Genomic DNA, 56781 nt, shown 5'->3' on the forward strand with positions numbered 1-56781 from the left:
CGAAATCTTCCTGCTGTTCGCCACCGCTTCTTCGGAAAGCGCGTTGCCGCGATTCTTCGACAAGCTCGAGCGTCTGGGCTGCTCGCGGCAGGCGACAGGTCTCGTGCTGCCGACGGGCTATGCATTCAACCTCGACGGCACTTCCGTCTATATGCCGCTATGCGTGATGTTTCTCGCCAACGCGTACGGCATTCCGCTCGACCTGCATCAGCAGCTTGGCCTTCTCGTGCTGATGCTGCTGACGTCGAAAGGCGCCGCGACGGTTTCGGGCGGCACCTTCATCGTGTTCGCGGCCACTGTCACGGCGTCCGGGCTGCTGCCCGTCGAAGGTCTGCCGCTTCTGTTCGGCATCAACCGCTTTACGTCACAGGCCGTCTGCATCTGCAACGCGATGGGAAATAGCGTCGCCACGCTCGTCGTCGCGAAGTCGACGGGCGAGTTCGATCCGAACGCCGCGCGCAACGAATACCAGCGCGTGTTCGGCACGCCTATCGGCAAAGTCATCTAAGTCTTTAATCAACGGAGAGAAGGAATGCGCATTACCGCGATCAGAGAAGATTCGGTCCCGATGGAGGGGAACGTCGCCAATGCTTATGTGAACTTTTCTGAGCACACGATTTCTCTCGTCGCACTTCAGACGGACGTGATTCGCAATGGAAAGCCTGTTATCGGGTATGCGTTCGATTCCATCGGTCGATATGCGCAAGGCGGCATCTTGCGTGACCGTATGATTCCGCGCCTCGAAGCCGCCGCTCCTGAATCGCTTCTGGACGCATCGGGCCGATTCTTCGATGCAGCCAAGGTACTTCACGCCATCATGCGTAACGAAAAGCCCGGTGGTCATGGCGATCGTGCGGCCGCTGCCGCCGCCATCGAGCTTGCCGTGTGGGACCTGAACGCAAAGCTCGCCGACGAACCGGCGCATGTGACCATTGCCCGTCACTTTCAACGCGCAGGCAAGAGCGACGGCGTCACGGTCTATGCGGCGGGCGGCTATTACTACCCGGGCGAAAGCGTAAAGCGCTTGCAAGACGAAATGCGTTCGTATCGCGAGATGGGCTACGCGGCCTTCAAGATGAAAATCGGCGGCGCGGCGCTGAAGGACGACCTCAGCCGGATCGAAGCCGTGCTTGCGGTGGCGGGAGACGGCCAGCGCGTTGCCGTCGATGCGAATGGCCGCTTCGATCTGCAAACGGCGCTCGACTACGCGAAGGCCATCGCGCCGTACAAGCTGCGCTGGTACGAAGAGATCGGCGATCCGCTCGATTACGATCTGAACCGGCAAGTCGCAGAGGCCTATCCCGGCCGGATCGCGACGGGTGAGAACCTGTTCTCGGTTCAGGACGTCAACAATCTGACGCTGTTCGGCGGCATGCGCGCCGGGCTCGACATCTTTCAGATGGACCCGGGCCTCTCATACGGACTCACCGAGTTCGCGAAGATGATCGACGTAATGGAAAAGCGCGGCTTCAGTCGGCGCGAACTGCATCCGCACGGCGGCCATCTGATCAATCTGCACATCGCGGCGGGGCTCGAACTCGGCGGCTGCGAAGCGTACCCGGGCGTGTTCCAGCCGTTCGGCGGCTATCCGGACGGCTGCGGGGTCGGCGGCGGCGCGGTGCGCCCGACGGATGCGCCGGGCTTCGGGCTCGAAGAAAAAGACGGCCTTCGTCCGTGGCTTGCGCGTCTTGCCGACTAGGAAACATCCGTTGGAACACTTTCGCAGCAAGGTCCAGACCCCCATGAACACCCGCACCATTCCCTTTTCGAGCACTGTCGTCGATTCGATTCTTTTCCGCGATGCCTTCGGCACCGCGAAGATGCGCGCGCTCTTTTCCGATCACGCGCTCATCCAGCGCTATATCGACGTCGAAGTGGCACTCGCGAAAGCCGAGGCGCAAGTCGGCGTGATTCCCGCCGATGCCGCCGAAGTGATCGCGCGCGAGTCGCAGATCGAGCGGATCGACTTCGACCACCTGCGCGAGGAGACGGACATCGTCGGCTATCCGATCCTGCCGCTCGTGCATCAGCTCGTCGCGATGTGCGGCGACGCGGGACGATACGTGCATTGGGGCGCGACAACGCAAGACATCATGGACACGGCCGTCGCGCTACAGGTGCGCGATGCGCTCGATTCGATCGATGCCGACATCCGCGAATTGCGCGGCATCCTGGCCGGTCTCGCGAAGAAGCATCGCGTAACGGCGATGGCGGGCCGCACGCATTTGCAGCAGGCGCTGCCCATTACGTTCGGCTACAAGGCCGCGATCTGGCTCGCGATGTTCGACCGGCATCAGCAACGCATCGCCGAGTTGCGCAAGCGCGTGGCCGTCGTCGAATTCGCGGGCGCGGCGGGCACGCTGGCATCGCTCGGCGACAAGGGTTTCGACGTGCAGACGGCGCTCGCCGCCGGACTGAAACTCAGTGTGCCCGCAACGACGTGGCACGTCGCACGCGATGGCTTTGCCGAGGCCGTCAACCTGCTCGCGCTCGTGACGGGCTCGCTCGGCAAGATCGCGATCGACATCATGATCATGGCATCGAACGAATTCGGCGAAGTGTACGAACCCTTCGTCAAGGGACGCGGCGCGAGCAGCACGATGCCGCAAAAGCGCAATCCCATTTCGAGCGAGCTGATGCTCGCCGCCGCGAAAGCCGTGCGGCAACACGCGGGCCTGATGGTCGACGCGATGATCCAGGACTTCGAACGCGCGACGGGTCCGTGGCACGCCGAGTGGATCGCGATTCCGGAGAGCTTCATTCTCACTTCGGGCGCGCTGCATCAGGCGAAGTTCGCGCTCGGCGGACTGATCGTCGACACCGAGCGCATGAAGCACAACCTCGGGATCAGCAAGGGTCTCATCGTCGCCGAGGCTGTAATGATGGAAATGGCGCCATACACGGGACGCCAGCAGGCGCACGACATCGTCTACGACGCATGCCGCACCGTGAACGAGCAGGGCGGCACGCTAGCCGACGCGCTGGCCGCGCTGCCCGAAGTCACGCGCCATTTCAATCGCGCTGCAATTGACCGCATGACCGATCCCTCGAACTATCTGGGCCTCGCGCCGCAGATGGTCGACCGGGCCATCGAACTGTCAGGCGAGATCTGAACTGAAGGGCAGGACTGTGCGCTACGCGCGTTGCAGCTTTTGAGTGGCTGTCACGCGAGCGGCGACTATCGTTTGGAAACGTTTCCGGGAAACGTATCGTAGGTACGGCGATGGAGTGATACGACTACTACCTGTACGGCACAGCCGTGGCCATTCCGAACTTCGCGATCCAGGAATATGCAACGGGCTTCGAGGCGGGCGTGTTCGAATCGACGGGCAAGCATCTGGGCAGCGATATCGTCGACAAGGTGCCGCTGCCGCGCGAAGGCTTCGTCGATATTCCCAGCGGACCGGGGCTCGGCATGGCGCTGCTGCCCGACGCGCAAAAAATCCGGCCGCCGCTCGTCAAGCCGATTTCGACGCGACCGCACTTCGACGGTTTTGTCATCGACCGGTAAAGCGCTCGCGGACGATGCGCGCTTTGCAAAATGCTGGCGCAGCATGACCACGCCGTCTCTGTCGAATTGCTGCGCGATCGAATCGATCTCCGTAGTCGTGTAACGGATCATTCGATGTCTCCTGCGAGGTCATTGCCGATGCAACAGGACACAGGCCAGTCCTTGCGTCAGTCGCTAAAGCCCTGCAATACGGCGCCGAGTTCTTCGAGCGTGAATGGCTTGCGCAGCGCCGCCCAGCGAAACGGCAACGGTGGCACAGCCGGCATCTCGTAGCCCGACGAAAACACGAGGCGTATCGACGGTTGAATCGCAGCCGCCTGCCTGGCGAGTTCGACGCCATCGATGCCCGGCATCCTGATATCCGTGATCACCACATCGAACGGCTCTTCGCGCAGCCAGCCGAGCGCTTCTTCAGGCGACGTAGTGAATTTCGGCGCATGGCCAAGCAAGCGGATCAGTTCGTTGATCGCTTCCGACAGATTCCCGTCATCGTCGACGAGCAGGATGCGCAGCGTCTGCGCACTGTCCGCCCGTTCAACGTCGGAACCGCTATCCGCGAGCGCATCTTTCCCACTGTCGAGCATCTGCCTGACCTTGTGCGCGAGCTGCTCGCGGCTATAGGGCTTGCTGAGCAGTTCGACACCCGGGTCGAGTCTGCCGCCGTGGACGATTGCGTTGTGCGTGTAGCCAGATGTGAACAGCACTTTCAGACGCGGCAGCAGCGTGACGGCCTGTGCCGCCATGTCGGTGCTGCGAACGGGGCCCGGCATCACGACATCGGAAAACAGAAGGTCGACGTCCACGCCGCTTCGCAGCACGGTCAGCGCCTGTTGCGCATCGTCGGCCTTCAGCACGTTGTAGCCGAGTTCGGAAAGCGTGTCGATCGCGGTCGTCTGCACCTTCTGGTCGTCCTCGACGACGAGGATCGTCTCCGTTCCTCCCCTCACGGGAGCGCGCATCCGCGACGGCGGCTCGATGGCCGGTTTCGCCGAGCGGGGCAGATAGATCTTGACGGTCGTGCCGTGGTCGAGCTCGCTGTAGATCTTGATATGGCCGCCGCTCTGCTTCACGAAGCCATAAGCCATGCTCAGCCCGAGGCCCGTACCCTGGCCTTCGGGCTTCGTGGTGAAGAACGGATCGAACGCGCGCTCGACGATGTCTTGCTGCATGCCTGTTCCCGTATCCGTGACGGCCAGCAGCACGTACTGTCCGGCGGCGACATCGGGCACGGTCGCGATGTACTCGTCGTCGAGCATTGCGTTCGACAACTCCATCGTCAGCTTGCCGCCGTCGGGCATCGCGTCTCTCGCATTGATCGCGAGATTGAGGATCACATTCTCGAGTTGATGAATGTCGACCAGCGTGTTCCACAATCCGCCCGCGACGACCGTCTCCACACGTATCGTTTCACCGAGCGCGCGACGAAGCAGGTCGTCCATGCTGCGAAGCGCCGCCGCCAGATTGATGACCACGGGTTGCAACGGTTGCTGGCGGCCGAACGCCAGCAGTTGCGATGCGAGCTTCGAGCCACGGTCGACAGCGTCGATGGCCTTGTTGACCCGCTCGCGCGTCCACGAATCGCGGTGATGCCGGCTGTCGAGCAGTTCGAGATTGCCGCGCAATATCTGCAGCAGGTTGTTGAAGTCGTGAGCGACGCCGCCCGTCAGCTTGCCCACGGCTTCCATCTTCTGCGCCCGAAACAATGCCGTGCGGGTCTCTTCGAGCTGCCGGTTCGCGTCCATGCGTTCGGTGATATCCCGCGTGATCTTCGCGAAACCGACGAGCGCGCCGTCTTCGTCCCTGATCGCGTCGATCACGACGTGGGCCCAGAAGCGGCGGCCATCCTTGCACAATCGCCATCCCTCGGACTCGAAGCGTCCTTCGTTTGCGGCGATCGACAGCCCACGTTCTGGCAGTCCGGCTGCCGTATCTTCGGGGGTATAGAAGCGGGAGAAATGCGAGCCGATCACTTCTTCCGCGCTGAAGCCCTTGATTCGCAGCGCGCCGGCGTTCCAGTTCGTGATGGTCCCGTCGGGCGACAGCATGAAGATCGCGTAGTCCGTGACGCCGTCGACGAGCATCCGGAAGCGCTGCTCGCTTTCGACGACGGCCTCGTGAGCGATTCGCTTGTCCGTCATGTCGCGCACGATTTTGGCAAAGCCGGCAATGTGATCCTGTTCGTCTTTCAAGGCCGTGATCACGACGCTGGCCCAGAAGCGCGAGCCATCCCGCCGGATGCGCCAGCCTTCCGACTCCGAACGTCCCGTGCGCCGCGCCGTTTCGAGGGCGGCCGCGGCGGCGCCTTGAGCACGAGCTTCCGGCGTATGGAACATGTCGAAATGCCGGCCGATGACTTCCTCGCTCACGAAGCCGTAAATCTGCTCGCCGCCGACGTTCCATGTCCTGATCGTGCCGTCGCGTGACAGCCCGATCACTGCATAGTCGCGAACGGAGCTGACCCATCGCCGGCACCAGTCTTCCGGGAGCGAGAGGTTGCCCTGGTCGTCGTCTTGCATCGTCGTCTCCCCGTTCTTCCGCTGGTTCATGTCAAGGTCGCCGATGGCTGATCGAAAATTTTCGCACGTTTCATGCCTGCGCTTCGTCGATCGAAATGTCAGCTTGTTGCTCTTGAGACGATCTCGCGCGGCTCGAAGCTGCCTATCGTATCGGAGATGGCGCGCCCAGTCGTGCAGCGAAGCGCAGCGCCGGCCCGCCCAGCTATGACGGTGATGGCGTCGTCGTGAGCCGTTGCGTCGGCAGACTTTTGCACTAGGATACAGCTTCAGCATTGGCCTGGTTTTCGCTAGCGAGACCGCATGGCAAGGCATTCGCCGGCTCGCGACAGGAATCCGTAATCCGTCGGGGTAGTTGATGTTGATGCGGTGCTTTCGTCTGCTTTCGTCTGCTTCTCGATGCGGGCGATTTTCGCCGCCATTCATTCGCAACCCTTCGATCCGTGCCTGACGAGCAGGTCACGACTCCAAAGGCTCTGAACAACGAAGTCGTTTCGTTTCGGCGACCCATGGATGCTGCGAACGCGGATGGCGATGCGGTACACAAACAATATGACGTAGCGCTCGCGCGTCTGGAGCAGGCTTTCCAGCGAGTGCATGCAGCGCGCGGCCGCGCCCGCGCCTGGCTTCGAGCCGCTTCGTTTCTGCTTGCGCCGGGCGTCTTCTTCTTTGCTGAGCTGCCCTGGCGGTGCGCCCTTTTGTCCGGCGGCTCACGCGCCGCCTTCGAAGCCAGCCGATCGTCCCGTTTGTGCCAGGTATTCGACGTGTGCGGCGGCAACAGGTGCAGCGGCTTCCGCGATTCGGCGAAATCACCGTCGACGCCGAGCGTCCGCGTCTCGCCCTCGCGGTCCGTGACGATGGCTGCCGCCGCATAGCGACCGCCTTCTGCTGCCGTAACGACCGACCGGCCGGATCACGCAACCACGGTACTCAGTAACGTCTTCCGTTTGCATGTTGCCTCCCGGTAGCCAAAGAAGCGCCGTCGTGACGCACCGTGCGAATGTCGAATCAGACAGCGCATCTGGTCGGGCACAAATCCCGCGCCCGATGCGATGCGCCGCGTTCGACGGAAAGCGAGCCGCCGGTTCGCCGCGAGTCAGCCGTTGCGAATCGAGAGCCACGACAGCACGCTCCCAACCGGGGTTAACCCGCTCGGAACAACAATCCTTTCTTCGTAACCGTCTTAATCTTAAGCGGCTACATACCTAGACTGTCGTCACTGATTACGAACAGGGCTGTTCGTAAAAGGACCAAAGCAAAGTCTGGAGGTAGTCACCATGAAGTCCCTGATTCAAGCCGTCGTCGTTGCCGCTGCGCTTGCCGCTCCCGTCGCCGCGTTCGCGCAGTCGAACCAGCCGGTCACGCGTGCGCAGGTGCGTGCCGAGCTGATCCAGCTCGAAAAGGCCGGCTACAACCCGTCCCGTGGCGAAGATCCGAGTTACCCCGCCGACATCCAGGCTGCCGAAGCCAAGGTGGCTGCGCAGAATGCCGCGACGGGCGTCGGCGGCGTGACGAGCGGCTCGTCGGCTGCGGGCCGCCCGGCTGTGTCGCAGGCCGACTGGAACGCGATGTACAACCGTCCCTGACATCGGCTTGCGCAAGCGTTCGAAAGGACGCTGATCGCATTCTGTCTTCGCTGCATCATCGCTGGTTTGAACGCGCGGCCCCGCCCGCGCCGCATCGTTTGGAAAAGGGCTCGCTATCGCGTAAGAACACGCGTAAGGCACACGCGTGAGAACACGATAGCGGGCCCGACATGTCGAATACCTCCGCTGTCGGGCTCCCTCGATGGCTTCGCACAGACCTTCGTGGTCTGTGCGCTTTTTGAGGCACACGTATAGCGGTTTTATTCGTCGCGACGTGTAGCACTCTCAGCCGATCGGCCAGCACATACAGGTGTACCTGAATGTCATCGGGGCCACTGTCTTGACTACTCAAAGGGACAGCTGCACCTCAATCGAGAAGTCAGTACAACTCATTCGAGCTCGAAGTCCAACGCCATTTCACGCGACGTTTCTTTCTATTTGTTGCCCTTTCGTTTGCACCCGAAAGATCCCGTCTCGCGAACATGGCAAAACTGCCATTTTCGCGTCATCGGTTTGTTGGGCCTTACGCACTAGCATGAACACCTGGTTGCCGCGGACGCGCAGAGAAAAGTGACGCCGCTGCCGGACGTCACCATTGCGCGTTCATAACGGATACCCAAGCCTGTATGTGGATCGTCAATCTCGCATTGAAGCGGCCGTACACGTTCATCGTGATGGCCATCCTGATCGTGCTGGCGACACCCTTTGTGCTGTTCACGACGCCAGTCGACGTGCTGCCCGAAATCAACATCCCCGTCGTCAGCATCATCTGGAACTACACCGGCCTGTCCGCCGAGGACATGGCCAACCGCATCACGTCCGTCAACGAGCGCAGCCTGACGACGACGGTCAACGACATCGAGCACATCGAGTCGCAATCGCTCGCGGGCATCGCGATCATCAAGCTGTTCTTGCAGCCGAACGCGAACATCCAGACGGCGATCGCGCAAACGGTCGCCGTCGAGCAGGCGCAGCTGAAGCAGATGCCGCCGGGCGCGACGCCGCCGCTTGTGATCAGCTATTCGGCTTCGAGCATTCCCGTGATTCAACTGGGCCTGTCGAGCACGCGGCTCTCCGAGCAGGAACTGAACGACACGGCGCTCAACTTCCTGCGGCCGCAGCTCGTCACGATTCCGGGCGCCGCCGTGCCGTATCCGTATGGCGGAAAGACGCGTCTGATCTCCGTCGATCTCGACACGCGCGCGATGCTCGCGAAAGGGCTGACACCCCTTGATGTCGTCAACGCGGTCAACGCGCAGAACCTGATTCTGCCGACGGGCACCGCGAAGATCGGACCGAAGGAATACACGATCAACATGAACGGCTCGCCGACGACCGTCGCGGGCCTGAACGAAATTCCCGTGCGCACGGTGAACGGCGCGACGACTTATCTGCGCGAAGTCGCGCACGTGCGCGACGGCTTTTCTCCGCAGACGAACATCGTGCGCGAAAACGGCCGGCGTGGCGTGCTCATTTCGATCCTGAAGACGGGCAGTGCATCGACGCTTTCGATCGTCAACGCATTGCATGCGCTTCTGCCGAACGCAACAGCGGCGCTGCCGCCCGATCTCAAGGTCACGCCGCTGTTCGATCAATCGGTGTTCGTGAAGGCCGCGATTCGCGGCGTGGTGCGCGAGGCCGTGATCGCCGCCGCGTTGACGGCCGCGATGATTCTGCTTTTTCTCGGCAACTGGCGCAGCACCTGCATCATCGCCATTTCGATTCCGCTTTCGATCCTCACTTCGCTGATCGCGCTGCACGCGCTCGGGCAGACGATCAACATCATGACGCTGGGCGGTCTCGCGCTCGCGGTCGGCATCCTGGTCGACGACGCGACCGTCACGATCGAGAACATCGAGCGCCATCGGCACATGGGCACGAATCTGCACGACGCGATTCTCGATGGCGCGGGCGAGATCGCGATTCCCGCGCTCGTATCGACGCTGTGCATCTGCATTGTGTTCGTGCCGATGTTCTTCCTGACGGGTGTCGCGCGCTATCTGTTCGTGCCGCTCGCGGAAGCCGTCGTGTTCGCGATGCTCGCATCGTACGTGCTGTCGAGAACGCTGGTGCCGACGCTCGCGATGCTGCTGATGGGCCACGCGCACAAGCGCGACGCGCATGCAAAGCCGAATCTGTTCATGCGCCTGTACCGCCGCTTCGACGCCAGCTTCGAGACGATGCGCGCGGCGTACATCATGGTCCTGAGCAGTCTGCTCGTGCGCCGTCGGCTATTCGGCTCGATGTTCCTTGCGTTCTGCGTGCTCTCGCTGGGCCTTGCGCTCGCGCTCGGCGAGGACTTCTTTCCGCGCGTCGACGCGGGCGAGATACGGTTGCACATGCGCGCGCCGACGGGTACGCGGATCGAAGAAACCGCGCGGCTCGCTGACGAGGTCGAGAAGGTGGTGCGCGAGATCATTCCCGCGAAGGAACTCAACACCGTGCTCGACAATCTGGGGCTGCCGTATAGCGGCATCAATCTCTCGTACAGCAACGCGGGCACCATCGGCACGCTCGACGGCGAAATCCTGCTCGCGCTGAACGAGGACCACAAGCCGAGCCTCGGCTATATCGACCGCTTGCGTGCGTTGTTGTCGCAACGTTTTCCCGGCACCGAGTTCTTCTTTCAACCCGCCGACATCGTCACGCAGATTCTCAACTTCGGTCTGCCTGCCGCGATCGACGTGCAGATTGTCGGGTCGAATCAGGAAGGCAATCTCGAGACCGCGCGGAAGCTGTTGAAGCAGATTCGCACGATTCCGGGCGCCGTCGATGCGCACATCCAGCAAAAGCTCGACGAGCCCGTCATCAGTCTGCAGATGGACCGCACGCGCATGCAGCAGCTCAATCTCAATGCGAACAACGTCGCGCAGAACGTGCTGGTCTCGCTGTCGGGCAGCTCGCAGACGTCGCCGGGATTCTGGTTCAATCCGCGCAATGGCGTCGAGTACAACGTTGCCGTGCAGACGCCGCAATATCAGATTTCGTCTGTGGATCAACTGCTGCGCACACCCGTATCGGCGACCTCGACGGCGCCGACGCAACTGCTCGGCAATCTCGTGCAGGTCTCGCCGCAAACGCAGTTCGCAATGGTCACGCATTACAACATCCGTCCTGTGATCGACGTGTATGTGAGCGTGGAAGGGCGCGATCTCGGCGGCGTCGACGCGCAGGTCCAGAAGCTCGTCGATCAGGCACGTGCTTCTCTGCCGCGCGGCAGCGGCATCACGATACGCGGCCAGGTCCAGACCATGCGCACGTCGTATTTCGGGCTCGGCATCGGCGTCGCGATGGCGATCGTGCTCGTCTATCTGCTGATCGTCGTGAACTTCCAGTCGTGGATCGATCCTCTCATCATCGTCAGCGCCTTGCCGGCGGCGCTGGCGGGCATCGTGTGGATGCTGTTCCTCACGGGCACGCATCTGAGCGTGCCCGCGTTGACGGGCGCGATCATGACGATGGGTGTCGCGACGGCGAACAGCATTCTGATGGTCGCGTTCGCGCGCCAGCGTCTGACGGCGGGCGCGCCGCCGTTGACGGCCGCGCTCGAAGCGGGCGCGAGCCGGATCAGGCCCGTGCTGATGACGGCATTCGCGATGATCATCGGCATGATTCCGATGGCGCTCGGCCTCGGCGAAGGCGCGGAACAGAACGCGCCGCTCGGGCGCGCAGTGATCGGCGGGCTGCTGTTCGCAACAGTTTCGACGCTTTTCTTCGTGCCGCTGCTGTTCGCGGGCATCCACAGCCGGCTCGCGCATCGCAGGGCAAGGCACGAGCAGCACAATCAATCAGAGGACCGCGACGCTCATGAACGAGATCAGCGACACGACCGAAACGGACACAGCTCGACGACGGACGGCCGGGATGACTGAGAAGACTCACTCTTCGCTAGCGATTCCTGCCCGCGAAACCGAAGACGGCCACGCGCTGCCGCCGCGGCACCTCGAATGGCGGCGCGCGAAAATCGCAGTGCTGGTCGTGCTGCTGCTCGCCATCGGCGCGTTGCGCACGGTGGTGGCGAACATCATGCAGAACCGCTCGGTCGCGCAGATGACGCAGCAAAACGCGAAGCAGTATGTCGATGTCGTCACGCCGAAGGACAACGACGGCAGCAACATGACGGTGTTGCCGGGCACACTGCGCGGCTATGTCGAGTCGCCGATCTATGCACGGGCGACGGGCTACCTGCTGCACTGGTATGCCGACATCGGCGCGCGCGTGAAGGAAGGACAGCTGCTCGCCGAACTCGATACGCCGGAGATCGATCAGGGACTCGCGCAGGCCGTCGCGCAGCGCGATCAGATCCAGTCGAGCCTCGGGCTCGCGAAGAGTTCGTTTGAGCGCTGGCAGCAATTGCGTCAGCGCGACGCCGTCTCGCAACAGGAACTCGACGAGAGGCAAAGCACGTATCTGCAGGACGTTGCGAATCTCGCCGCTGCCGAGGCCAACGTGAAGCGCTTGCGCCAGCTCGAAGGCTTCAATCGGATCGTTGCGCCGTTCGCGGGTGTGGTCACGCAGCGCAACGTCGATGTCGGCGATCTGATCGACGCGGGCAGCGGCGCGAGCCGCGCGCTCTTCGCGCTCGCGCAGTCCGATCCGTTGCGCGTGTACGTGCAATTGCCGCAGGCCTACGCGCAGAACATCAAGGTCGGCGAGGACGTCGTCGTGACGCAGGCCGAGTTGCCGGGGCAGCAGTTCAATGGACGCATCACGAACATCTCCGGCGCGATCGACGTGCCCACGCGTTCGCTGCAAATCGAAGTGACGTTGCCCAATCCGGACGGCAAGCTGCGGCCGGGCGCCTATGTGCAGGTGGCGCTGCCGTCGGGTGCGCGCGCGCAACTGACGGTGCCGGGCAATGCGCTGCTGTTTCGAGCGGAAGGTCCGCGGCTCGCTGTCGTCGACAGCAATGGCGTCGTGCATCTGCGCAAGGTCGTGATCGCGCAGGACCTTGGGCAAACGCTCGAAATCGAAAGCGGCATCGAACCGACCGACCGCGTGATCATCAACCCGAGCGATTCGATCAACGACGGCGACCATGTCGAAGTGATGCACTCGCAGACGTCATCGCAGTCCAAGGGCAAGGCAGCATCGTGAACACGCTCGTACACGCCGCGCGTATCGGTACGATGGGTACGATGGCACTCGCGGTTGCGCTGTGCGCGTGCACGGTCGGCCCCGACTACAAGACGCCGCTGACGGACGCGCCGCCCACGTGGCACACGGATTCGTACTGGCGTCTCGCGCAACCCTCGCATGCGCCGCTCGCGCCGGACTGGTGGAAGTCGTTCGGCGATGCGACGCTCGACGGTCTCGAAACGCAGGCGCTCGCGCAGAACCAGACGCTCGCCGCGGCCAGCGCGCATTACGCGCAGGCCCGCGCGACGCTCGCCAACACGCGCGCGCAACTGGTGCCCGAAGTCGATCTGTCGGCGTCGGCCGCACGCGAGCGAACATCGAAGAACCGGCCTCTGACGAATTACGCGTCGCCGAATCAGTCGACGGTGCAGAACAATCTGCAACTCGGACCGACGATCAACTATGACGTCGACCTGTTCGGCCGCATACGCCGCGAAGTGGAAGGCGCGCAGGCATCGGCGGAACAGTCGCGCGACGATCTCGCGAACGCGCGGCTCGTGCTCTCCACCGATCTCGCCACCGATTATTTCTCGCTGCGCGAACTCGACTCGGAAATCGACGTGCTGAACCGCTCGGTGCAACTGCAACAGAAGGCGCTCGACTACGTCACGACGGAGCACGATCTCGGTTCCGTTTCGGGGCTCGACGTGTTGCAGCAGAAGTCGCTGCTCGATCAGACACGCGTGCAGGCACAACTGCTCGTCACGCAGCGCGATCAGTTCGAGCATGCAATCGCTGCGCTCGTCGCGTTGCCCGCGCCGCAGTTTGCGATCAAGCCGAAGGTGGTCGACTATCACGTGCCGGCGATTTCGCTCGGGCTGCCGAGCGATGTGCTTCAGCGGCGCCCCGATATCGCATCGGCGGAACGCGCGATGGCCGCTGCCAATGCGCAGATCGGCGTCGCGAAAGCGGCGTTCTTTCCGAGCCTGACGCTGACGCCCGGCATCGGCTGGCAGAGCACCGAATTCGCGAATCTGATCAGCGCGCCGAGCCTGATGTGGTCGCTCGGCGCGACGCTGAGCCAGGTCGTGTTCGACGGCGGCCGGCGCGCGGCCAACGTTGACTTTGCGAGTGCCGGCTATCAGGCTGCGCAGGCGAATTACCGGCAATCCGTGCTCACCGCGTTCCAGCAGGTGCAGGACGGCATCACGGGGCTATCGGTGCTCGACAGCGCCGCCGCGCAGTCGCGCGATGCCGTCGCCGATGCGCAGCGCCTGCTCTCGCTTGCCAACGATCGCTATTCGGGCGGCCTCGTCGCCTATCTCGACGTGATCACCGCCCAGCAGTCGCTGCTGACGAGCCAGCGCCAGGACGTGCAGATTCACGGACAGCAGATGACGACGTCCGTCGCGCTCGTGAAGGCGCTGGGCGGCGGATGGGACGTGCGGGAGACAGGCGCGCAGCCCGCGCCCGCCGATGCCGCGAACAATCTCGCGCCGTCCGGCACGCGTGCGCCCAACTGACGCGAAGGGATGCGCATTGGCAGAGGCCATGCCGTATGGAGAGTGACGTAGACCGGGCTGAACACGTTTGAGAAGCCTACTTATAATGATCGAGAGAAGAGAGAGGAGCGCCCATGAAGCTGCTCATCGTGGAGGATGAGTTCAAGGTCGTCGACTATCTGCGTCGCGGCCTGACGGAACAGGGCTGGGTGGTCGACGTCGCGCTCGACGGCGAAGAGGGCCTGCATCTCGCGTCCGAGTTCGACTACGACATCATCGTGCTCGACGTGATGCTGCCCAAGCGAGACGGCATCAGCGTGCTGAAGGCGCTGCGCATGCGCAAGTCGACGCCCGTCATCATGCTGACCGCGCGCGATCACGTGAACGACCGCGTGCGCGGCCTGCGCGAAGGCGCCGACGACTATCTGACGAAGCCCTTTTCGTTTCTCGAACTGGTCGAGCGTCTGCATGCGCTCGCGCGGCGTACGCGTGTGCAGGAATCGACGCTGATTTGCGTCGGCGATCTGTATGTCGATCTGATCGGCCGGCGCGCGACACGCGGCGGTGTGCGGCTCGACCTGACCGCGAAGGAGTTCCAGTTGCTTAGTGTGCTCGCGCGGCGGCAAGGCGATATCCTGTCGAAAGCGATGATCACCGAACTGGTCTGGGACGTGAATTTCGACAGCCACACGAACGTCGTCGAGACGGCCATCAAGCGGTTGCGCGCGAAACTCGACGGCCCATTTCCCACCAAGCTGCTGCACACGATGCGCGGCATGGGCTATGTGCTCGAAGTGCGCGAGGAAGCAGAGGCATCATGATTCGCTCGAATCGTTCGATTGGGCGGCGTCTTGCGTTGCTGTTCGCACTCGTCGCCCTGACCGTTTTCACGCTGGTCGACACGGGGCTCTTTCTCGTACTGCGCTCGCAACTGGAGCAGCGGCTGCGCGAGTCGCTCGATAGCCGCACCGAGGTCGCGCGGATCATCGTGCATCACGCGATCAATCGCGACAAGTGGCGCTTCGCGCAGGAAAAGCTCACGGATATGACGCCGCGCGACGGCACGAGCGTCTATTCGATTTCAAGCGCCGCGCCGCTCTTCAACTATGGACATCCCGTGACGGGCAGGGTCGTCGCGCAATGGCCGGGCGGCTATGCGCGCATCGCCGATAATGGCACCGGCCACGACCTGCTGACCCGCACGCTGACGCTCGTGCCGAACGGCGAGCGTCCGCAGGTGCAGTTGCAGGTGGCGACCAGCTACGCGCCGACCGAGCAGGCGTTGCGCGAGTTCGGGCTGGCGCTGGCGGCGTTGTCCGCGCTCGGTGCGATCGGCGCTTCGCTGTTGAGCTATTGGGTCACGCGGATCGGCCTCGCGCCGTTGCGCCGGCTGACCGTCGATGCGTCGGAAGTGAGCGCGGATAATCGCTCGCAACGTCTGCGCACGACCGAGCTGCCGTACGAGTTGAACGACCTTGCGCATTCGTTCAATGGCGCACTCGAACGGCTCGATGAGGCGTACGTGCGCCTTGAATCGTTCAACGCGGACGTCGCGCACGAACTGCGCACGCCCGTGACGATCCTGATCGGCCAGACGCAGGTCGCGTTGACGCGCAACCGTTCCGTCGACGATTTGCGCCGCACGCTGCAATCGAACCTCGAAGAGTTCGAGCGGATGCGCGGCATCATCAACGACATGCTGTTTCTCGCGCGCGCCGATCAGGGTGAGCGGGCCACGGAACTGGTCGAAGTGTCGCTCGCGGCGGAAATCGCGCGCACCGTCGAATTCCTCGAAATGCCGATGGAAGAGGCGCAGGTGCAGGCCGAACTGCACGGCGATGCCGTCGCGCGCGTGAACCGTTCGCTGTTCGGGCGGGCCTGCGCGAATCTGCTGATCAACGCGATTCATCATTGCACGCCGGGATCGTCGATCGCGATCACGATTTCGCACGAAGTGGGCCGTGTGTGGATCGCCGTCGCCAATCCGGGCGAGCCGATTTCGCCTGACGTGCTCGATCACGTGTTCGACCGGTTCTATCGCGCAGAGCTGTCGCGCACGAACAGCCGGGAGAATCACGGGCTGGGCCTTGCGATCGTCAAGGCTGTCGCCGAAATGCATGGCGGGATCGTGTTCGCGCACAGCCTCGACGGCGTGAACACGTTCGGCTTTTCGATCAGAGGCGTCGACAGAGCGCGTTCTCCGAAATCCGATCTCGTCGAGAAGGAAGCGCCTGTGCCTTCGCGGACCATCGCCTCCGCGTCCGCGCCGCTCAAGTCGCCGTGAGGCGTGCCGCGCGAACAGGTAAATTGATCTCATCATTGGCCTCTGTTCGACCGAATGACGGTCAAATTGACCGGTTACGCTGGGTTATCGCGTCCAGTTTTGTAACCGGCAAGGGGGCAGTGTGGATCTGATCGAAATGGCAAAGAAGTCCGGCATGCAGGTGCTGCTCGACGCGCAGATCGGCAGCCAGTCGTATCACAGCGTGTGCGGGCCGCTTTCCTCCTTGCAGCGATTCGCCGACGAAGTCGGCAAGGCGCTCGCCGCCGAAGCGGCCGCGCAGGCCGCGTTGCATTCTGGCGTGGAAGCGTAGGCGGTTGTTTTCGCGCAGTATCCAAGCCGCGCATCCAGGTCCTGCATTTGGGCTCCGCATTCAGGCCCGGTATCTGCTTCACGATCGTCGCTCGGCCCCGGCGCGCATTGCCGGCGTGCCGGTTTTCGCGCGCTTTCCACATGACGCCCCGATCGTGAAGGATTCTCTGCGTTGACTGTTCGCGACTCTCTCTATTCCCGCATCGGATGGCGACGGACAGCGCGCGCCGTGCTCCACGCGTTCGCTGCCGGTGCCGCACTGTGTACCGTTTCGGTGACAGTGTTCGCAGCGCCCCGCACGGCCGCGTTGCTCGACTGCGCAGTGATCGACGACAACGCGCAATATAGTGAGCCTGGCGCCGTGCAAGCCGAGCAGGCGCGCGCTGCGATGGTCAGCGAACGGTTGCGCTCGCAGGTGGACCAGCTCGGGCTCTACCAGGTCGCCGACAATCGGCCGGCTGTATCGCTGATCGACGGATTCAAGGCGACGCAGGACCTCAACGCGTGCAACGGCTGCGAACTGGAGATCGGCCGGCGGCTGGGCGTTCAGCGCGTCGGCGTGTGCTGGGTGCAGAAAGTTAGCAATCTGATTCTCAACATCAACTTGCGCATCGAAGATACGGCGAGCGGACAGGTCGTGTTTCAACGCTCCGTCGACATGCGCGGCAATACCGATCGGGCCTGGCGGCGCGGCGCGGAAGCCCTCGTCGGCCTGCTCGCCGCCGATCCGGACGCGGCGCATTGAACATCGCGCGCACATCGATTTCGGGAAAAACTCCCGGGCGCCCGCGCTGTCATCCCGCCGCGCGATGCGCTAACTTGAGCGTGGGTGAATTCGCCCTTGCGGCAAAACGCAGATGGCCTGAATGACCCAGGCGGGCCCGTCGAACAACCAACCGCAGGAGACATCGATGCATTGCACAAGACGTACACGCATGGCGGCATCCGTCGCGCTCGCCGTATTGCTCGGCGCGGGCGCCGGTCATGCGTTCGCGGCAACCGCGTATGTGACGAGCGAGACGAACGGCGTCGGCGTGATCGACCTCGACCAGATGAGGCTGACGAAGACGATCGGCCTGGGCAGCGACGGTCCGCGCGGGCTGAGCCTCACGGCGGATGGCCGCCGGCTGCTGGTCGCGAACAAGACGGGCGATCTGTCGGCGATCGATACGTCGACGGACAAGATCGTCGCGCGAGTGAAGATCGGGAAGAACCCTGAGTTCGTGCGCGTGCATCGCGGATACGCATACGTGACGTACGAGCCCGGAGATAGTGGACCGCCGCCGCAGGCGCAGGGCACGGGCAAGCCGGAGGGCAAATCAGAGGGCAAACCGGAAGGCAAACCGGAAGGCAAACCGGAGGACCAGGCGGGCAAAGGCCACGACGATGACGACGCGAACAGCCCGCCCGCCGAAGTCGCCATCGTCGATCTGAAGACGATGAAGGTGATCCGCTCGGTGAAGAGCGGGCACGAAACGGAAGGCGTCGAGTTCTCGCCGGACGGGCGCGAGCTGCTCGTCACCAACGAGGGCGACGATACAGTGTCGGTATATCGGACGGGCAGCGGCGCGCCCGTGCGCACCGTGAAACTCGACAAGGGCTCGCGGCCGCGCGGCATCAAGTCGACCCCGGATGGCAAGCATTATGTCGTCACGCTGGAGAACGCCAGCAAGTTTGTCGTGCTCGATGCGGCGACGCTGAAGCCCGTGAAAACAGTCGATACGAAGCTCGGACCGTACGGCGTCGCATTCGATCCTTCAGGCAAGCATCTGCTGATCGCCGCCGCGCGAGACAAGACCTTGCAGGTGTTCGACGCGAAGACCTACGAGCACGTGACGGACGCCCCCGTTGGTCAGCGCTGCTGGCACTTCACGTTCACGCCGGACGGTTCGAAAGTGTTGATGGCGTGCGGGCGCTCGAATGCCGTTTATGTGCTGGATGCGAAGAACAATTATCAGATGCTCAGCCAGATCGGAGATTTGCCGTTGGCGTGGGGTATCGTGACGTCGCCGCCGAGCCAGGGGTCGATCGATTCGCGGTGACGGGTGGTTATATTGGTGGATTAAGGTGGTTTAAGCGCCGCGGTTTTGATTTAGCCCGCCCTTCAGGGCGGGTTTTTTGTGTTTCTCCGTTAGACAGATTTTTAGCAAGCTGCAATCGAAAGAAGTTTTATTTGCCGTGAAGCGTTGCGCTCGCTCGTGCCAATGACAAACCTTGAAAGAACTGATGCGAGTATTCGAATAGGGTTACGGATTTGGTTTATCTGTAATCCATAAGAATATGAACAACAAGTCATACCGGCTGATCTTTAGCCGGCTTCCCCACCACACGCGTAACGATCGGGGCTCAGATGACAATGCAGTTCTGATCCATCATCGAACGTCATCGCAGAGGCAATCCATCGCAAACCTCACCGCCGCGGCTAAAGTCGTGCGCAACGCAGCCGTTAACGCAGTTACGCGTCTCCAGAACCTGCGATTCCACCCATGCCTCGCCCCGAAGAACAGCCGGCTCGCCAGGCCGCTCGCATCGACCTACGGACCATCGCCGCCATCGTGATCGGCAACGGCTTCGTCGCCTACGACTTCACGGTCTACAGCTTCTCGGCCGCGTTGATCGGCAGTCTGTTCTTTCCATCGGCGAACCCCGCGTCATCGTTTCTGCTGTCGCTTGCGACCTTCGGCGCGGGCTTCGTCATGCGTCCGCTCGGCGCGCTGATGATCGGCCATATCGCCGATAACCGCGGCCGCCGCGCCGGCATGATCGTGTCGCTCGCCCTGATGACCGTCGGCACGTGGATGATCGCCTGCCTGCCGACGTACGCGACGATCGGGCCCGTATCGACCGTGCTGATCGTCGTCGCGCGGCTCATGCAGGGCTTGGCCGCAGGCGGCGAAATCGGGCCGGCATCGGCGTCGCTGATGGAGTCGGTGGCTTATCGGCATCGCTGCTTCATGGTCAGCTGGCGCGGCGCGAGCCAGGGCGCGGCGGCATTCGCGGCGGCGCTGATTGGCGCGAGCACCACGGCGCTGCTGTCGCACGAGGCGATGCAGGCCTGGGGATGGCGCATCCCGTTCGTGCTGGGCGGCTTCATCGGGCCCGTCGGCTGGTATCTGCGCGGCCGGATGGCTGCCGCCGAAACGCCGGCCGCGCGCGAGCGACTGTCGGCGCGCCTCTTCGCCGAGCACGCGCGGCCGCTCTTCTGGGGCGTCCTGATGATGGCCGCACCCACCGTCAGCATCTACGTGACCGTGTTCTACATGCCGTCGTATCTCGTGCGCACGCTGCACCGGCCCGCCACGATCAGTCTGCTGACGGGCTGCATCTCCGGGCTCGTGATTCTCGTCGTCACGCCGCTCGTCGCGCGCATGGCCGACCGGCTCGCGAGCCGCAAGACGCTGCAATATGTGACGCTCGCGGTGTCGATCGCGGCGGCATGGCCCGTGTTTCGTGCGCTGCTCGACGGTGCAAGCGATATTGCCGCGCTGCTGATCATCACGGCCTTCGTCGCGTTCGCGCTCAACAACGCGGGCGCCGGCTCCGTCCTGATGATGGAGGCCTTTCCGCGCCACCGACGCGCAGCGGGACTGGCCGTGATCTACAGCGTCGGCGTAGTGGGGTTCGGCGGCTTCTCGCCGTTGATCGTCACGTGGCTCATCGACGCGACGGGCAATCCGATGGTGCCCGCGTGGTATCTGATCGCGGCGATGACGCTCTCGCTAGCCGGTCTGACGCGCTTTCCCGAGCACGCGCAAGCGGCCTCGATACGGCGATGACGGCAGCCGTGCCACGCGCGCCGCTCAGTCGCGCGCACGTTGCAGCAAGCGCGCGCGGGCGCGCAAGTCCTGCGGGCTCATGTCGAATGCACGGCGAAACGCGCGCGTGAAGTCCGACGCGCTGTTGAATCCGAGCCCATACGCGATGTCCATCACCTGAAGCTGCGGGAAGCGCACGAGCTCGTTGGCGGCTTCGCGCAGCCTCTGGTTGCGTATGTACGCGCCCAGCCCGCCTTCGTGCTCGAACCAGCGATAGATCGTCGCGCGCTTGAGTTGGAGCGTCTGCACGACGCTCGCGGGCGACAGATCGGGCCGATGAAGATTCGCGTCGACGAAGCGCCGCACCCGCGCGAGCACGGCGGCCTGCAGCGCGGCGCGTCCCGCGCCCGTCAGCGTCGCGTCCTGCCGGAACGCGGCGATCAGCAACTGGGCGCCCGTTTCGAGCGCGCGCGCCGCTTCTTCGGGCTGCGCGCCACGAATCGTCGCCGCGACGCCGGCGAGATGATCGCGCGCCGTGCGGGCAAGCGTCGCGCCGAACGGCAAGGTCCGGCCGTGGATCGACTCGCCGTCCGACAGGCCCGCGTCGATCGCATGCTGGGGCACGAACAGCGTCAGCACGCGGCACGCGGGGCGTTCGACGTGAAACGGCTGATTCAGGTCGAGCGCCACGATGCCATGCACCGAATCGGCCTCGCTGCGCTTTCGGTGCATGCCCGAGATGTGGCCCGTCGCGCCTTCCAGATACAGATGAAACGCATAGTCGCGGCGCGTGTCCGTGGAGACGCGCGCAATCGAGCGTTCGAGCGCCATTGCGTCGGTTTGCGAATCGGTGAAGAGGGCGCCGCCGACTCTGTAGCGGTCGATGTGCGCGCCGAACCCTTGCGTCAGCTGTTGCCGCGAAGGCGGCACGTCGACCACGTGTCCGACCCGCGTGCGCCAGGCCAGCACTTGCTGATCGGGCGCGAGCGCGCGCGTGCTGAAGCGGTCGATCAGCAGCGAAGTATGCGGTTCGGCCTCGGGCGACGGCCGGTGCGGATCGGGACGCTGGGTCATGGTTCGGTGCGGCGGGTGCTGCGTTGCAATTCGACGCTTGTAACGAGCCACAGGAATTTCTGTGGATGCTGCAGAGAACTGAGACGCATGGTAAAGCCATTCTTAAAAGTCGCGCTATCGTTGAAAGAAAAAAGGCCGGACGGGTCGTGCGGCGTTGCCTTGCTTTCAAACGAGGCAGCGTGGGCGCGGCTGCGCAGCCCCGCTGTCGCCGAGGACAGTCGAGCGCGGCCCGTCTGACGGCATACGGGGTGATGAGCGGGGGCTCTATGACAATCACGAAAGCGGAAAGCGCGACAGATGTCGCGGCACGAAAGTCGGCCAGCCTGGCGGATGCGGAACTGGATCATCTCGAACGCATGGTGCAGTATGTCGTTCGCCGCACGGCAGCGGACGACACGTCCCGGCTCGACTTCGAATACTGGGGCAAGCGCCTGCGCGCGCTGACGCGGACGCACGATCTGGTGGCGACGCAACGACAGCGGATCATCGGCTTGCTCGATCTGCTCGAGCGCGAAATGCTGTACCGGTCGCGCCAGACGGCCGCCTGAGTATATTTTTTTCGCTGTACGGGATCGACGGCGCTACATGAACCGCGCCGGTGCTGCCGCAGCGCGCCGGCGCCTTTCAATCTCCTCTCGCTTCATTTCACCGCGTCGTCACACAGCGTCACGAGCGCGTCATCGCCCATGATGCGGGTGCATCAGCCGCCCGACTGGCACGCCGAGCCTGGCGCCTGATTCCGTCGCGACGGTCGGGAAGAGCATGCCAGCAACTGTCAAATGATGCGAAATCGCATCACAAATCGGCGACTTGCAGCGCTTCGCGCCCACGTCGCGCGATGACGGACGGCGGGTTGTGTTTTAATCACGCCTGCCGCTGCCGTCTTCAACGTATCCGATTTCCAGCTTCCATCCGATGTCCGCTGTCGTCAAATCCGAATTGCTCGAAAAATTGTGGGTCCGCATGAGCGAGCGCGGCGACTTCCCGCTGCTGTCGCAGGCGCTGCGCTCGACCGTTTCGGCGATGAGCGACGACAACCTCGACTTCACGTCGCTCGTGCAGGTCGTCCTCTCGGACGTCGGCCTCACGCAAAAGGTGCTGCGGCTCGCCAATTCGGCGATGTATGTCGCGTTCGGCGGCAACATCACGACCGTGACCCGCGCGCTGATGGTGCTCGGCATGGATACCGTCGGGCATCTCGTCGTCGGGATGAAGATCGTCGATCACTTTCATCAAAGCGTGCCGCACCGCATCGACGCAAAGCTCGAACTCAACCGCGCGCTGCTGTGCGGGACGGTCGCGCGGTGCATCACGGAGGGCGTCGATCTGCGCATCGCCGAAGAGGCCGTCGTCTGCACGCTGATGCGGCAGATCGGCAGGCTGCTCGTCGCGTTCTATCTGGAGGGCAAGTGGGAGCAGTTGCGCCGCACGGCTGAGAGCGAAAAGATCGACGACAGCGAAGCGTGCGTGCGCCAGCTCGGTGTGAGCTTCGAGGACATCGGCGCCGAGGCCGCGCGCCGCTGGCGGTTGCCGGAGACGATTTTCGCCGGCATGCAGTCGCTCGGCGCGCTGTCCAACGAGCCTGCGTCAGACCATGTGCGCTGGCTGCGAGCCGTCAACAGCTATTCAACGGAAGCGGCCAACGCACTCGCGGCCCACGAACCGGGCGACGGCCTGGAAGCCTTGCTCACCGAGCTTGCCGTACGCTACAGCGACGAGCTGAAGGTCGATGCGCCGAGGCTCGAAGCGCTGAGCGCCGCGTTGATCGACGAAGAGAGCAGCGAAGGCCTGATGCAGGAAATCGCGGAACTGCGCGCGCACGCCGATGCGATCGTGAGCACCGGCAACTCCGCGCATGCGCGCCTGAGCGCGGGTCTCGAAGACTTGCGCGCGCTGCCGTCCAGCAAGACGCTCGCGCCCGTGCTGACGCTCGCTTCCGAAGCGGTTCTGGCGGGACTCTCGCTGTCGCGCACGCTCGTGTTCGTGCGCCAGGCCGACGCGCGGTATCACGCGCGCATCGGTTTCGGGCACGACATGGAGCGCATGCTGCCGACGCTGAACTTCGGCGCGGGGTTCCAGCCCGACGTATTTCATCTTGCGATTGCGAACCCGGTCGGCATCTTCATCGAAAACGCGCACGAACCACGGATGGAGGCGCGCTTGCCGGACTGGTTCAAGGTGCATCTCGCCGACGCCCGGGCGTTCGTGCTGCTGCCCGTGAAGGCGAAGGACACGACGGTCGCGCTTCTTTACGGCGACTGGACCCAGACGCAGCCCCTGCACAAGATTACGCAACCGGAGATGGCCATTCTCAACGAGCTGACACGCGAGTTGAGCCGGTTTTTTTCCGGCGCCAACCTCGAAGCAGTCGACATGCTTTGATCGCGCCGGCCGCAGTGCGCGCGATCGACGGTTTGCGAATGCAGAGGCCTCGCATCGCTTTGCCGATGCACGCACTTGGCGCGCGATGAACCGTTCGGGCGATCAGCGAGCCCAGCCGGCGAGCAGCGCCGGCAATTGCGCCATGTCTTCGAATACGTCGGCGACACCGGCCGCGCGTAGCGCTTCCTTGGAGCTGTGGCCTTTCTCGCCCGGACTGTAGCCGAACACGGTCGCGCCCGCCGCGCGGCCTGCCGTGGCGCCCGTCACGGTGTCTTCGATTACCGCGCAGCGCGACGGATCGACACCCAGACCTGCCGCCGCCGCGAGATACACATCCGGATGCGGCTTGTTGCGCGGCGTTTCGTGGCCGCTGAAGATGCGCCCTTCGAAATGATCGAGCACACCGATTTTCGCCAGTTGCAGGCGCACCTTGTGGCGGTCGGCGCCCGATGCGACGGCGATGCGTCCGTCGAGCCGCGCGTGCAGCGCGCCGACCGTCGCGGCGATGCCGTCGATTGCCGTGACATCGCGTTCGAGCGCGGCATTGCGCCGTGCGCGGAACGATTCGATCCATGCCGCCGTGATCCTGACGCCCGTTTTCACTTCGATCAGCGGCGCTTCGTCCATGACCGTCTTGCCGATGAAGATCGCCATCGCTTCGTCGAGGCTCAGATGCCAGCCGAGCTCGCCGAGCATCGTCGCGAGCACGGCGGTGGTAATCGTCTCCGAGTCGACGAGCACGCCGTCGCAGTCGAATAGCACGGCATCAAACGGAAAAGCAGGCATCGTGGTCCCTTGTGGGTCGGTCAAAACCCGAAAGCGTACCGCGAGTCGGGACAGTCTGCTGCAAAAGCGGCCGCGCGCCGCGCAGGCGCAGCGGCCGCATCGAACGATCAGAACTTGTGGCGCAGGCCGATGCGCGTCACGAATTGCGTGTTCGCGCCCGCATTGCCGATGAACGACGACGCCGAGCCGATCTCGGCCTGCACGGGCACGTTGCGGCCTGCAACGGTGTTGCTGCCCGACGCCTTCTGATAGATCGCGAGCACGTAGACATCGGTGCGCTTGGACAGCGCGTAGTCGATGGCGCCATTGATCTGATGCCACTTGCCTTCGAAACGGTCGTCGAGCTTCGAGAACGTATAGCCGAGGCCTGCCGAGAGCGCCGGCGTGAACGCGTACCGGCCGCCGATTTCATAGTTGTTCAGCTTCGACGATGCGCCCGTGAGCGGCTCGAACTTCGTGTGCGTCCAGTTCGCCCACACGAGGGCAGCGGCGATCGTGTAGCGCGCGCCGACGCCGAACGTCTCGATATCGCGCAGTCCGCCAGTGTTGATGTTCGCGATGCTCACGCTGAACGCAGGCGTTGCGCCGTTCGGATAGCGGATGTTCGTATATGCCGCGCCGATGCCGAACGGTCCCTGCGCGTAGTTGGCGCCGAAGCTGTACGCGCTCGACGCGCCTTGCGTGGTCGTCGTGCCCACGGTCGTGGTCGGCGTGCCGGCGAACAGCGTCGAATTCGAGAAGCCGTACATCGCGCCGAACGTCAGACCCGCGAAGTTCGCGCTGCTGAACTTGACCGAGTTGTTGAGGCGGCTCGACACCAGTTGATCGAGATCGTTGATGTGGTACGCGTAGTTGCCGGCAGGCGTCTGACTGCCCATCGTGTAGTTGCCGCCGATGTACTCTGTCGAGAACGAGTACTGGCGGCCGAACGACAACGCGCCGATGCCGTCCTTCGAAACCCCGACGAACGCTTGCCGGCCGAACAGCGCGCCGCCCTGGCCCGACGTGCCGTCGCCGGTGCTGAAGCCGCTCTCCAGCACGAACAGCGCCTTCATTCCGCCGCCCAGGTCTTCCGCGCCGCGCAGGCCCCAGCGGCTGCCCGAAGCGACACCGTCGCCGTATTTGACGACGCTGTCGTGTCCCGTCGAGGTCGCGACCTTGTTCGCGTATGTGATACCCGCATCGATCAGCCCGTACAGCGTGACGCTGCTTTGCGCGTGCGCCGCCGTGGCGAAACACCCGAGGGCCGCGACGGCCAGGAGGGTCTTCTTCATTCTTTTTCCTCTTTGTTGTGGACGCACGTGTCTCGACTGACGAAATACGCGCGATGTCGATGATGAGAATGTGCTGCCGCTTTGTTTTCCGCTTCGATTGCTTTATCCGCTTTGACCGCATCGACCGTATGCACGGGATCGAAACATCGGGCCGTGCGAGGGCCTCATGCGCGCGCACGACGGTTCGTGTCGATGCCTGTGTGTACCTGCTGGAGCGGCGTGCCGTGAGACCGCCACTGGTGTTGCCGGCGCAGCGCGTCGTGCGGATGCCGAAGCGCAGACGATGACGACGCATTGCCCCACCGACGCAGCCCGGAAGAGGTTTTCCGGCTTTCGTGGAGCGGAGGGATGAATAGAGCGCCGAACCGATCCGGGGATCTGCCCGTATGGCTATAGCGAGGCGAATATATTGGCTCGTTAGCGAGCAGTAAACGTTTACGAGTGAGCTGTAGTCTTTTGTCCACACAGCTCGCAATGGCCTACCAAAGAACGGCTACCTGTGCCGCTGCAATTCGCTGCGCGCGCATTCAGTCGGAATCCTCATATGTGAATCGAGGTTCTATTGCGACGCAACGAAGCGCAGGTTTCATATGCGCCTGGTAAATCCGCATCGCTTGGCCTAGGCTTAATACAGCCGGCCTCCGGGGCGAGAAAAAGCGTCACGGTTCTCCCCGATTTTGCGCAGCCGACCGTTCCGACAATCAACGCTTTTAATTTTTAAGCTTTTGTTGTTTGAGAAGGGTTGCGCGATTGTGCCTGTCTACGCCGTTTCAGGCGTGGAAGAACGCCGTATTCCAGCGCACGCTATTCTCAAGCAATAAAAAGCGGAGGAGACGCTCATGCCCACATCCCCCCGGTACTTCGCCGTCTTCGTTCCCTTGCTCGTCGCGGCTCTTGCGCCCGTTGCCTCGCATGGCGCCGACGAGGTGCAGAACGCCGCGACCATGACATCAGCGCCCGTGCCTTCGACGTTTCAGCCCGTCGACCAGGCACAGCTCGACGGCGCGGCCAGCAATTCGTCCGACTGGCTGCATTCGAACGGATCGTATGCGCAGACACGCTTCTATCCCGGCACGCAGATCAACAAGTCGAATGTGTCGAAGCTGAGGCCCGTCTTCATCTTCCAGACGGCGGTCAACGAGTCGATGGAAACAGCGCCGATCGTGAAGAACGGCGTCATGTTCATCACCACATCGTTCAATCACGTGTACGCGCTGGATGCCGTAACGGGCAAGGAATTCTGGCACTACAAGCACAAGATGGGTTCCGTGACGACATTCTGTTGCGGGCCCAACAATCGTGGCGTGGCGATTTCCGGTGACAGGCTTTACATGGGCACGCTCGATTCCAAGCTGGTCGCACTCGATGCGAAGACAGGCAACGTGCTGTGGCAAAGCCAGATCGCCGATCCCGATCAGGGCTATTCGGAAACGATGGCGCCCGTCGTCGTCGACGGCAAGGTGCTGATCGGCACGAACGGCGGCGAATACGGCATTCGTGGTTTCGTGAAGGCGTTCGATGCGAACTCCGGTCAACTGCTGTGGACGTTCTACACGATTCCGGACAAGGGCCAGGAAGGCGTGTGGGCGACGAAGGACGCGACGGGGCGCGACGAGCACCGCGATATCGACGCAGAGAAGAAGCAGCTTGCAGATAAGGGCGGCGACTTCTACAAGACGCTCGGCGGTGGCGTATGGATGGCGCCTGCCATCGACCGCAAGACACATACGGTGTACTTCGTCGTCGGCAATCCGTCGCCTGACCTGTATGGCGCGATCCGGCCGGGAGACAACCTGTACACGGATTCGCTCGTCGCGATCGATCTGGAAACGGGCAAGTACAAATGGCACTTCCAGTACGTGCCGCACGACGTCTGGGACCTCGATGCCGTCAGTTCGCCGATCCTGATCGACGTGCGCGATACCAACGGCAAGATGATTCCAGGCGTGATCCACGCGGGCAAGACGGGGCACGTGTATGTGCACGATCGCGCGACGGGGCGTCTGATCCGTTATTCGCAGGCCATGATTCCGCAGGAGAACATGTGGACGCTGCCGACGCCGCAAGGCGCGCGGATGCTGCCGGGTGCGAACGGCGGCGTCGAATGGTCGCCGATGGCGTTCGATCCGCAGACGCGTCTGGCGTATGCGGCCAACCTGCATCAGCCGATGACGTATCAGGTCGAAGAGACGCCTTATCCGGGCGGCAGCAAGCTGTGGCTCGGCGGCGCGTTCAAGGTGATTCCGTCCGAAGGGCAATGGGGCAAGCTGTCGGCCGTCAACGTCGATACGGGCAAGGTCGTGTGGGACTTCAAGACGGCGCAACCGCTGATCGGCGGCGTGCTCGCGACGGCGGGCGGCCTCGTGTTCAACGGCGAGGGCAATGGCCTGTTCCGCGCATTCGATGCATCGACGGGCAAGAAGCTGTGGGAATTCCAGTGCGGAGCGGGCGTGAATGCGCCAGCCGTGTCGTATAGCGTGCATGGCAAGCAATACATTGCCGTCGCGGCGGGCGGCAATACGCAACTCGACTACAAGCGCGGCAATACCGTGCTTGTCTTCGCGCTGCCGTGATGAGGGGCGCGCGTGAGGTTCCATTCGCGCAGCGCGGCGGGTGCCTGGCACGTCGCGCGTGCGCGGCCCTGTTGTGCGTGAGCGGCATGCTGTGGCCGCTCACCTATGCGCATGCGGATGCCGAAGCCGGCAAGACGAAGGCGCAAACGTGCGCGGCGTGTCATGGGCCAATGGGCAATTCGACCGACCCGCAGTATCCCGTTCTCGCGGGGCAGACCGCGCGATACATGTACCTTCAGTTGAAGGACTTCAAGGAAGGACGCCGCAAGGACCCGCGCATGTCGCCGATGGCCGCGAACCTGTCGCGCGACGATATGCAGGATCTCGCCGACTATTTCGCCGCGCAAAAGCCCGCGCCGATCGCGTTCAAGGCGGATGGCGCGGCCGTTGCGGCAGGGCAGAAGAAGTCGGCCGAGGTGCTCTGCACGGTGTGCCATCTCGGCGGGTTCTCTGGACAGAACGAGATACCGCGTGTCGCGGGTCAGCAGTATCAGTACATCGTCAAGCAGTTGCAGGACTTTCGCTCACACACCCGCACCAATGACGCGGGAAATATGGCGAGCGTCACGCGCAATCTGACCGACGACGATATCCGTAACCTCGCCAGTTACGTTGCGAATCTCCAGTAGCGCCAGGGAGGCGAAATGAGACAGACGGTCGGATATGTTGCACGTGCATTGCTCGTGTCAGGCACGCTCGCATCGACGCTGCCGTTTCCGGCGCTCGCTCAGGACCAGGGCGAAACGAATCGCCAGCTGCTTGCTGCCGCGAAAGACGGCGACCGCGCGAGCGTCGATGCGGCGCTCGGACGTGGCGCATCCGTGGATGCTGAAAACCGGATCGGCGACACGGCGCTGATCACTGCCTGCAAGAAGGGCGACGTCGCCATCGCGCGCACATTGATCGAACATGGCGCGAACGTGAAGCATGCCGACGCGCCGGGCATCACGGCTTTGATGGCGGCCGCGTATGGCGGCTATGACGAAATCGTCGTATTGCTGCTCGCGCACGGCGCCGATCCGCTGGCGACGGACCGCGTCGGCAAGACCGCGATGGAATACGCAGCCGGCCAGGGACAGACACCGGTAGTGAAGCAATTGCTCGACGCCGGCATCGACGTGAACCGGCAGTACAAGAACGAACTCACCGCGTTGATGTGGGCCGCAGGCTACGACCGCGCCGACACCGTGAAGCTGCTGCTCGCGCGCGGCGCGAATGTATCGCTCAAGGACAATCGCGGAATGACGGCAATGGACATTGCCGCGCAGACGAAGTCGAATCAGGTCACGGGCTTGTTGTCCGTGCACTAGCCGTCGTGTAGCCGTCGCGCTGCCGTCGTGCCGCTAAGGGCGCTCGACGGTTGCTAACCAGCGCCCTTATCCGCTTTCAACGCGCCTCGCACGAAGCCGCGCACGGCGGCCAGAATCTTTCGCGCTTCGGCGGGATCTTCAGTGGCGCGCGCAAGAACCATCCCACCGATCATCGCCGCCAGCGCGCCCGTCGCCTCACGCGTTCGCTCGCTGCGCTGTTCCGCGCGGCTGCGCTGCCCGAGCCAGCGCAAATAGGCTCGCACGTTGTCGCTACACGCGATACGCGCAAGGTCGTCGGCGCGCGCGAGCTCCGTGCCGCACGCGGCAAGCACGCAGCCCCGGTCGGGATGCTCGCAGTGGATGTTGCTGAGATAAGCGTCTGCAATGTCGGCCAATGCAGGGGGCTGCCCATCTTTCGCGGTGGTTGCCGTTCTGTCGAGCCACGCGAGCGTTTCGTCCGTAGCGTGGGAAAGGGCTTCGGCGATGAGCGCTTCCTTCGATTCGAAATGCGCGTAGAAACCGCCGTGCGTCAAGCCGACGCGCTTCATGATGGCCGCCACGCTGACACCGTCCGGTCCGTGTTCGCGAATTGCGCGCGCGGCGGCTTCGATGATCCGGCCTCGCGTCGCCTGTTTGTGATCTTCACTCCACGGCATGAATGCCTCCCTCTCTTTTAGGTTGACAAAATATGATGATCGACATATTTTGTCAATATGACAGACGTCATATTGTGGGAGGCTGCGATGATCGACGTGATTGGTGCGGTTGTGCTGGGGACGGTGTCAGCACTCGTGGTATTCGTCTACCTGCATTTTCCTGCGTGGACTGGCAGGCAGCGCGCCGTCGCGGGCAGCGCGTTCGGCGCATGGTTCGGATTGGTCGTGGCATGCGGCGCGACGGGCGTGCTGGGTGCTGCGCGTGGAATAGGGCCGGCCGGATTGGGCATCGCGGTCATCGTGCCATTCGCGGTGCTCTCATACCTGAGCACGCGGCCAGGCGCGTTGCGCGATGCACTCGGCACCATTCCCTTGCCTGTGCTGATCGGCGTGCATGCAATGCGATTGCTGGGCGTGTTGTTTGTCTTGCTCTTTTGGGAACGCAGGTTGCCCGCACCGTTCGCACCTGCGGCGGGCTGGGGAGATGTGACGATTGGCGCGTTGGCGTTACCCGTCGCTTATATGGCCGCGACGCGGGCACCGGCGTGGCGCGTTGCAACGCTGATCTGGAGTGCGCTCGGACTGTTCGATCTGGCGGACGCCATCTTTCTGGGCGCGGCTTCGTCCTCGGGTATTCCCTTTGGCTTCGCCAACGGGAGCACGAGCAGCGATCTGATGACGACGTTGCCGTGGATTCTCATTCCGTGCTTCAACGTACCGTTGCTCGCTCACCTGCATATTCTGATTTTTCAACGGCTGCTGCGCTCGCAAAGCGCGAGCGGGCACGGACAGCCCATTGCGCGTCACTCGGTATGAGTCGACTCCTCGATGCGAGTCAAAGACCCAGCAGCGCGCGCACATGCGCGCGCGTGCCGCCCGCAAGCCCCTCTGTGCTGTACCCGCCTTCGAGTATCGACACGATGCGCCCGTCGCATGTTTCGTCGGCAATGCGCGTCAGTTCGCGAGTGATCCAGTGAAAGTCGCCGTCGTCGAGGCGCAACGCGGCAAGCGGATCGAGCCGATGCGCGTCGAAACCGGCCGAGATGATGATCAGCTCGGGCTCGAAATGGCGTATGGCCGGCAACATCTCGGCTTCGATGCGCGTGCGAAACAACGCGGAATCGCAACCGGGCGGCAGCGGCACATTGACGATGTTGTGGCTCACGCCCGTTTCGGCAGCCGAGCCCGTCCCCGGATAGAGCGGCGATTGATGGCTCGATGCATAGAAGAGTTCGGGCCGGTTGTAGAACGCGGCTTGCGTGCCATTGCCGTGATGAACGTCGAAATCGACAACCGCGACGCGCTCCAGCTTGTGCACGTCATAAGCGTATGCGGCCGCAATGGCAGCCTGATTGAAGATGCAAAAACCCATCGCGCGTGACGGTTCTGCGTGATGTCCGCAAGGACGCGTCGCGCAGAACACGTTGCGCGCTTCTCCGCCGAGCACGGCATCGACGCCCGCGCATGCCGCGCCCACGCAGCGCATCACGGCTTCCCACGAACCCGGCGACATCACGGTATCGCCGCCATCCAGCGGCATGTAGCCGTGTGTTGGCGCGAGGTCCACGACCTCGTCGATGAAGTCCTGCTCGTGGATGAGTTGCACCTGTTCGAGGGTGCCCATCGGCGCGTCGCGCCATTCGAGCGCGGCGAACTCGGGCGCGCGCAACGTGTTCAGGACCGTCTTCAGACGTTCCGGTGACTCCGGATGATGCGGACCCGGTTGATGGTTCAGGCAGGCTGAATGCGTGTAGACAAGGGTCGAAGGCATAGGTGCTGATGCTCGGCAGGACGGGCATCGTCTCCTTGTGATTGGCGTTTTCGCATGGACAGAGAGCTGGCGTTTCGAGTCTCGCCGGCTCTTTATGTTTCGCTATGGGTTCGCTAAGTGTAAGGTCGCGTCTGTCGCGCGAAACAATAAAAGAAAGTTTGGCAGGCTATAGGCTTTCGTTTATGGCGTAACGACCGGCGTGAGCGCCGAAGCCCTCATCGCTCACCGCCGCGCGGCGATGGCCGCCTATATGTGTCGAAGATCATTCACTTTGTCGATGCACTCGCCTAAATCGACGGTAGCGAAGATTCTTCTCCGCGAGCTTTGCCATATCGAGTGATCGGATCGACAGCCGAATATTCAATTCGATAACGACACAGCAAAAGCGAAGCGCGTCGCGACGCCGCAAGCATCTTCCATTTGCGGCTGACCCTGGAAACAATTGCATTCGTAACCGTGCTCTATAACGGTTCTATGCGAATGCAAATCAGGAGGCGTCGTGTCGATTGATGTGGAGAGCTTTACTCCATTCTTTTCTCTTGCCAGCGGTATCGTCATCGGCGTGGCGGCGGCCGTGCTGGTGCTTTTCAACGGACGAATCGCCGGTATCAGCGGCATTCTCGGCGGCCTGCTGGGCGCGTCACGCGACGATTCGGGCTGGCGTGCGGCGTTCATCGCGGGACTCATCGGCACGCCCATTCTGGCGAGCGCGCTGGGCCACCCGATATCGCCCGACATTCAGGCGGGATGGGGCGAGATCATCGTCGCCGGTTTTCTCGTGGACGTCGGCACGCGTTACGCGAGCGGCTGCACGAGCGGTCACGGCGTCTGTGGCATTTCGCGTGGATCGATCCGCTCGCTGGCCGCGACGGTGACGTTCATGGCGACGGGCTTCGTGACGGTGTTCGTGCTGCGGCATCCGGCGGGAGGCTGATTTGAACGTGCTGACTGCGTTAGTAGCCGGGCTGCTGTTCGGTATCGGCCTGATGGTGTCGGGCATGGCCAATCCGGCGAAAGTACTCGGTTTTCTCGACATTGCAGGACGATGGGACCCGTCGCTCGCATTCGTGATGGTCGGTGCAATCGGTATCGCGTCGGTTGCTTTTCTGCTCGCAAAACGCAGCGCAAAATCGCTGCTTGGGCTGCCGATGCAAATACCCGCTAGCACGAGCGTAACGGCAAGGCTTATTCTCGGAAGCGCGGTCTTTGGCGTGGGCTGGGGCGTCGCGGGATTCTGTCCGGGGCCGGCACTGGTCGCGCTCGGCGCCGGATATCCGAAAGCCTGGGGTTTCGTCGCGGCGATGCTGGGCGGAATGGCCGTATTCGAACTGGTCGAGCGATTGCAACGCCGCCGGCAGCATGCGTGAACGGGTTCTTGTGAGATCCGACAAAACCGAACAGTAAGAGCACTCGCTTTATTCCAGTCCATTTCGCGGCCCCGTCTATAAGGCCAAAGCGAGGCCGCGCAAGTTTGACTCAAGAGGTGCGCGATGAGTCGAATGACCAGCAGTTCGAACGGCGCCGACGTCGGCTCGCTCAATCGATTGCTGCGGCGTATGCCGGGGATTGCGATGCTGCGCGCTTATCAGCGCGCCTGGTTTTCGCACGACGTCGTTGCGGGCCTGGTGCTCACGACGGTGCTCGTTCCCGCAGGGTTGGGCTACGCGGAGGCGGCGCGCCTGCCGGCTATTTCCGGGCTCTACGCAACGGTGGCTGGAATCGTCGCGTACGCGCTGTTCGGGCCGAGCCGCATCCTCGTGCTTGGACCCGACTCGGCATTGGCCGCGCTGATCGCATCGATTGTGTTGCCGCTGGCGGGCGCACACACCGAGCGTCTATTGGTGCTGGCCAGCATGCTCGCGATCCTGTCGGGCGTGTTTTGCATCGCCGTGGGCGTGTGCCGTCTCGGCTTCGTCACGGATTTGCTCTCGAAGCCGATTCGTCAGGGCTATCTGAACGGCGTCGCGCTCACCGTTATCATCAGCCAGGCGCCCAAACTGCTCGGCTTCGATGTCGAGGGCAGCAACCTGGTGCAAGAAGCCGCCGGTCTCGTTCACGGCGTGCTCAAGGGGCAGTTGAACGGCGTGACCTGCTTGATCGGCGCCGCCTGCCTGCTGGTGATTTTCGCGTTCAAGCGCTGGCTGCCGGCTGTCCCCGGGATACTCGTCGCCGTCGTCGGCGCGACATTGGCCGTCGCGCTCTTCGAGCTCGACCGGCAAGCAGGTGTGGCCGTCGTCGGCAATGTGCCGCAAGGGTTGCCGCTGCCGTCCGTTCCGCTGGTCTCGCTCGATGAAGTCGTGGCGTTGCTGCCCGGCGCGATCGCGATTGCGCTCATTTCGCTTGCGGATATCGCGGTGCTTTCGCGTGTGTTCGCCGAACGCCACCGCGAAAGCGTCGACCGGGATCAGGAACTGGTCGCGCTCGGTGCGGCCAATATCGTCACCGGGCTTTTTCAGGGCTTTCCCGTGACGAGCAGTGCGTCGCGAACGCCCGTCGCCGAATCGGCGGGCGCCAGGACGCAGATAACGGGCATCGTCGCGGCGTTGTGCGTGTCGGCGTTGCTGATCTTCGCGCCGACGCTGTTGCGCGCGCTGCCCGCCGCCGCGCTCGGCGCGGTTGTCGTTGCGGCGGGTCTCGCGCTCTTCGAGGTGCGCGATGTGATTCGTCTGCGGCGATTGCGTCGAAGCGAATTCGTGCAATCGATCGCATGCTTTGCGGGCGTCGCGCTGATCGGTCCTATTCAGGGCATCTTCATCGCAGTGGGACTCGCGTTGATCGCGTTCGTGTGGCGCGCGTGGCGCCCTTACGATGCCGTGCTCGGACGCGTGAATGGACGCAAGGGCTATCACGACATTTCACGGCATCCTGAAGCGCGAACGATTCCGGGGCTGGTGCTTTTTCGTTGGGACGCGCCTTTGTTTTTCGCCAATGCGGAGATCTTTCGCGAGCATGTGCAGCGCGCGATTGCATCAGCCGTTACGCCCGCCCAATGGGTCGTGGTCGCGGCAGAGCCGATTACGGACATCGACATCACCGCTGCCGAAGTACTCGCCGACATGCATGTGCGCTTGCGCGAACGGCACATCGAACTCTGCTTTGCGGAGATGAAAGGCCCCGTCAAGGATCTGCTGCGGCAGTACGAGCTGTTCGACAGATTGGGCGGGGAGACCTTCTTTCCGACACTCGGCGTGGCCGTGGATGTGTATCTGGAGCGTCACGATGTCGAGTGGCACGACTGGGACGACGCTGACGCAGAGCCCGGACGAGGAACGGCGGATGATAAAAAAACCTCGGCGCCATAAAGGTGCCGAGGTTTAGTGCCTGCCACGCTCGATATGTTACATAGCTGCAAGCTCTGCGGGTTGAAGGCCATGGGCCGCGGGCACTCGCGCAGTTATCCCGGCGCGCTTCGAACGATAAAAGGAGTAAGGAAGTGTTCGGAGCAGCGTTGATCGAATTATTCGCGTGCGCGGGACTTTCGTACAGAAGCAGTTCGCTTCAATTCGATCGCAGCAGTTCCTTCTAACGCTATATCAGCAGTCGATCTTCGGCAGTTGGCTTGCGTTCCAGCAGTGCAGCGAGCTTTCGCAATGCCGAAGTCAGTTCGCTGCGGCGCGTGCAGCCGCCAAGCGAGATACGGATCGCATTCGGCACATCGACGCTCTGGCAAAACGCCGAAGCCGGCGCAACGACGAGGCCTTCCGCGCGGGCCGCATCGGCGAGACTCTGCGCGGCCCATTGCTGCGGCAACGCTTGCCACATGTGAATGCCACCGCTCGTCTTCGAACTGCTTACGGGCGACAGGATCTGACTGGCCGCGAGCAGGCGTTCGCGCGACTCTTTCACGATGCCCGCCAGTACTTCCGATGCCGTGCCGTCGAGAATCCACTGGGTGACCAGCGACGTGGCAAGCGGCGGCGACATCAGCGAAAGCGATCTCAATGCCTTGAGAAACGCATCCTGTCCTTCAACGGACGGCAACACGAGAAAGGCGGCCCGCAAGCCCGGTGAAATGCACTTCGAAAGCGTGGACAGGTAGTACACCTGTTGCGGCATGAGCGCGGACAACGGCGCGGGCGGATCGTCGGCCAGCAGCCAGTATGGATCGTCCTCGATCACTTTGATGTTCCGACGTGCCGCCACTGCGAGGATCTCCTTGCGGCGTTTCAGCGGCATCGTTTGCGCGGTCGGGTTGCGCAAAGTGGGATTCAGATAGATCACGCCGCCGTTCGCGCCGTGGCTCGCTTCGTCGAGTGCGTCCGGCCGCATGCCGTGCGCGTCGCATGCAACAGGCTTTAGATGACGCCCGAGTTGACGCGCGATCAGCGGAAGGCCCGGATAGATCAGTTGCTCGGTGAAGATGGGTTCGCCCGCGCGCGTGAGCGCGAGCACTAAAGCGGCAAGCGCCGAGTGCGCGCCCGGCGTCACGACGACGCGCGATGAGTCGACGCGCCCGAGTATCGGTTCGAGCCATGCGGCGCCCGCCTCGCGGTCGGAGTCGCTGCCGCCTCCAAGCTGATAGGTCATCAGCAGATCGACATCGCTGCGCACCAGCACCTGCGAAAGCCCGCGCCTGAGAAGCACGGCGAGATCCATGTCGGCGGGAGGAGGGGGGATGTTCATGCTCAGATCGACGCGTTGCATGAACGCAGCCTTGGGTGGCGCGATGAACGTGCCGAGCGGACCACGCGATTCGATCAGGTTGCGCCGGTGCGCCTCGGAGAAACCGCGCGTGACGGTGGTCAGGTCCACGCCGATCAGCTCGGCCAGCTTGCGCTGCGGCGGCAGCCGGTCGCCGGGGGCCAGCTTGCCGTCGGCGACGGCGCGCTCGATCAGATCGACGATCTGCAGATAGCGCGCCTTGCCGTTGTCCGCAAAATCGGTAATCCAGTCTGGCCGCTGGGCGGCGCGCTTTCGTGAGGTCATGTGTGGCATCGTGTCGCGCATGTATGGCATATGTCTTACTCTAGCATGCGCCCGCATAGTCCATGTATGTATCCGCCGGTCATGGCCGATTGGCCAGTATCGGTGCGGGTCGCCGTAGTGGGATGCCGCGCGCGAGCGATCGTTGGTGGATACATGTATGGGGCTATGTAACCACGCAACCAACCTGAAAGCATGCGCAACCCACCTACGCACGGGGGCCCTCCCCATACAGCGGGACGATGGCTCCGCTCCCATCCATTTCGAAGACATCTCGTCCGGGCCGGCCGGATCGCCGCCGCTGGCGCACTTAGCCTGCTCGGCGGATGCAGCATGGTCCTTTTCGACCCGAAGGGTTCGATCGGCGAGCAGGAAAAGAATCTGATCCTGATCGCGCTCGGATTGATGCTGCTGGTCGTGATACCCGTGATCCTGCTCACGCTGTATTTCGCATGGCGTTACCGCGCCTCGAACACGAAGGCGACGTATGCACCGACGTGGGCGCATTCGAACGCGATCGAAGTCGTCGTGTGGACGATCCCCTGTCTGATCGTCGCGACGCTTGCCGTCCTGATCTGGAAGACAACGCACAGTCTCGATCCCTACAAGCCGCTCGAATCCGACGTGAAGCCGGTTCGCGTCGAAGTGGTCGCGCTGAACTGGAAGTGGCTGTTCATCTACCCGGACTATGGCGTCGCTTCCGTCAACCAGCTCGCGTTGCCCGTCGATACGCCTGTCGATTTCAAATTGACGGCGGAATCGTTGATGAATTCGTTCTTCATTCCGCAACTGGGCAGCCAGGTGTACGCGATGTCGGGCATGCAGACGCAGCTTCATCTGATCGCGAACAGCGTCGGTACGTATGCGGGCCGGTCGTCGGCGTTCAGCGGGCCGGGCTTCTCCGACATGAACTTCAGCACGGTCGTCACGAGCCGCGGCGACTTCGATGCGTGGATCGCGCGCGCAAAAGCTTCGCGGCAAGCGCTCGATGTGCCCGCCTACGACGTCCTGCAACAGCCCAGCCGAAAAGTCGCCGCGACGCTCTATAGCAGCGTCGCGCCGGGCCTCTTCGACGGCATTGCCAACCAGTACATGCGAGATGCGGCGGGCAATCCCATCTGCACGACAGGCGTGAATGGCATGACGGGTATGTCCGTGAAGCCTGCCGGCTTGCCTTCACACGCAGCTTTGGTATCGGAGTAGTTGATATGTTTGGAAAACTTACGCTCGATGCGATTCCGTATCACGAGCCCATCATCATGGGCACGCTCGGTGTCGTGATAGTGGCGGGACTCGCATTGCTCGGCGCCGTCACGTATGCCGGAAAGTGGACGTACCTGTGGAAGGAATGGATCACGTCGGTCGATCACAAGCGGGTCGGCGTGATGTACATCATTCTCGCGCTCGTGATGCTGCTGCGCGGTTTCGCCGACGCGATCATGATGCGCGCGCAGCAGGCGATCGCATTCAACGACGCCGCAGGCTATCTGCCGCCGCATCACTACGATCAGATCTTCACCGCGCACGGCGTGATCATGATCTTCTTCGTGGCGACGCCGCTCATTCTCGGCCTGATGAATGTCGTCGTGCCGTTGCAACTCGGCGCGCGCGACGTCGCGTATCCGTTCGTCAATTCGCTGAGCTTCTGGCTGTCCGTCGTCGGCGCGGTGCTCGTGATGATCTCGATGTTCGTCGGCGATTTTGCGGCGACGGGCTGGGTCGCCTATCCGCCGTTGTCCGAGCTTGGGTACAGTCCGACAGCGGGCGTCGACTATTACATATGGTCGTTACAGGTCTCCGGTTTGGGCACGACGCTAAGCGGCATCAACTTCATCGTGACGATTCTGCGCATGCGCGCGCCGGGTCTGAACCTGATGAAGATGCCCGTCTTCTGCTGGACCGCGTTGATCACGAACATCCTGATCGTCGCCGTGTTCCCCGTGCTCACGGGCACGCTCGCGCTGCTCACGGCCGACCGCTATCTCGACATGCACTTCTTCACGAACGAGCTCGGCGGTAACGCGATGATGTACATCAACCTCATCTGGGTATGGGGCCATCCCGAGGTGTACATCCTGATTCTGCCGGCATTCGGCGCGTTCTCGGAGATTATCTCGACGTTCTCGGGCAAGCCGCTGTTCGGCTACAAGTCGATGGTGTACGCGACGTCGTCGATCGGCATCCTGTCGTTCTTCGTGTGGCTGCACCACTTCTTCACGATGGGATCGGGCGCGAACGTCAATGCGTTCTTTGGGATCATGACGTCGATCATTTCGATCCCGACGGGCGTGAAGCTTTTCAACTGGCTCTTCACGATGTATCGCGGCCGCATTCGCTACCACTCGTCGACGCTGTGGACGATCGGCTTCATGGTCACGTTCGCAGTGGGCGGCATGACGGGCGTGCTGCTTGCCGTGCCCGGCGCGGACTTTGTGCTGCATAACAGCCTGTTCCTCGTCGCGCACTTTCACAACGTGATCATCGGCGGTGTCGTGTTCGGCTGTCTCGCGGGCATCAGCTACTGGTTCCCGAAAGTATTCGGCTTCACGCTCGACGAGTTCTGGGGCAAGGTCGCTTTCTGGTGCTGGCTCGTCGGCTACTGGCTCGCGTTCACGCCGCTGTATATCCTCGGCTTCGAAGGCATGACGCGCCGGATGAACCACTACGCGGTTGCGGAGTGGCACCCCTGGCTGATCGTCGCGCTCGTTGGCGCGGTGGTCGTCGGCATGGGCATTCTGGCATTGCTGATCCAGTTCGCCGTGAGCATTCGCAACCGCGAGCAGAACCGCGACCTCACGGGCGATCCGTGGGACGGCCGCAGCCTGGAATGGTCGACGTCATCGCCCGCGCCGTTCTATAACTTCGCGATCGTTCCCGTCATCACGTCGCTCGAGCAGCACTGGGACAACAAGAAGTCGGGGCGCGCACATGCAAGGCCCGCTAAATACGAGGACATCCATATGCCGCGCAACACGGCGGCGGGCGTCATTATTTCCGCGTTCAGCATGCTGTTCTGCTTTGCGATGGTGTGGCACATGTGGGTATTCGCGATCGTCGGCCTGATCGGCATGATCGCGACTTTCATCGCGCGCACCTACGATCAGGACGTCGACTATTACGTTCCCGCTGCGGAAGTGGCGCGGATCGAGAACGAGCGTTTCGAGAAACTTGCCGAGGCTGCCTGACCATGACCAGTGTTTCAACCTATCGGGCCCGCGATCATCACGACAGTCACGGCCACGACGACGGAACTCGCACCACGCTCGGGTTCTGGATTTACCTGATGAGCGACTGCCTCATCTTCGCGACGCTGTTCGCGACCTTCGGCGTGCTCGTCAACGCGACGGCGGGTGGGCCCTCGGGCAGGCAACTGTTCGAATTGCCGTACGTGCTGGGTGAGACCTTGCTGCTGCTCGCGAGCAGCTTCACGTTCGGCATGGGCATGTTGAGCGCGCACGCCAACCGACGCGGCAAGGTAATTCGCTGGCTCGGCGTGACGTTCGTGCTCGGCGCGGCATTCATCGGCATGGAAGTGGTTGAGTTTGCCAAGCTGGTGAGCGACGGCGCAGGTCCGTCGACGAGTGCGTTCCTGTCGGGCTACTTCGCGCTCGTCGGCACGCATGGATTGCACGTGACGAGCGGCCTGTTGTGGATCGTCGTGATGATGCATCAGATCAGCCGCTTCGGGCTCACGCCGGTGACGCGGCGGCGCATTGCGTGCCTGAGTCTCTTCTGGCACTTCCTCGATCTCGTATGGATCTGCGTGTTCAGCCTTGTCTATCTGCGTGAGTTTCTATGAGCCAATCATCTCAATCGAACGTCGCGCACGCGCGCGTGCATCATGCGTCGCACGGCAGCGTGAAGAGCTATGTCGTCGGCATGCTGCTGTCACTCGTGCTGACCTTTGCATCGTTTGGCGTCGTCATGACGCATGCCGTTCCAAAGTCGATGGGGCTGACGGCCGTGGTCGTGCTTTGCGTCGTGCAGCTCGTCGTGCAATTGAAGTATTTTCTGCACCTCGGTTCAGCCGCCGATCAGCGCGCGAATACGGCGATCTTCGTCTGTACCGCGTTGGCGATCGTCATTGTCGTCGCGGGTTCGCTGTGGGTCATTCACAACGCGAACGTCAATATGATGCCGACGCAGATCACGATCGAGCGTGCGCTCGCGCATGACTGACATGTGACGAGACATGCCGGGTCGTTGAGTTGTTGCGGCCCGGCATGTGATGCCTAAGGAAATAAAAAATTGCCGCGATGCGTAGATGCGCATCGCGGCAATTTCTATTTACAGACTGTGCTTCTGCGCACGTATGTCAATGTGCGCCGAACCTTCAGCCGTCCGCTTTCGCTTCCTGCTCGTGACGCCGAAACGGCGCGTCGCGAACCACATCGCCTTGATAAAAGGACGCGAAGCGATCGAGTTGTCGTTGCGCGTCGCTTGAATCGACGCCTTCCCCGAGCACCGCGGTTGAGAAACCCGTTCGCTCCATCTGGATCAGCTGATCCGCGAGCACCTCACCCGTTGCGCGCAGGTCGCCCGTATAGCCGAGGCGCCGCCGTATCAGATACGCCTGGCTAAAGGCTCTGCCATCCGTGAAGCTCGGGAAGTGAAGTTCGACGCGCTGCGCTTGCGCAATCGCGTCGCGGTGATCGAGTGGATCGGCGTCGTTATCGAGCGCGACGATGCGATCGACGGCATCCGCGAGATGCGCCGCCGCGTCGAGAAGCCGGATGCGTGTATTGCCGTTCATGCCGGAAGCTCCATCGGTGTGCGCGCTTCGTTCGCGGCGGCCTTGAACGGATCGAGGCCCATGCGCCGCACGGTTTCGATGAAGGTCTCGCGGCGCAGGCCATCCGCGCGTCTGTGTTCGACATAGGTTCGCAGCACCGCTTCGATCACGTCGGGCACTTCATGCGCCGAAAACGACGGGCCGATAACCTTGCCCGGCTGCGCATCGCCGCTTGCGTGCGATCCATCGGACCCGCCCAGCGTGACCTGATACCACTCGGCGCCGTCCTTGTCGACGCCGAGAATGCCGATATGTCCGCTATGGTGATGCCCGCACGAATTGATGCAGCCGCTGATGTGCAAATCGACTTCGCCGATGTCTTCGAGTTCGTCGAGGTCCTGATAGCGCTCTGTGATCGCCTCTGCGATGGGCAGCGAGCGCGCGTTGGCGAGCGCGCAGAAGTCGCCGCCGGGGCAGGCGATCATGTCGGTGAGCAGATGCACGTTCGCGCTGGCGAGACCCACGCTGCGCGCGGCCTCCCACAACGCGAGCAGATCGTTTTCATGGACCCACGGCAGCACGATGTTCTGCGTGTGCGTCACCCGCGCTTCACCGGCTGAAAACCGGTCGACGAGATCCGCGACGCGATCGAGCTGATCCGCCGATGCATCGCCCGGTGCCTGAAGCAGACGCTTGAACGACAGCGTGACGATCCTCAGCGACGGATTCTTGTGAAGCGCGACGTTGCGCTCCAGCCAGCGTGCAAATTGCGGATGCTGACGAGCGGCATCGTGCGCCTGCTCGCGCGTAGTGGCGTTCGACGTCTCACGCGCGGACGAAACGGAAGGCGGCACGAAATACGCACTGACGCGCTCCAGTTCCTCCTGTGGAATCGTATGTGGCCCGCCGTCATGCCCGACGATCTGGCGGAACTCTTCTTCCACTTCGTCGATGTACTTCTGGCCTTCCGCTTTCACGAGAATCTTGATGCGCGCCTTGTACTTGTTGTCGCGTCGTCCGTACTGGTTATAGACGCGCACGACGGCTTCGATGTAATTCATGATGTGCTGCCACGGCAAGAACTCGCGCAGCACCGTGCCGATGACGGGCGTGCGTCCCATGCCGCCGCCCACCATCACGCGAAAACCCAGTTCGCCGTGTTCGTTGTAGCGAAGGCGCAGCCCGACGTCATGCCAGTCCGTCGCCGCGCGGTCGTCGCTTGCGCCCGTGATCGCAATCTTGAACTTGCGTGGCAGAAAAGCGAACTCGGGATGCAGCGTCGTCCACTGACGCATGATCTCCGCGAAAGGGCGCGGGTCTGCGATTTCATCGGGCGCGACGCCCGCGCGTTCATCGCAGGAGATATTGCGGATGCAGTTGCCGCTCGTCTGGATGCCGTGCATGTTGACAGTCGCGAGGAGGTCCATTACATCGGCTGCCTTTGCGAGCGGAATCCAGTTGAACTGCACGTTGGTGCGCGTCGTGAAGTGCGCGTGGTGCGTTGGAAGACGAACGGTGCCGAGCTTGCGCTGCGTGTCGAGCGCGCGTCGATAGACGTCTTCTTCCGGCGCGTCGTATTCGCGCGCAACGCGCGCAAGCACGCGAAGCTGTGCGCTCGACAGCTCGCCATAAGGAACGGCCACGCGCAGCATCGGCGCGTGCCGCTGCACATACCAGCCGTTTTGCAGGCGCAATGGACGGAATGCGTCTTCGCTCAATCGGCCGTCCTGCCAGCGTTCGATCTGATCGCGGAACTGCGCGGCGCGATTCAGCAGGAAAGCTTTGTCAAACTCGTTGTACTGATACATGGCTGATGTCGAGGGCATGTGCGTCACGCGCCGCCGTCCGGCGATGCGGAACACTACTGTCCCAATGTGAAATGTGCTTTCGAATCTACTGGCCGATGCATTGGCGGGCAAGACGCAGATGACGCGAAATCGATAGCAGCAGATGAGAAAAACGACGCGTGTGCTACGTCATGACTTTTCCCGCAGACGATTCGCGTTTCGAAGCGATCGGACAAAAACGATCGGATAAAATGCGGGCCCACACGTTATTTACCGAACCGACGGAGCGTATTCAGTGATTCAACCGGGCAACGTATTCAAGGACAACCTCGCGCAACTGCCGGGCATCGACGGCATCGAGCGCATCGATCTGGTCGATGGCAAGGGCACCGTCGTGGCCAGCATCGAGAACAAGCCGGGCAAGCAGGGCTCGTTGGCGGTCTATCACTATCTGCGGCAGGAATTCGGCGCGCTGGATGCGAAGGCCGCGGAACATGGCCTCGCCGTGTTCGCCGAGCATACGGCCGATGCTCGCAATCGGCCGGGCGCGCACCCGAATGTCGATCGTCTGCTGGACATCGCAGCGGGTGGCGAAGTGCTGCGTGTCGACGTGATTGCGGCGGCGTAAGCGCTAATGGTGTGAAGGAGCCTGAGATCGCGATTCCGGTTGAACCGAGGGCCGGTCGCGTCAAATCAGTCCGAGCGCCGACGCCTTGAGCGTCGCCGCCGCGCGCGTCGAGCACTCCAGCTTGCGAAAGACGCTCTCGACATGCGCGCGCACCGTGCTCGGACTCAATGCAAGCTCGCGCGCCGCTTCCTTGTTGCTCGCGCCGCGCGAGATTTCGCGCAATACGTCGACCTCTCGCGCAGACAGCCGCGCGGACTGCGCACGAGGGTTCACGATTCGGCGTTGCGACGGCCCCGCGTCGATCAATGCATCGACGACGATTTCGCGCAGGACCTGAATGCAGCGGAAAAACGCGTCGTCGCCGCGACGCAAGGCCCGAGGTTCGCAGGACGACAAGGTGACAGACGCGGCATGGCACAACAAGCCTTCGTACTTCGTCGTCGCGAACAAGGACCGCATGATCGATCCGCGTTTGCAAGACGCGATGACGGGGCAGATGAAGGCGCACGTAACGCACGTCAACGCCAGCCATGTCGCGATGCTGAGCCAGCCGCAAGCGGTGGCGGACGCGATCATCGCCGCGGCGAGCAAGGCGCAGTGATGCGGAACATCGGGCGATTGCATTAGCGTCCGAGATCGCGGGCGCACGCGATCGCTTCGACGAACCGTTTCGTTGCATGAAGACAGGCGGCCCTGGTGACGGGGCCGCCTGTCTTTCCGCATTTCCGCTGCATTTCCGCTGCGTCGCGCGCTCACGTCTCCATCCGCTCCCCGCTCAAAATGATCGATTCGATCAAATCATTTGACCGATTTGCGCAATCTCTTCGAACGGACTACACTGCAAACTGATCGTTTTGATCTAATGATGAGTGTTTCAATCAAAATCGCGGCTTGGACGCGACAACGAATAAAGCCAGGAAGGAGACTCGCATGGTTCAGATTCCCATCAAGCGCTCGATCGAGCGCGTTCCCGGCGGCATGATGATCGTGCCGTTGCTCATCGGCTCGCTGGTGGCGACGTTCCTGCCGGGCATGCCGAAATTCTTTGGTTCGTTCACCAGTGCGCTCTTTACGGGCGCGCTGCCGATCCTCGCCGTGTTCTACGTCTGCATGGGCGCGGGCATCGACGTCAAGGCGACGCCGTATCTGATGAAAAAGGGCGGCGCGCTGCTGGTCACGAAGGTGGGCGCGGCTGTGATCGTCGGCGTGATTCTTGGGCACATCATCGGCGAGCAGCCGGTTTCGGCGGGACTCTTCGCGGGCATCTCGACGCTCGCCGTCGTCGCTGCGATGAACGACACGAACGGCGGCCTCTACATGGCGCTGATGGGCCAGTACGGCCGCTCGGAAGACGTCGGCGCCTATACGCTGATGTCGCTCGAATCGGGCCCGTTCCTGACGATGGTGACGCTCGGCGTCGCGGGTCTGTCGGCGTTTCCGTGGCAGACGCTGGTCGGCAGCATTCTGCCGCTTGCGCTCGGCATGCTGCTCGGCAATCTGGACCGCGACATGCGCGACTTCCTCGCGAAGGCCGTACCCGTGATGATCCCGTTCTTCGCGCTGGCGCTCGGCGCCGGTCTCGATCTGCACAAGGTGTGGCAAGCTGGACTGCTGGGCATCGGCCTCGGTATCGCCGTCGTGATCGTGACGGGCATCCCGCTGTATTTCGCCGACCGTCTGACGGGCGGCACGGGCGTCGCCGGCGTGGCCGCAGCCAATACGGCGGGTAACGCGGCCGCCGTGCCGGCGCTCGTCGCCGCGGCGAACCCCGTGTACAACGAAGCCGCGAAGAGCGCGACCTTGCTGGTCGCCGCGTGCGTCGTCGTGACGGCGATCCTGTCGCCGATCCTCACCTCGGCCATCGCGAAGCGCTATCAGCAGCGCAACGAACGCGCACGCACGGAGAATCGCCAAGGGCTGGCACGATGAAGATTCTGATCATTGCGGACGACCTGTCGGGTGCCGCGGACTGCGCGATCGGATTCGCGAGCGCCGGCCATCGGACGGTCGTCACGCTCGAAGCGACGCGCACGCAGGCGCATGACGGCGCCGACACGATCGCCATCGATACGGACACACGCCGTCTCGCTCCGCACGATGCGGCGGCGCGCACGTCGGCCGCCTATGCGGAAATGAGCGCGCGCGACCAGCGCCTCTACAAGAAGATCGACTCGACATTGCGCGGCAACTGGGCCGCCGAAGTCGCGGGCCTGCAAGCGCTCGCAGGCATGGCGATTGTCGCGCCCGCGTTCCCCGCGACGGGTCGCACGGTGCGCGGCGGCTGCGTCTACGTGTACGGCGAGCCGCTCGAAGAAACGGCCACGTGGACGCTCGAACACGCAGGACTGCCCGCCGATATCGCGACGCAACTCGAGTCGGCCGGTCTGAAAACGGACCGGCTCGACGCCGAAGCGTTGCGCGACGAACCGGAGACGCTCGCTGTGTGCATCGGCGCGATGGCCGCGAACGGCGTGCAGGCGCTGATCGTCGATACGCAGAGCGAGCAGTCGTTGCGCGCGCTCGCTCAAGCGACGCTGCACAGCGATGCGCCGTTTTTCTGGGTCGGCTCGGGCGGTCTTGCGCGCGAGATCGCCGCGCTGAATCCGCGCAACGGCGCAACCGGCCGCAAGCCGGACGTTGCACCGTTTCCCGGCGGACCGATCCTGATTCTCGTCGGCAGTCTGTCGGCTGTCAGCGAGCGGCAGTGCGCGATGCTGCGCGAACGTGGCGGCGTCGAAGAACTCATCGTGCCGCCCGCCGTGTTGCGAGAAGGCAAGAGCCATCGCGACTGGCGTGCGTTGCAGGAGCAGATCGGCGTGTCGTTGCAGGCGGGCGTCGATCTGCTGCTGCGAATCGGCCGCGACGATGCATTCGATCCCGCCGAAGGCGCACGACTTTCGACGGCGCTTGCGGCGCTCGTCGAGCCGCACTTCACGAAGACGGGCGGCGTGATTGCAACAGGTGGCGAGACGGCGCGCGCGATGCTCACGGCCGCGCAGATCGGCAGTCTGCAATTGCTCGCCGAAGTCGAAGCGGGTGTCGCCGTCGGCCGGCCGCTTGGCGCAGCGCGCACGCATTGCCCCGGCGTCGTGACGAAGGCAGGTGCATTCGGCACCGATCACGCGCTGTACGCCGCGTGGCTGACGCTGCGTAACGAAATCGAACCGGAAACCGAACCGGACGTCGTCCCGCATCGACGTCCGTGCATGAACAGAATCAAACCTTAAAGCCTGACGAGATCACATCATGAGCAACTATCTTCCTGTAATCGGCATCACGATGGGCGATGCAGCCGGCGTTGGCGCGGAAGTCGTCGTCAAGAGCCTCGCGCATTCGTCCGTCTACGCGCAATGCCGTCCGCTCGTGATCGGCGACGCGAAGCGCCTCGAACGCGCGAATCAGATCGTCGGCGGCGAGATGAAGATACGCCGCATCGGCGATGCATCGGAAGCGCGCTACGAGCAGGGCACGATCGACTGCATCGATCTCGGCCTCATTCCCGACGACCTGCCGTTCGGCCAACTGTCGGCGCTGGCCGGCGATGCCGCTTACCAGTACATCAAGCGCGCCGTCGAGCTCGCGCAGGCGGGCAAGATCGACGCGATCTGCACTGCGCCGCTCAACAAGGAAGCGCTGCACGCAGGCGGCCACAAGTATCCGGGACACACGGAAATGCTCGCGCATCTGACGGGTGTCGAAGAAGTGTCGATGATGCTCGTCGCGCCGCAACTGCGCGTGATTCACGTGACGACGCATATCGGCATCATCGACGCGATCCGCAAGATCGAGCCGGGTCTCGTGCAGCGGACCATCGAACGCGGCTACGCGACGCTCGTGAAGGCGGGCATCGAGAAGCCGCGCATCGGCGTGTGCGGGATCAATCCGCATGCGGGCGAGAACGGCCTGTTCGGCTACGGCGAGGAAGAAGAGAAGATCATTCCCGCCGTCAAGGTGCTGCAGGAGCGCGGCCTCGATGTGACGGGTCCGCTGCCCGCCGACACACTGTTCTTCCGCGCGGGCCGCGGCGACTTCGATCTGGTGGTCGCGATGTATCACGACCAGGGTCACGGTCCCGTGAAGGTGCTCGGCCTCGAAGCGGGCGTGAACGTGACGGTGGGGCTCGAAGTGATCCGCACGTCGGTCGATCACGGCACGGCGTTCGATATCGCGGGCAAGGGCATCGTCGATGAAGGCAGCATGCTCGAAGCGCTGCGTCAGGGCGCGGAACTGGCGACGCGCCGTTAATCGAAGCGAGGCGCGCTACGCGGCGCATCCGTGCCGTGCACGCGCATCGCTGGTGTAAGATCGAGACCCTTTCTCACGCTGCTGCCGATGTGAAAAAAACGACTGACCGTCATCAGGCAATTCTTGAGTTCGTTCGTACGCGCGATGCCAACGTCGAAGAGTTGTGCGCCGCGCTCGGTGTATCGGAAGCGACGATCCGGCGCGATCTGACCGCGCTCGCAAAACAGCGGCGGCTCGTGCGCACGTATGGCGGCGCGACGGCGCTGGTCGGCGTGCATGAGCCGGAAGCGTCGCTCGAAGAACGCAAGGCGGCGCAGAGCGAGCAGAAGGAAGCGATTGCACAAGCGGCTGCCGCGCATGTCCGGGAGGGCGACACGGTGCTGCTCGACGGCGGAACGACGTGTGCCGCGCTCGCGCGCCATCTGTGCACGCGAGAAAACCTGCATGTGGTGACGAACAATCTGCTCGCGGTGACGTCGCTCGCGAATGCAACGGGCGTGCGGCTCACGCTGATCGGCGGCGAGTTGCGCGGTTCGAGCATGAGCACGCTCGGGCCGCTGGCCGAACTGATCCTGAGCCGCTTGACCGTCGATCGCGCGTTTCTCGGCGCGGACGGTGTCGTCGCGGGTTTCGGCCTGTGCGAGACGACGGCTCAGCAGGCTTATCTGAAAGAGTGCATCGTGGCCCGCGCGGCTGAGATCATCGTGCTCGCCGATTCGGCGAAGCTAGGGCGCGCGCGTCAGCAGCATTGGACGCCCATTCAGCGCGACTGGCGGCTCATTACTTCTTCGGCGGCGACCGAGGAACTGTTGGCGCCGTTTCGCGCGCTGCCCGAAGTGACGGTCGAAGTGGCGTGAGCGGGATGCTCGCGACGGGCATATGAAAGCAGAACACGCCGCCATCGCGGGCACTCACAACTCAAACCGGTTCCCCTCATCGCGCAGGCGACGCATTCCGCTGTCCAGATGCGCACGCGCGCTTTCCTTGTCGCCCAGCCTCATCTGCTCATAGGTGCGTTGCGCGACGTCGTGCGGCACGGCCTTGAGCGGGCGGTTGCTCTGCATCGCCTTGAGTTGCACTTCGGCGGCTCGTTCCAGATAGTACAGATCGTCCCACGCTTCGGCGATACTCGCGCCCGCCACCATCACGCCGTGATTCTTCAGGAACAGGATGTCCGCGTCGCCCATTGCCTGCGCGATGCGATCGCCTTCCGAATTGTCGAGCGCGAGGCCGTTGTACTGCTCATCGACGGCGGTTCGGCCATAGAACTTCAGCGCCGTCTGTCCGAGCCACAACAGCGGCGGGCCTTCGATCAGGCACAGCGCGGTCGCGTTCGGCATATGCGTGTGAAACGCGGCCTTCACGCGCGGCAACGCACGATGCAGGCGCGCGTGGATGTAGAAGGCAGTCGCTTCGGGCTGGCCGTCGCCGTCGATCACGTTGCCGTCGAAATCGCAGATCAGGAGCTGCGACGCCGTGATCTCCGAAAACGCGAAGCCGTACGGATTGACGAAGAAGAGATCGTCATGCCCCGGCACGACAGCCGAAAAGTGATTGCAGATCCCTTCTTCGAAGCCGTATTGCGCCGCCAGCTGAAAGCAGGCCGCGAGTTCGACGCGAGCGGCGCGTACGGTGTCCGAGTCGAGCGTGGCGCGGCGCGAGACAGCCGTGGTCCTGACGTTGAGCATATGAGCCATGAAGAACGATCCTCTTGCCTTTGATGTTCACCAGCCGATGTTCACCAGCCAAGCGATGCGAAGAGCGGCGGCACGCGGTCGAGCGTCGCCACGGTTGCGTCGGGCGTGTAGTCGGGCAAGAGCTTGCGTCCCGTGCCGCGATCGATCCACACACAACGAAAGCCGATATCGCGCGCGGCCGCATGATCCAGATGCGGGCTTGCGCAGATATGCACCACGTCGTCGCGCGATACGCCGAGCTGTTCGTGAGCATAGTCGAAAAGCCGGCGGTCCGGTTTGTACGCGCCCGCTTGCTGCGCGGTGATCACACAATCGATATGGCCGCCGAGTTGCGCGACATTGCCTGCGATCACGTCATCGTCCGTGTTCGACACGATGCATAGACGATAGCCCCTTTCCTTCAACGCGCGCAACGACTCGACCACTTCGGAAAACGGCGGCATCGCGGAGATGTGGTCGGTGAGCGTGCGGATATCGTTGCTGTCCACACGCAGGCCGAATTCGCCGAGCGCGATATGCAGTGCTTCGCCCGCGATTTCGCGAAAGCTGCGATGAGGCGGCGTCTGTTCGAGCGCATGCTCGTGCCTGTCATAGACGGCGATCAGTTCGAGTGGATCGATCCTAGATGAACCCTTGTTGGCGAGTATTTCCGCGACGGCGGCCTGCAAGCCTTCGTCCCATTGAATCAGCGTGCCGTAGCAATCGAAGGTCAGCCACGAAGGGCGAGGTGTGTTGTCGAGCGACATGGTTCGTTCCTTTGCCGAAGCGTCGAGATGAACAACAGGCTAAGCCGGGCGACCGTTATTGGGAAATTAAATTAAAATGTCACTGTCAGTGAAAACGTAAATATGAGGGCGCCCGCCATGCTCGATCTCGATCTGTTGAACACGCTCGTTTGCGTCGTCGACGAGGGCAGCTTCACGCGTGCCGGCGATCGCGTGCATCGCACGCAATCGACCGTCAGCCAGCAAGTGCGGCGTCTCGAAGAGATGGTGGGCCGCACGCTGCTCCTGAGAGACCGCACGGGCAACCAGGTCACGGCGACGGAACACGGCGAACTGCTCGCGCAATACGCACGGCGTCTGATCGCGCTGTCGCAGGAAGCGCAGGACGCGCTCGCGAGCGACGCGTGGCGCACGCCGATCCGCATCGGCGTGCCGGAAGACTTCGACGCGAAGCGCATGGCGTCGATTCTTTCCGGCTTCGTCAGGGAAAGGCCGGAGGCGCGGCTCGAAACCGTCGCAGGCATGAGCGCGGATCTGCATCGCAAGCTGTCGAGTGGCGAGATCGAAATCGCGCTCGTGAAGCGCGAGCCGGGAAGCGGCCAGTGTCTTGCGTCATGGCCCGAGTCGTTGGTATGGGTGCGCGGCCGCGAGATCGAAGTGCCCGACGAGAGCGGCGAGCCGATTCCGCTCGCGCTCTTTCCGCAAGGCTGCGTCTATCGGCTGCGCGCGATCCGCTGCCTCGACCAGGCGCAGCGCAGCTGGCGCGTGGCGTTCGGCAGTCACAGCCTGACGGGCATTCAGGCCGCGGTGGCCTCCGGTCTGGGCATTACCGTGCTGCCGACGACAGCCGTTCTTTCCGAGCACAGCGTGTGCTTCGACCTGCCGCGTCTGCCGCCGACGGAGCTCGCATTGATCGGCGCGGGCGGCACGATGAATGCTACGCAGTCGGCGTTGGTGGACTTCCTGCGCGAAGCGGTGACGATCTAGCCGCTTGCGGCGAAACGACCTCGCGAGCGCTTCGCCTATTCTTTCCGTATGGCAGGTCGCACTGCCGACGGTTCGAAAGGGGACGCTCATGGCTGTATTGCAAGGTTTCGTCGGATGCATCGGCAATACGCCGCTCATTAGGCTCGCGGCGCTCAGCAAGGAGACCGGCTGCGAAATTCTCGGCAAGGCCGAATTTCTGAATCCGGGCGGTTCCGTGAAAGACCGCGCTGCGCTCTACATCATTCAGGACGCCGAGCGGCGCGGCGCGCTCAAGCCCGGCGGCACGGTCGTCGAAGGGACGGCGGGCAATACGGGCATCGGCCTCGCGCATATCTGCGCGGCGCGGGGCTATCGCTGCGTGATTGTGATTCCCGATACGCAATCGCCCGCGAAAATGGAGCTTTTGCGCGTTCTCGGCGCGCAAGTGCGGCCCGTGCCCGCTGCGCCGTACAAAGACCCGAACAACTATCAGAAGATCGCCGGACGTCTCGCCCAGGAAATGGACAACGCGATCTGGGCCAACCAGTTCGACAACGTGGTGAACCGGCAGGCGCACTACGAAACGACGGGCCCCGAAATCTGGCGCGATACGGCAGGCAAGGTCGATGCGTTCGTGTGCTCGACGGGCACGGGCGGCACGCTCGCCGGCGTGAGCCGCTTCCTGAAGGAAAAGAACCCCGGCGTGCGGATCGTGCTCGCCGATCCACACGGCAGCGGGCTCTACAGCTTCGTGAAGACAGGGGACATCAAGGTGGAAGGCAACTCGATCACCGAGGGCATCGGCTCGTCGCGTGTCACGGCGAACCTCGAAGGCACGGCAATCGACGACGCGTGCCGCATCGACGATCAGTCGTGCGTGACGATGGTGTACCGGTTGCTGCGCGAGGAAGGGCTGTATGTCGGCGGCTCGACGGGCATCAACGTTGCGGCGGCCGTATCGCTTGCGCGCCAGATGGGGCCGGGTCATACGATCGTGACACTGCTGTGCGATCGCGGCGAGCTGTATCGGAGCCGGCTGTTCAATTTCGAATGGCTGAAGGAGAAGGGGCTGACGCCCGGCTGAACGTCTCGGCGCTACGAGACGACGCGTGCAGTGCGCTGCGATGCGGGCATCGGCTGGCGGCTGGCGGCGGACAGGCATGCAGCCCCGCATCACGCTGACGACGTCAACCTGCTTTTCACCCGCGAGCGAACTATCCTGAAAGGATGCAGCCGAACTATTTCCCTCTCTCCGTTTGTTCGAAAGGAGGTGCGCCATGTCAATGTCTGCAACGCTCGAGGACTGCCTGCGAAACAAGGGCTCCCGGTACGAAATCCTGCGCCATCCGTACAGCCATTCCAGCATGGAAACGGCGGCGGCCGCCCACATTCCCGGCGATCGTCTCGCGAAGACCGTGCTGTTCGAAGACGAGCAAGGCTATATCGCCGCCGTGCTGCCGTCGACCTATGCGGTGAGGCTATCCGAGCTTTGGTCGAAAACGGGGCGCCGCCTGTCGCTCGCCAAAGAAATCGATCTGCGTGAACTGTTCAAGGACTGCGAATACGGCGCGCTGCCGCCCGTATGCGCCGCCTATGGCATGAAAACCTATCTCGACGAAAGCCTGGCCCGTCAGCCGGACGTCTACTTCGAGGCGGGCAATCATGAGGAACTGGTGCACATGGACGCCGAGCAGTTCCTCGCGCTGATGGACAGCGCCGAGCGCGCGCATTTCGGACGCCGGATGCACGGGATGACCGTGTGAGCGCAAGCCCCTCGGGGCTGATTTCCGTTCGCCGGACGCGGCTGGCTATGGGGCCAGCCGCTGTTCGGCGTCTATCTTTTCATCGCCAGCCATACCCGTAATAGCGCGGCCGATAAACGGGCCACGACGCCGCGTACTGTGCGGGCACGACCTGCTGCACGACAGGCGGACTCACATAGACGGGCTGATAGACGGGTACGTACTGCACAGGCGGGGGCGGCTGATAAGGCTGAAAGACGACGGTGCCCGGTTCTTCGGGAGGTTCGTCGTAGGCGGGCGCCTGAGCATACATGGGCGCGGGCCGATAGCGCGGCCGCGGCGCAGGCGCGTACTGCACGGGCGCTGCTTCGTCCTCATACGCCGGCTGGGTTTGCAGCGCCTGCTGTGCTACACGCGGCTGACTGACGCGCCTCACCTGGGCGGCGTCGTCGCCGGGCGCGCCGGGCGGCAACGGCGGAGGCTGCTGCACCGACGCTTTCGACGGTTGCTTCAGCTGTTCCTTCAGCGACGCATACGTCTCGGCATCCTCCTTCGCGCGGGCGTTGTAGCCGTTGTGATAGGCATCGCTGAGATCTTTCATGCGCGCCTTGTTTTCGTCATCGGCGGTCATCTGCTCTTCGCCCGGGTCGAGCGATGCATTGCTGACGCCCCCATTGTCATAGGCCGACTTCGGTCCATCGGCCCACGCGGTAGCGGACAGCAGGGCCGGGACCAGGGTCGCGGTCAAGGCCGCGGACCCGAGCAATGTCCTGATTCTCATGGTTGTTACCTCGCCTGTGGTCGTACACGGCAAACGCAAGTCAATGCCAATGTCCCGTTATGCTCCCCGATCGCATTCCGCCTCCCTGCGGAAACATCCCGAAACGCTTCATGCTGCGCCTTCGTAGTTGCACCATCAGGGCTTCCACCAGGCGCCGGATGGCGCCTGGCTTCATCCAGACGGTCAGCATGATGTGATTTAAGTTGCCAGCATTCGCGCGCGCGAGATGCGCTATAGCACACATAGCGCTTCAGATAACCGGATGTCGAAAGCGAGGCGGGCGTGGGCGGGAAATGCGGCACGGGCGCCGCATTGCGCGGCGCAAGCCCGGAAGGAAAGATGGAGTCCGCTGCACGTTCGACGTGGCCGTGTCTTCGACAGCCGAGCCATGCCGACGCGTGCGGGCAATCAATGCGGCAAGAGGACGCCGCCGCGAGCGTCAGCGATACACAAGACCGAGCGCGGCCGTCAAACGCGCGCCAGCGCCTCGGCATCGACGATGCGGATCGTCTTGCCGTTCGCGTGGACGAGCCGCTCGCGCTGGAACTTCGAGAACATGCGGCTCACGGTTTCGAGTTTCATCCCGAGGTAGCAGCCGATTTCTTCGCGCGTCATGCGCAGATGAAATTCGGCGGCCGAGAATCCGCGCGCCTTGAAGCGCCGCGACAGATTGAGGAGGAACGTCGCGACGCGCTGCTCGGCCGTCATGGTGCCGAGCAGCATCATCTGACTCGATTCGCGCACGATCTCGCCGCTCATCATCTGATAGATGTGATGCTGCATCGGCTTCATCTCGTGGCAGAGCACTTCGAGTTGCGCGAACGGAATGATGCAGACGACGCTATCTTCGAGTGCGATCGCATCGCAGTTCTGATGGCCCGCGCAGACGCCGTCGAGGCCCAGCGACTCGCCCGCGATCTGGAAGCCCGTCACATGCTCGCGGCCATCGCGATGCATGACGACCGTCTTGAACGAGCCGGCGCGCACCGCGTAGATGCTCTGGAACGCATCGCCGGAGCGGTAGAGCGTCTCGCCGCGCTTGACGGAACGCGTCGAGCAGATGATCGAATCGAGTTTGGCCAGATCGTCGACGCTCAACTCGGGCGGCATGCAGATGGTCCGCATCGAACAGGCAGAGCAGCGGGTCGCGCGCACGGGCGCCGGCTGCACAGGCCGGATCGGCACGATCTTGGGGGCGCGCGTCATCGGGTGGTCGGATACTTGAGCGGTTGCGGCAAGCATGGTCAGCTCCTGTTCATTCACGAGCGCGCGCGGCGCGACTGTGCAATGGCCTGAATGGTGTGGCAGGCTGCATCGAATTCGGCGGTCTTGTCGAAGAAGAAATCAGCGCCTGCCGCCGCGCACGCATCGCGAAATGCGCGCGCAGTGTGGTTCGTCAAAACGATCTTGATGATGGAGGGTCGAGCGCGGGAGAGCGCTTCGATGAGCGCGAGACTGCTTCCCCCAGCGAGGCGCACGTCCATCACGACGACATCCGCGTGCGACTCCAGGATGCCTTCCAGCGCTTCGTCCGCATCTTCGCCTTCGCCGGCGATCTCGACGCCGGCAATCGCGCCGAGCAGGCACGCCAGGCGTCGCCTGACCTCGATCGCGTCGTCGACGAGATAGACCTTCGATACGGTGGTTGATGTGGCGGCATCCATGGCAATCAGTATCGACGGTCTTATCTCGAAAACATATCGGCGGCGCTTTAACCGCACCTAGGAGGTTCGGCAGGCGTTATAGGAATATTCCTACAAGCCGGATGACGTGCCCGCTCCCTCCGGTCCGCGAATCCATGCCGTCGCGATGAGCGTATGCTGGTCTGAATGGCGTTGACCTGTATCAATCGGGAATTCCGTCGCCGAAGGACACTGTCGTCGCACGTGGGCGACGTTGCCCATGTCGGGCAAGGCGTGCGCATTTCGGGGAGTTCATCATGTATCAACGGATACTGGTCGCGATCGACGGCAGTCCGAGCGCAGAACGCGCGCTGGGCGAAGCCGTCAAGCTCGCGCAACTGTCGAACGGCACGATCGAGGCGCTGTGCGTGCTGGATCGCGGCAAATGGCCCGCTGAAGCGAATCCGCTCAACGCCGAACCCGGGCCCGCCGGACTCGCGAACGATGCGGCCGCCGCGGCGCTCGCCGTAGCGGAGCGGATGTTCGAGGAAGCGGGCGTGCGCGGCAG

50 protein-coding genes and 2 pseudogenes (2 of these 52 cut by a window edge) are annotated in these 56781 nt (G+C 63.1%); 37 read left to right on the forward strand and 15 right to left on the reverse strand.

All coding sequences use genetic code 11. From position 1 onward, the window contains the following. From GCT13_RS15455 to GCT13_RS15470, 4 genes are all read left to right on the forward strand, one after another. Positions 1-508, forward strand: the end of a protein-coding gene (locus tag GCT13_RS15455; RefSeq protein WP_152759498.1) for a cation:dicarboxylate symporter family transporter. 836 nt of this gene lie to the left of the window's left edge; 508 of the gene's 1344 nt are visible here — the last part of the coding sequence; its start codon lies off the left edge, out of view; its stop codon occupies positions 506-508. A 24-nt stretch (positions 509-532) separates the two neighbouring features. Next, positions 533-1699 (forward strand): mandelate racemase/muconate lactonizing enzyme family protein, encoded by a 1167-nt coding sequence (locus GCT13_RS15460; protein ID WP_152759500.1) that lies wholly within the window; start codon positions 533-535, stop codon positions 1697-1699. A gap of 43 nt (positions 1700-1742) precedes the next feature. Then, positions 1743-3113, forward strand: a complete 1371-nt coding sequence (locus GCT13_RS15465; RefSeq protein ID WP_152759502.1) for a class-II fumarase/aspartase family protein — start codon at positions 1743-1745, stop codon at positions 3111-3113. 146 nt (positions 3114-3259) lie between these two features. Next, the gene (locus GCT13_RS15470; protein ID WP_227746855.1) at positions 3260-3511 is read left to right on the forward strand and encodes a hypothetical protein; all 252 of its coding nucleotides are present in this window, start codon (positions 3260-3262) and stop codon (positions 3509-3511) included. Positions 3512-3678: 167 nt separating this feature from the next. On the opposite strand, the gene GCT13_RS15475 is transcribed toward GCT13_RS15470, so the two are convergent. Continuing rightward, positions 3679-6027 (reverse strand): PAS domain S-box protein, encoded by a 2349-nt coding sequence (locus GCT13_RS15475; RefSeq protein WP_152759504.1) that lies wholly within the window; start codon positions 6025-6027, stop codon positions 3679-3681. Positions 6028-7301: 1274 nt separating this feature from the next. On the opposite strand from GCT13_RS15475, the gene GCT13_RS15480 reads away from it, so the two are divergent. From GCT13_RS15480 to GCT13_RS15520, 10 genes are all read left to right on the forward strand, one after another. Continuing rightward, positions 7302-7610, forward strand: coding sequence for a DUF4148 domain-containing protein (locus GCT13_RS15480; protein ID WP_152759506.1), 309 nt, complete (start codon positions 7302-7304; stop codon positions 7608-7610). A gap of 626 nt (positions 7611-8236) precedes the next feature. After that, the gene (locus tag GCT13_RS15485; RefSeq protein ID WP_152759508.1) at positions 8237-11482 is read left to right on the forward strand and encodes an efflux RND transporter permease subunit; all 3246 of its coding nucleotides are present in this window, start codon (positions 8237-8239) and stop codon (positions 11480-11482) included. Continuing rightward, a complete protein-coding gene (locus GCT13_RS15490) occupies positions 11475-12707 on the forward strand; it encodes an efflux RND transporter periplasmic adaptor subunit (protein WP_152759510.1) in 1233 nt (410 codons plus the stop codon). The genes GCT13_RS15485 and GCT13_RS15490 overlap by 8 nt, the downstream gene beginning before the upstream one ends. 32 nt (positions 12708-12739) lie before the next feature. After that, a complete protein-coding gene (locus GCT13_RS15495; protein WP_152759650.1) occupies positions 12740-14212 on the forward strand; it encodes an efflux transporter outer membrane subunit in 1473 nt (490 codons plus the stop codon). Positions 14213-14325: 113 nt separating this feature from the next. Further along, on the forward strand, positions 14326-15012 hold the full coding sequence (locus GCT13_RS15500) for a heavy metal response regulator transcription factor (protein WP_087737510.1): 687 nt from the start codon (positions 14326-14328) through the stop codon (positions 15010-15012). Beyond that, a complete protein-coding gene (locus GCT13_RS15505; protein WP_152759512.1) occupies positions 15009-16475 on the forward strand; it encodes a heavy metal sensor histidine kinase in 1467 nt (488 codons plus the stop codon). The genes GCT13_RS15500 and GCT13_RS15505 overlap by 4 nt, the downstream gene beginning before the upstream one ends. 136 nt (positions 16476-16611) lie before the next feature. Beyond that, a complete protein-coding gene (locus GCT13_RS48375) occupies positions 16612-16785 on the forward strand; it encodes a hypothetical protein (RefSeq protein ID WP_193727677.1) in 174 nt (57 codons plus the stop codon). Between the two features lie 228 nt (positions 16786-17013). Next, the gene (locus tag GCT13_RS15510) at positions 17014-17529 is read left to right on the forward strand and encodes a DUF3280 domain-containing protein (protein WP_321574374.1); all 516 of its coding nucleotides are present in this window, start codon (positions 17014-17016) and stop codon (positions 17527-17529) included. Between the two features lie 190 nt (positions 17530-17719). After that, positions 17720-18826: a cytochrome D1 domain-containing protein gene (locus GCT13_RS15515; RefSeq protein WP_227746856.1), complete on the forward strand. Its 1107-nt coding sequence runs from the start codon at positions 17720-17722 to the stop codon at positions 18824-18826. Between the two features lie 444 nt (positions 18827-19270). Beyond that, the gene (locus GCT13_RS15520) at positions 19271-20560 is read left to right on the forward strand and encodes an MFS transporter (protein WP_152759518.1); all 1290 of its coding nucleotides are present in this window, start codon (positions 19271-19273) and stop codon (positions 20558-20560) included. Between the two features lie 24 nt (positions 20561-20584). On the opposite strand, the gene GCT13_RS15525 is transcribed toward GCT13_RS15520, so the two are convergent. Beyond that, entirely contained in the window at positions 20585-21613 is a 1029-nt protein-coding gene (locus GCT13_RS15525; RefSeq protein ID WP_152759520.1) for a helix-turn-helix transcriptional regulator, read from the reverse strand. 266 nt (positions 21614-21879) lie between these two features. Here GCT13_RS15525 and GCT13_RS15530 point away from each other — a divergent pair, with 266 nt between their 5' ends. Both GCT13_RS15530 and GCT13_RS15535 read left to right on the forward strand, forming a co-directional pair. Next, positions 21880-22161 (forward strand): hypothetical protein, encoded by a 282-nt coding sequence (locus tag GCT13_RS15530; RefSeq protein WP_152759521.1) that lies wholly within the window; start codon positions 21880-21882, stop codon positions 22159-22161. Positions 22162-22528: 367 nt separating this feature from the next. After that, a complete protein-coding gene (locus tag GCT13_RS15535; protein ID WP_152759523.1) occupies positions 22529-23995 on the forward strand; it encodes an HDOD domain-containing protein in 1467 nt (488 codons plus the stop codon). A 102-nt stretch (positions 23996-24097) separates the two neighbouring features. Here GCT13_RS15535 and GCT13_RS15540 read toward each other — a convergent pair whose 3' ends face one another. Further along, positions 24098-24781 (reverse strand): HAD family hydrolase, encoded by a 684-nt coding sequence (locus GCT13_RS15540; protein ID WP_152759525.1) that lies wholly within the window; start codon positions 24779-24781, stop codon positions 24098-24100. A 107-nt stretch (positions 24782-24888) separates the two neighbouring features. Then, positions 24889-26055 carry a porin gene (locus tag GCT13_RS15545; RefSeq protein ID WP_152759527.1) on the reverse strand — a complete coding sequence of 389 codons (1167 nt, stop codon included), beginning with the start codon at positions 26053-26055 and terminating at the stop codon, positions 24889-24891. An 839-nt stretch (positions 26056-26894) separates the two neighbouring features. On the opposite strand from GCT13_RS15545, the gene GCT13_RS15550 reads away from it, so the two are divergent. The 3 genes from GCT13_RS15550 to GCT13_RS15560 all read left to right on the forward strand — a co-directional run bounded on the left by GCT13_RS15550 (position 26895) and on the right by GCT13_RS15560 (position 29938). Beyond that, a complete protein-coding gene (locus GCT13_RS15550) occupies positions 26895-28628 on the forward strand; it encodes a pyrroloquinoline quinone-dependent dehydrogenase (RefSeq protein WP_152759529.1) in 1734 nt (577 codons plus the stop codon). 86 nt (positions 28629-28714) lie between these two features. Continuing rightward, positions 28715-29257: a c-type cytochrome gene (locus tag GCT13_RS15555; RefSeq protein WP_227746857.1), complete on the forward strand. Its 543-nt coding sequence runs from the start codon at positions 28715-28717 to the stop codon at positions 29255-29257. 15 nt (positions 29258-29272) lie between these two features. Continuing rightward, on the forward strand, positions 29273-29938 hold the full coding sequence (locus tag GCT13_RS15560; RefSeq protein ID WP_152759533.1) for an ankyrin repeat domain-containing protein: 666 nt from the start codon (positions 29273-29275) through the stop codon (positions 29936-29938). A gap of 53 nt (positions 29939-29991) precedes the next feature. On the opposite strand, the gene GCT13_RS15565 is transcribed toward GCT13_RS15560, so the two are convergent. Next, entirely contained in the window at positions 29992-30594 is a 603-nt protein-coding gene (locus GCT13_RS15565) for a TetR/AcrR family transcriptional regulator (RefSeq protein ID WP_152759535.1), read from the reverse strand. Positions 30595-30681: 87 nt separating this feature from the next. Here GCT13_RS15565 and GCT13_RS15570 point away from each other — a divergent pair, with 87 nt between their 5' ends. Then, positions 30682-31410 carry a hypothetical protein gene (locus GCT13_RS15570; protein WP_152759537.1) on the forward strand — a complete coding sequence of 243 codons (729 nt, stop codon included), beginning with the start codon at positions 30682-30684 and terminating at the stop codon, positions 31408-31410. Between the two features lie 19 nt (positions 31411-31429). Here GCT13_RS15570 and GCT13_RS15575 read toward each other — a convergent pair whose 3' ends face one another. After that, a complete protein-coding gene (locus tag GCT13_RS15575; RefSeq protein ID WP_152759539.1) occupies positions 31430-32365 on the reverse strand; it encodes a histone deacetylase family protein in 936 nt (311 codons plus the stop codon). A 499-nt stretch (positions 32366-32864) separates the two neighbouring features. Between GCT13_RS15575 and GCT13_RS15580 the strand changes: the two genes are divergently transcribed. From GCT13_RS15580 to GCT13_RS15590, 3 genes are all read left to right on the forward strand, one after another. Beyond that, the gene (locus GCT13_RS15580) at positions 32865-33299 is read left to right on the forward strand and encodes a YeeE/YedE family protein (RefSeq protein WP_321574376.1); all 435 of its coding nucleotides are present in this window, start codon (positions 32865-32867) and stop codon (positions 33297-33299) included. A gap of 1 nt (position 33300) precedes the next feature. Continuing rightward, positions 33301-33732 carry a YeeE/YedE family protein gene (locus tag GCT13_RS15585; protein ID WP_152759541.1) on the forward strand — a complete coding sequence of 144 codons (432 nt, stop codon included), beginning with the start codon at positions 33301-33303 and terminating at the stop codon, positions 33730-33732. Positions 33733-33855: 123 nt separating this feature from the next. Beyond that, positions 33856-35667 (forward strand): SulP family inorganic anion transporter, encoded by a 1812-nt coding sequence (locus tag GCT13_RS15590; RefSeq protein WP_152759543.1) that lies wholly within the window; start codon positions 33856-33858, stop codon positions 35665-35667. A 226-nt stretch (positions 35668-35893) separates the two neighbouring features. Here the strand turns inward: GCT13_RS15590 and GCT13_RS15595 are convergent, their stop codons facing one another. Further along, entirely contained in the window at positions 35894-37291 is a 1398-nt protein-coding gene (locus tag GCT13_RS15595) for an aminotransferase-like domain-containing protein (protein ID WP_227746858.1), read from the reverse strand. A 192-nt stretch (positions 37292-37483) separates the two neighbouring features. On the opposite strand from GCT13_RS15595, the gene cyoA reads away from it, so the two are divergent. Genes cyoA through cyoD form a run of 4 tightly spaced genes read left to right on the forward strand, consistent with a single transcriptional unit; the run spans position 37484 to position 41467 of the window. After that, complete coding sequence (cyoA, locus tag GCT13_RS15600) at positions 37484-38491, forward strand: ubiquinol oxidase subunit II (protein WP_152759545.1); 1008 nt, start codon at positions 37484-37486, stop codon at positions 38489-38491. 5 nt (positions 38492-38496) lie between these two features. Continuing rightward, on the forward strand, positions 38497-40473 hold the full coding sequence (gene cyoB / locus GCT13_RS15605; protein WP_152759547.1) for a cytochrome o ubiquinol oxidase subunit I: 1977 nt from the start codon (positions 38497-38499) through the stop codon (positions 40471-40473). Between the two features lie 2 nt (positions 40474-40475). Then, positions 40476-41087 (forward strand): cytochrome o ubiquinol oxidase subunit III, encoded by a 612-nt coding sequence (cyoC, locus tag GCT13_RS15610; RefSeq protein WP_152759549.1) that lies wholly within the window; start codon positions 40476-40478, stop codon positions 41085-41087. Then, positions 41084-41467 carry a cytochrome o ubiquinol oxidase subunit IV gene (gene cyoD / locus GCT13_RS15615; protein WP_152759551.1) on the forward strand — a complete coding sequence of 128 codons (384 nt, stop codon included), beginning with the start codon at positions 41084-41086 and terminating at the stop codon, positions 41465-41467. Before cyoC ends, cyoD begins: the two co-directional genes overlap by 4 nt. A 154-nt stretch (positions 41468-41621) precedes the next feature. On the opposite strand, the gene GCT13_RS15620 is transcribed toward cyoD, so the two are convergent. Both GCT13_RS15620 and GCT13_RS15625 read right to left on the reverse strand, forming a co-directional pair. Then, complete coding sequence (locus GCT13_RS15620; protein WP_152759554.1) at positions 41622-42041, reverse strand: DUF934 domain-containing protein; 420 nt, start codon at positions 42039-42041, stop codon at positions 41622-41624. Further along, positions 42038-43828 (reverse strand): nitrite/sulfite reductase, encoded by a 1791-nt coding sequence (locus GCT13_RS15625; RefSeq protein ID WP_152759654.1) that lies wholly within the window; start codon positions 43826-43828, stop codon positions 42038-42040. The genes GCT13_RS15620 and GCT13_RS15625 overlap by 4 nt, the downstream gene beginning before the upstream one ends. Before the next feature lie 274 nt (positions 43829-44102). On the opposite strand from GCT13_RS15625, the gene GCT13_RS15630 reads away from it, so the two are divergent. After that, a complete protein-coding gene (locus GCT13_RS15630) occupies positions 44103-44435 on the forward strand; it encodes a DUF2322 family protein (RefSeq protein ID WP_321574377.1) in 333 nt (110 codons plus the stop codon). A 60-nt stretch (positions 44436-44495) separates the two neighbouring features. Here GCT13_RS15630 and GCT13_RS15635 read toward each other — a convergent pair. Beyond that, positions 44496-44684: pseudogene (locus GCT13_RS15635) on the reverse strand (response regulator transcription factor); the annotation flags it as partial. A gap of 51 nt (positions 44685-44735) precedes the next feature. On the opposite strand from GCT13_RS15635, the pseudogene GCT13_RS15640 reads away from it, so the two are divergent. The 5 genes and pseudogenes from GCT13_RS15640 to GCT13_RS15660 all read left to right on the forward strand — a co-directional run. Beyond that, a pseudogene (locus tag GCT13_RS15640) lies at positions 44736-45036 on the forward strand (alpha/beta hydrolase); the annotation flags it as partial. 329 nt (positions 45037-45365) lie between these two features. Then, a complete protein-coding gene (locus GCT13_RS15645) occupies positions 45366-46364 on the forward strand; it encodes a 2-keto-3-deoxygluconate permease (protein ID WP_152759556.1) in 999 nt (332 codons plus the stop codon). Then, complete coding sequence (locus GCT13_RS15650; protein ID WP_152759558.1) at positions 46361-47662, forward strand: four-carbon acid sugar kinase family protein; 1302 nt, start codon at positions 46361-46363, stop codon at positions 47660-47662. The genes GCT13_RS15645 and GCT13_RS15650 overlap by 4 nt, the downstream gene beginning before the upstream one ends. Positions 47663-47681: 19 nt before the next feature. Further along, a complete protein-coding gene (pdxA, locus tag GCT13_RS15655) occupies positions 47682-48680 on the forward strand; it encodes a 4-hydroxythreonine-4-phosphate dehydrogenase PdxA (protein ID WP_152759560.1) in 999 nt (332 codons plus the stop codon). Positions 48681-48769: 89 nt separating this feature from the next. Continuing rightward, complete coding sequence (locus GCT13_RS15660; RefSeq protein ID WP_321574378.1) at positions 48770-49537, forward strand: DeoR/GlpR family DNA-binding transcription regulator; 768 nt, start codon at positions 48770-48772, stop codon at positions 49535-49537. Between the two features lie 54 nt (positions 49538-49591). Here the strand turns inward: GCT13_RS15660 and GCT13_RS15665 are convergent, their stop codons facing one another. Together GCT13_RS15665 and GCT13_RS15670 are read right to left on the reverse strand one after the other, a co-directional pair. Further along, positions 49592-50377: an aldolase gene (locus tag GCT13_RS15665; protein WP_152759562.1), complete on the reverse strand. Its 786-nt coding sequence runs from the start codon at positions 50375-50377 to the stop codon at positions 49592-49594. 41 nt (positions 50378-50418) lie between these two features. Continuing rightward, on the reverse strand, positions 50419-51123 hold the full coding sequence (locus GCT13_RS15670; RefSeq protein WP_152759564.1) for a haloacid dehalogenase type II: 705 nt from the start codon (positions 51121-51123) through the stop codon (positions 50419-50421). Positions 51124-51240: 117 nt separating this feature from the next. On the opposite strand from GCT13_RS15670, the gene GCT13_RS15675 reads away from it, so the two are divergent. From GCT13_RS15675 to GCT13_RS15685, 3 genes are all read left to right on the forward strand, one after another. Then, positions 51241-52089, forward strand: a complete 849-nt coding sequence (locus GCT13_RS15675) for a LysR substrate-binding domain-containing protein (protein ID WP_152759658.1) — start codon at positions 51241-51243, stop codon at positions 52087-52089. An 88-nt stretch (positions 52090-52177) separates the two neighbouring features. Beyond that, complete coding sequence (locus tag GCT13_RS15680; protein WP_152759566.1) at positions 52178-53152, forward strand: cysteine synthase A; 975 nt, start codon at positions 52178-52180, stop codon at positions 53150-53152. A gap of 193 nt (positions 53153-53345) precedes the next feature. After that, positions 53346-53831, forward strand: a complete 486-nt coding sequence (locus tag GCT13_RS15685; protein WP_152759568.1) for an aminoacyl-tRNA deacylase — start codon at positions 53346-53348, stop codon at positions 53829-53831. A 79-nt stretch (positions 53832-53910) separates the two neighbouring features. Here GCT13_RS15685 and GCT13_RS15690 read toward each other — a convergent pair whose 3' ends face one another. The 3 genes from GCT13_RS15690 to GCT13_RS15700 form a co-directional block, all read right to left on the reverse strand. After that, on the reverse strand, positions 53911-54591 hold the full coding sequence (locus GCT13_RS15690; protein ID WP_152759570.1) for a hypothetical protein: 681 nt from the start codon (positions 54589-54591) through the stop codon (positions 53911-53913). 468 nt (positions 54592-55059) lie between these two features. After that, positions 55060-55833: a fumarate/nitrate reduction transcriptional regulator Fnr gene (fnr, locus tag GCT13_RS15695; protein ID WP_152759572.1), complete on the reverse strand. Its 774-nt coding sequence runs from the start codon at positions 55831-55833 to the stop codon at positions 55060-55062. Between the two features lie 17 nt (positions 55834-55850). Beyond that, a complete protein-coding gene (locus tag GCT13_RS15700) occupies positions 55851-56255 on the reverse strand; it encodes a response regulator (RefSeq protein WP_152759574.1) in 405 nt (134 codons plus the stop codon). A 275-nt stretch (positions 56256-56530) separates the two neighbouring features. Between GCT13_RS15700 and GCT13_RS15705 the strand changes: the two genes are divergently transcribed. Next, positions 56531-56781 carry the 5' portion of a universal stress protein gene (locus tag GCT13_RS15705; protein ID WP_152759576.1) on the forward strand. 220 nt of this gene lie beyond the right edge of the window, so 251 of the gene's 471 nt are visible here — the first part of the coding sequence; it begins with the start codon at positions 56531-56533; the stop codon falls past the right edge of the window.

Origin of the sequence: Paraburkholderia franconis (genome assembly GCF_009362735.1) — a bacterium.
In the GTDB taxonomy this organism is placed as follows: domain Bacteria; phylum Pseudomonadota; class Gammaproteobacteria; order Burkholderiales; family Burkholderiaceae; genus Paraburkholderia; species Paraburkholderia franconis.

What these genes read in the sequence shown, in the direction of transcription:
- GCT13_RS15670 (WP_152759564.1), bottom strand. Translation starts at nt 51,123, where the DNA reads ATGTCGCTCGACAACACACCTCGCCCTTCGTGGCTGACCTTCGATTGC.
- GCT13_RS15505 (WP_152759512.1), top strand. Translation starts at nt 15,009, where the DNA reads ATGATTCGCTCGAATCGTTCGATTGGGCGGCGTCTTGCGTTGCTGTTC.
- GCT13_RS15465 (WP_152759502.1), top strand. Translation starts at nt 1,743, where the DNA reads ATGAACACCCGCACCATTCCCTTTTCGAGCACTGTCGTCGATTCGATT.
- GCT13_RS15690 (WP_152759570.1), bottom strand. Translation starts at nt 54,591, where the DNA reads ATGAGAATCAGGACATTGCTCGGGTCCGCGGCCTTGACCGCGACCCTG.
- cyoC (WP_152759549.1), top strand. Translation starts at nt 40,476, where the DNA reads ATGACCAGTGTTTCAACCTATCGGGCCCGCGATCATCACGACAGTCAC.
- GCT13_RS15535 (WP_152759523.1), top strand. Translation starts at nt 22,529, where the DNA reads ATGTCCGCTGTCGTCAAATCCGAATTGCTCGAAAAATTGTGGGTCCGC.
- GCT13_RS15490 (WP_152759510.1), top strand. Translation starts at nt 11,475, where the DNA reads ATGACTGAGAAGACTCACTCTTCGCTAGCGATTCCTGCCCGCGAAACC.
- GCT13_RS15570 (WP_152759537.1), top strand. Translation starts at nt 30,682, where the DNA reads ATGATCGACGTGATTGGTGCGGTTGTGCTGGGGACGGTGTCAGCACTC.
- GCT13_RS15555 (WP_227746857.1), top strand. Translation starts at nt 28,715, where the DNA reads ATGCTGTGGCCGCTCACCTATGCGCATGCGGATGCCGAAGCCGGCAAG.
- GCT13_RS15520 (WP_152759518.1), top strand. Translation starts at nt 19,271, where the DNA reads ATGCCTCGCCCCGAAGAACAGCCGGCTCGCCAGGCCGCTCGCATCGAC.
- pdxA (WP_152759560.1), top strand. Translation starts at nt 47,682, where the DNA reads ATGAGCAACTATCTTCCTGTAATCGGCATCACGATGGGCGATGCAGCC.
- GCT13_RS15700 (WP_152759574.1), bottom strand. Translation starts at nt 56,255, where the DNA reads ATGGATGCCGCCACATCAACCACCGTATCGAAGGTCTATCTCGTCGAC.
- fnr (WP_152759572.1), bottom strand. Translation starts at nt 55,833, where the DNA reads ATGCTTGCCGCAACCGCTCAAGTATCCGACCACCCGATGACGCGCGCC.
- GCT13_RS15665 (WP_152759562.1), bottom strand. Translation starts at nt 50,377, where the DNA reads ATGGCTCATATGCTCAACGTCAGGACCACGGCTGTCTCGCGCCGCGCC.
- GCT13_RS15575 (WP_152759539.1), bottom strand. Translation starts at nt 32,365, where the DNA reads ATGCCTTCGACCCTTGTCTACACGCATTCAGCCTGCCTGAACCATCAA.
- GCT13_RS15565 (WP_152759535.1), bottom strand. Translation starts at nt 30,594, where the DNA reads ATGCCGTGGAGTGAAGATCACAAACAGGCGACGCGAGGCCGGATCATC.
- GCT13_RS15500 (WP_087737510.1), top strand. Translation starts at nt 14,326, where the DNA reads ATGAAGCTGCTCATCGTGGAGGATGAGTTCAAGGTCGTCGACTATCTG.
- GCT13_RS15545 (WP_152759527.1), bottom strand. Translation starts at nt 26,055, where the DNA reads ATGAAGAAGACCCTCCTGGCCGTCGCGGCCCTCGGGTGTTTCGCCACG.
- GCT13_RS15550 (WP_152759529.1), top strand. Translation starts at nt 26,895, where the DNA reads ATGCCCACATCCCCCCGGTACTTCGCCGTCTTCGTTCCCTTGCTCGTC.
- GCT13_RS15685 (WP_152759568.1), top strand. Translation starts at nt 53,346, where the DNA reads ATGTCAATGTCTGCAACGCTCGAGGACTGCCTGCGAAACAAGGGCTCC.
- cyoD (WP_152759551.1), top strand. Translation starts at nt 41,084, where the DNA reads ATGAGCCAATCATCTCAATCGAACGTCGCGCACGCGCGCGTGCATCAT.
- GCT13_RS15625 (WP_152759654.1), bottom strand. Translation starts at nt 43,828, where the DNA reads ATGTATCAGTACAACGAGTTTGACAAAGCTTTCCTGCTGAATCGCGCC.
- GCT13_RS15515 (WP_227746856.1), top strand. Translation starts at nt 17,720, where the DNA reads ATGGCGGCATCCGTCGCGCTCGCCGTATTGCTCGGCGCGGGCGCCGGT.
- GCT13_RS15620 (WP_152759554.1), bottom strand. Translation starts at nt 42,041, where the DNA reads ATGAACGGCAATACACGCATCCGGCTTCTCGACGCGGCGGCGCATCTC.
- GCT13_RS48375 (WP_193727677.1), top strand. Translation starts at nt 16,612, where the DNA reads ATGGCAAAGAAGTCCGGCATGCAGGTGCTGCTCGACGCGCAGATCGGC.
- GCT13_RS15525 (WP_152759520.1), bottom strand. Translation starts at nt 21,613, where the DNA reads ATGACCCAGCGTCCCGATCCGCACCGGCCGTCGCCCGAGGCCGAACCG.
- cyoA (WP_152759545.1), top strand. Translation starts at nt 37,484, where the DNA reads ATGCGCAACCCACCTACGCACGGGGGCCCTCCCCATACAGCGGGACGA.
- GCT13_RS15680 (WP_152759566.1), top strand. Translation starts at nt 52,178, where the DNA reads ATGGCTGTATTGCAAGGTTTCGTCGGATGCATCGGCAATACGCCGCTC.
- GCT13_RS15485 (WP_152759508.1), top strand. Translation starts at nt 8,237, where the DNA reads ATGTGGATCGTCAATCTCGCATTGAAGCGGCCGTACACGTTCATCGTG.
- GCT13_RS15590 (WP_152759543.1), top strand. Translation starts at nt 33,856, where the DNA reads ATGAGTCGAATGACCAGCAGTTCGAACGGCGCCGACGTCGGCTCGCTC.
- GCT13_RS15675 (WP_152759658.1), top strand. Translation starts at nt 51,241, where the DNA reads ATGCTCGATCTCGATCTGTTGAACACGCTCGTTTGCGTCGTCGACGAG.
- GCT13_RS15650 (WP_152759558.1), top strand. Translation starts at nt 46,361, where the DNA reads ATGAAGATTCTGATCATTGCGGACGACCTGTCGGGTGCCGCGGACTGC.
- GCT13_RS15475 (WP_152759504.1), bottom strand. Translation starts at nt 6,027, where the DNA reads ATGCAAGACGACGACCAGGGCAACCTCTCGCTCCCGGAAGACTGGTGC.
- GCT13_RS15595 (WP_227746858.1), bottom strand. Translation starts at nt 37,291, where the DNA reads ATGACCTCACGAAAGCGCGCCGCCCAGCGGCCAGACTGGATTACCGAT.
- GCT13_RS15540 (WP_152759525.1), bottom strand. Translation starts at nt 24,781, where the DNA reads ATGCCTGCTTTTCCGTTTGATGCCGTGCTATTCGACTGCGACGGCGTG.
- GCT13_RS15645 (WP_152759556.1), top strand. Translation starts at nt 45,366, where the DNA reads ATGGTTCAGATTCCCATCAAGCGCTCGATCGAGCGCGTTCCCGGCGGC.
- cyoB (WP_152759547.1), top strand. Translation starts at nt 38,497, where the DNA reads ATGTTTGGAAAACTTACGCTCGATGCGATTCCGTATCACGAGCCCATC.
- GCT13_RS15495 (WP_152759650.1), top strand. Translation starts at nt 12,740, where the DNA reads ATGGGTACGATGGCACTCGCGGTTGCGCTGTGCGCGTGCACGGTCGGC.
- GCT13_RS15560 (WP_152759533.1), top strand. Translation starts at nt 29,273, where the DNA reads ATGAGACAGACGGTCGGATATGTTGCACGTGCATTGCTCGTGTCAGGC.
- GCT13_RS15530 (WP_152759521.1), top strand. Translation starts at nt 21,880, where the DNA reads ATGACAATCACGAAAGCGGAAAGCGCGACAGATGTCGCGGCACGAAAG.
- GCT13_RS15480 (WP_152759506.1), top strand. Translation starts at nt 7,302, where the DNA reads ATGAAGTCCCTGATTCAAGCCGTCGTCGTTGCCGCTGCGCTTGCCGCT.
- GCT13_RS15460 (WP_152759500.1), top strand. Translation starts at nt 533, where the DNA reads ATGCGCATTACCGCGATCAGAGAAGATTCGGTCCCGATGGAGGGGAAC.